50 protein-coding genes and 2 pseudogenes (1 of these 52 cut by a window edge) are annotated in these 57,671 nt (G+C 40.5%); 6 read left to right on the top strand and 46 right to left on the bottom strand.

Translation table 11 applies throughout. The features are described 5' to 3' along the window. The 7 genes and pseudogenes from M0R79_RS07620 to M0R79_RS07650 all read right to left on the bottom strand — a co-directional run. Positions 1-290 carry the beginning of a LysR family transcriptional regulator gene (locus M0R79_RS07620; RefSeq protein WP_092571343.1) on the bottom strand. The gene continues 619 nt to the left of window position 1, outside the view, so 290 of the gene's 909 nt are visible here — the first part of the coding sequence; the start codon lies at positions 288-290; its stop codon lies beyond the left edge, outside the window. A 626-nt stretch (positions 291-916) separates the two neighbouring features. Further along, positions 917-1,843 carry an ABC transporter ATP-binding protein gene (locus M0R79_RS07625; protein ID WP_092571341.1) on the bottom strand — a complete coding sequence of 309 codons (927 nt, stop codon included), beginning with the start codon at positions 1,841-1,843 and terminating at the stop codon, positions 917-919. Continuing rightward, complete coding sequence (locus M0R79_RS07630) at positions 1,840-2,904, bottom strand: ABC transporter ATP-binding protein (RefSeq protein ID WP_248415765.1); 1,065 nt, start codon at positions 2,902-2,904, stop codon at positions 1,840-1,842. Before M0R79_RS07630 ends, M0R79_RS07625 begins: the two co-directional genes overlap by 4 nt. A 9-nt stretch (positions 2,905-2,913) precedes the next feature. Continuing rightward, on the bottom strand, positions 2,914-3,834 hold the full coding sequence (locus M0R79_RS07635) for an ABC transporter permease (RefSeq protein WP_092571337.1): 921 nt from the start codon (positions 3,832-3,834) through the stop codon (positions 2,914-2,916). Between the two features lies 1 nt (position 3,835). Continuing rightward, positions 3,836-4,768 carry an ABC transporter permease gene (locus M0R79_RS07640; RefSeq protein WP_092571336.1) on the bottom strand — a complete coding sequence of 311 codons (933 nt, stop codon included), beginning with the start codon at positions 4,766-4,768 and terminating at the stop codon, positions 3,836-3,838. Between the two features lie 70 nt (positions 4,769-4,838). Next, positions 4,839-6,152 (bottom strand): annotated as a pseudogene (locus M0R79_RS07645) (peptide ABC transporter substrate-binding protein); the annotation flags it as partial. Between the two features lie 12 nt (positions 6,153-6,164). Further along, the gene (locus M0R79_RS07650; protein ID WP_248415764.1) at positions 6,165-6,455 is read right to left on the bottom strand and encodes a hypothetical protein; all 291 of its coding nucleotides are present in this window, start codon (positions 6,453-6,455) and stop codon (positions 6,165-6,167) included. A 219-nt stretch (positions 6,456-6,674) separates the two neighbouring features. On the opposite strand from M0R79_RS07650, the gene M0R79_RS07655 reads away from it, so the two are divergent. Next, entirely contained in the window at positions 6,675-7,355 is a 681-nt protein-coding gene (locus M0R79_RS07655) for an RluA family pseudouridine synthase (protein WP_248415763.1), read from the top strand. A gap of 164 nt (positions 7,356-7,519) precedes the next feature. Here M0R79_RS07655 and M0R79_RS07660 read toward each other — a convergent pair whose 3' ends face one another. From M0R79_RS07660 to nrdD, 8 genes and pseudogenes are all read right to left on the bottom strand, one after another. Next, positions 7,520-9,493: an FtsX-like permease family protein gene (locus tag M0R79_RS07660; RefSeq protein ID WP_248415762.1), complete on the bottom strand. Its 1,974-nt coding sequence runs from the start codon at positions 9,491-9,493 to the stop codon at positions 7,520-7,522. Beyond that, on the bottom strand, positions 9,486-10,247 hold the full coding sequence (locus M0R79_RS07665) for an ABC transporter ATP-binding protein (protein ID WP_248415761.1): 762 nt from the start codon (positions 10,245-10,247) through the stop codon (positions 9,486-9,488). Before M0R79_RS07665 ends, M0R79_RS07660 begins: the two co-directional genes overlap by 8 nt. A 119-nt stretch (positions 10,248-10,366) precedes the next feature. Next, positions 10,367-11,281 (bottom strand): sensor histidine kinase, encoded by a 915-nt coding sequence (locus tag M0R79_RS07670; protein ID WP_248415760.1) that lies wholly within the window; start codon positions 11,279-11,281, stop codon positions 10,367-10,369. Next, positions 11,274-11,966 carry a response regulator transcription factor gene (locus M0R79_RS07675; RefSeq protein WP_092571323.1) on the bottom strand — a complete coding sequence of 231 codons (693 nt, stop codon included), beginning with the start codon at positions 11,964-11,966 and terminating at the stop codon, positions 11,274-11,276. Before M0R79_RS07675 ends, M0R79_RS07670 begins: the two co-directional genes overlap by 8 nt. Before the next feature lie 167 nt (positions 11,967-12,133). Beyond that, complete coding sequence (locus M0R79_RS07680) at positions 12,134-13,246, bottom strand: baeRF6 domain-containing protein (RefSeq protein WP_092571321.1); 1,113 nt, start codon at positions 13,244-13,246, stop codon at positions 12,134-12,136. A gap of 317 nt (positions 13,247-13,563) precedes the next feature. Then, on the bottom strand, positions 13,564-15,159 hold the full coding sequence (locus M0R79_RS07685; RefSeq protein ID WP_248415759.1) for a C69 family dipeptidase: 1,596 nt from the start codon (positions 15,157-15,159) through the stop codon (positions 13,564-13,566). 390 nt (positions 15,160-15,549) lie between these two features. Then, positions 15,550-16,149, bottom strand: coding sequence for an anaerobic ribonucleoside-triphosphate reductase activating protein (nrdG, locus tag M0R79_RS07690; protein ID WP_248415758.1), 600 nt, complete (start codon positions 16,147-16,149; stop codon positions 15,550-15,552). Then, positions 16,139-18,064: pseudogene (nrdD, locus tag M0R79_RS07695) on the bottom strand (anaerobic ribonucleoside-triphosphate reductase); the annotation flags it as partial. The pseudogene nrdD and the gene nrdG, both read right to left, overlap by 11 nt. A 193-nt stretch (positions 18,065-18,257) precedes the next feature. Here nrdD and M0R79_RS07700 point away from each other — a divergent pair. Next, complete coding sequence (locus tag M0R79_RS07700) at positions 18,258-19,058, top strand: alpha/beta fold hydrolase (protein WP_248417154.1); 801 nt, start codon at positions 18,258-18,260, stop codon at positions 19,056-19,058. 125 nt (positions 19,059-19,183) lie between these two features. On the opposite strand, the gene M0R79_RS07705 is transcribed toward M0R79_RS07700, so the two are convergent. From M0R79_RS07705 to M0R79_RS07715, 3 genes are all read right to left on the bottom strand, one after another. After that, entirely contained in the window at positions 19,184-20,494 is a 1,311-nt protein-coding gene (locus M0R79_RS07705; RefSeq protein WP_092571311.1) for a nucleobase:cation symporter-2 family protein, read from the bottom strand. 191 nt (positions 20,495-20,685) lie between these two features. Beyond that, positions 20,686-22,038 (bottom strand): FAD-dependent oxidoreductase, encoded by a 1,353-nt coding sequence (locus tag M0R79_RS07710; protein ID WP_248417153.1) that lies wholly within the window; start codon positions 22,036-22,038, stop codon positions 20,686-20,688. A gap of 380 nt (positions 22,039-22,418) precedes the next feature. Further along, a complete protein-coding gene (locus M0R79_RS07715) occupies positions 22,419-23,315 on the bottom strand; it encodes a YsnF/AvaK domain-containing protein (RefSeq protein WP_092571306.1) in 897 nt (298 codons plus the stop codon). 281 nt (positions 23,316-23,596) lie between these two features. On the opposite strand from M0R79_RS07715, the gene sdaAA reads away from it, so the two are divergent. Continuing rightward, complete coding sequence (sdaAA, locus tag M0R79_RS07720; protein ID WP_248417152.1) at positions 23,597-25,156, top strand: L-serine ammonia-lyase, iron-sulfur-dependent, subunit alpha; 1,560 nt, start codon at positions 23,597-23,599, stop codon at positions 25,154-25,156. 492 nt (positions 25,157-25,648) lie between these two features. Here sdaAA and M0R79_RS07725 read toward each other — a convergent pair whose 3' ends face one another. After that, positions 25,649-26,182 carry a YbaK/EbsC family protein gene (locus tag M0R79_RS07725; protein ID WP_248417151.1) on the bottom strand — a complete coding sequence of 178 codons (534 nt, stop codon included), beginning with the start codon at positions 26,180-26,182 and terminating at the stop codon, positions 25,649-25,651. A gap of 185 nt (positions 26,183-26,367) precedes the next feature. On the opposite strand from M0R79_RS07725, the gene M0R79_RS07730 reads away from it, so the two are divergent. Then, a complete protein-coding gene (locus M0R79_RS07730) occupies positions 26,368-27,186 on the top strand; it encodes an alpha/beta fold hydrolase (RefSeq protein WP_092571300.1) in 819 nt (272 codons plus the stop codon). A gap of 112 nt (positions 27,187-27,298) precedes the next feature. Here M0R79_RS07730 and M0R79_RS07735 read toward each other — a convergent pair whose 3' ends face one another. Further along, positions 27,299-29,734, bottom strand: coding sequence for a flavocytochrome c (locus tag M0R79_RS07735; protein WP_092571298.1), 2,436 nt, complete (start codon positions 29,732-29,734; stop codon positions 27,299-27,301). An 11-nt stretch (positions 29,735-29,745) separates the two neighbouring features. After that, positions 29,746-30,351, bottom strand: coding sequence for an NADPH-dependent FMN reductase (locus M0R79_RS07740; RefSeq protein WP_092571296.1), 606 nt, complete (start codon positions 30,349-30,351; stop codon positions 29,746-29,748). Positions 30,352-30,564: 213 nt separating this feature from the next. Between M0R79_RS07740 and M0R79_RS07745 the strand changes: the two genes are divergently transcribed. After that, positions 30,565-31,887: a nucleotide sugar dehydrogenase gene (locus M0R79_RS07745; RefSeq protein ID WP_092571294.1), complete on the top strand. Its 1,323-nt coding sequence runs from the start codon at positions 30,565-30,567 to the stop codon at positions 31,885-31,887. Between the two features lie 133 nt (positions 31,888-32,020). Here M0R79_RS07745 and M0R79_RS07750 read toward each other — a convergent pair whose 3' ends face one another. Further along, a complete protein-coding gene (locus M0R79_RS07750) occupies positions 32,021-32,755 on the bottom strand; it encodes a GDSL-type esterase/lipase family protein (protein WP_092571292.1) in 735 nt (244 codons plus the stop codon). Between the two features lie 2 nt (positions 32,756-32,757). Continuing rightward, entirely contained in the window at positions 32,758-33,510 is a 753-nt protein-coding gene (locus M0R79_RS07755; protein ID WP_092571290.1) for a GDSL-type esterase/lipase family protein, read from the bottom strand. Between the two features lie 87 nt (positions 33,511-33,597). On the opposite strand from M0R79_RS07755, the gene M0R79_RS07760 reads away from it, so the two are divergent. Next, positions 33,598-34,080: a serine acetyltransferase gene (locus M0R79_RS07760; RefSeq protein ID WP_092571288.1), complete on the top strand. Its 483-nt coding sequence runs from the start codon at positions 33,598-33,600 to the stop codon at positions 34,078-34,080. 34 nt (positions 34,081-34,114) lie between these two features. Here the strand turns inward: M0R79_RS07760 and M0R79_RS07765 are convergent, their stop codons facing one another. The 23 genes from M0R79_RS07765 to M0R79_RS07880 form a co-directional block, all read right to left on the bottom strand. Further along, on the bottom strand, positions 34,115-35,296 hold the full coding sequence (locus M0R79_RS07765; protein ID WP_248417149.1) for a hypothetical protein: 1,182 nt from the start codon (positions 35,294-35,296) through the stop codon (positions 34,115-34,117). Between the two features lie 13 nt (positions 35,297-35,309). Further along, positions 35,310-35,894, bottom strand: a complete 585-nt coding sequence (locus M0R79_RS07770; protein WP_092571284.1) for a YdcF family protein — start codon at positions 35,892-35,894, stop codon at positions 35,310-35,312. A gap of 10 nt (positions 35,895-35,904) precedes the next feature. After that, on the bottom strand, positions 35,905-37,410 hold the full coding sequence (locus M0R79_RS07775; protein ID WP_092571282.1) for an oligosaccharide flippase family protein: 1,506 nt from the start codon (positions 37,408-37,410) through the stop codon (positions 35,905-35,907). Positions 37,411-37,446: 36 nt separating this feature from the next. Further along, positions 37,447-38,079 carry a DUF1919 domain-containing protein gene (locus M0R79_RS07780; protein ID WP_092571280.1) on the bottom strand — a complete coding sequence of 211 codons (633 nt, stop codon included), beginning with the start codon at positions 38,077-38,079 and terminating at the stop codon, positions 37,447-37,449. Next, positions 38,066-39,169: a polysaccharide pyruvyl transferase family protein gene (locus M0R79_RS07785; protein ID WP_092571278.1), complete on the bottom strand. Its 1,104-nt coding sequence runs from the start codon at positions 39,167-39,169 to the stop codon at positions 38,066-38,068. The genes M0R79_RS07780 and M0R79_RS07785 overlap by 14 nt, the downstream gene beginning before the upstream one ends. A gap of 14 nt (positions 39,170-39,183) precedes the next feature. Continuing rightward, entirely contained in the window at positions 39,184-40,206 is a 1,023-nt protein-coding gene (locus M0R79_RS07790) for a glycosyltransferase (protein WP_248417148.1), read from the bottom strand. 1 nt (position 40,207) lies between these two features. Beyond that, positions 40,208-41,647, bottom strand: a complete 1,440-nt coding sequence (gene wzy, locus M0R79_RS07795) for an O-antigen polysaccharide polymerase Wzy (protein ID WP_092571274.1) — start codon at positions 41,645-41,647, stop codon at positions 40,208-40,210. After that, positions 41,640-42,179, bottom strand: coding sequence for an acyltransferase (locus M0R79_RS09320; RefSeq protein ID WP_375163584.1), 540 nt, complete (start codon positions 42,177-42,179; stop codon positions 41,640-41,642). The genes wzy and M0R79_RS09320 overlap by 8 nt, the downstream gene beginning before the upstream one ends. Beyond that, positions 42,179-43,018: an SGNH/GDSL hydrolase family protein gene (locus M0R79_RS07810; RefSeq protein WP_248417147.1), complete on the bottom strand. Its 840-nt coding sequence runs from the start codon at positions 43,016-43,018 to the stop codon at positions 42,179-42,181. Before M0R79_RS07810 ends, M0R79_RS09320 begins: the two co-directional genes overlap by 1 nt. Then, positions 43,005-44,108 (bottom strand): glycosyltransferase, encoded by a 1,104-nt coding sequence (locus tag M0R79_RS07815; protein ID WP_092571270.1) that lies wholly within the window; start codon positions 44,106-44,108, stop codon positions 43,005-43,007. The genes M0R79_RS07810 and M0R79_RS07815 overlap by 14 nt, the downstream gene beginning before the upstream one ends. Then, positions 44,105-45,013: a glycosyltransferase family 2 protein gene (locus M0R79_RS07820; protein WP_248417146.1), complete on the bottom strand. Its 909-nt coding sequence runs from the start codon at positions 45,011-45,013 to the stop codon at positions 44,105-44,107. Before M0R79_RS07820 ends, M0R79_RS07815 begins: the two co-directional genes overlap by 4 nt. Beyond that, the gene (locus M0R79_RS07825; protein ID WP_092571266.1) at positions 45,014-46,135 is read right to left on the bottom strand and encodes a glycosyltransferase family 4 protein; all 1,122 of its coding nucleotides are present in this window, start codon (positions 46,133-46,135) and stop codon (positions 45,014-45,016) included. Further along, positions 46,132-47,295: a glycosyltransferase gene (locus tag M0R79_RS07830; RefSeq protein WP_248417145.1), complete on the bottom strand. Its 1,164-nt coding sequence runs from the start codon at positions 47,293-47,295 to the stop codon at positions 46,132-46,134. The genes M0R79_RS07825 and M0R79_RS07830 overlap by 4 nt, the downstream gene beginning before the upstream one ends. A 56-nt stretch (positions 47,296-47,351) precedes the next feature. After that, positions 47,352-48,638, bottom strand: a complete 1,287-nt coding sequence (locus tag M0R79_RS07835) for a sugar phosphate nucleotidyltransferase (protein ID WP_259560487.1) — start codon at positions 48,636-48,638, stop codon at positions 47,352-47,354. A 17-nt stretch (positions 48,639-48,655) separates the two neighbouring features. Beyond that, positions 48,656-50,275 (bottom strand): phospho-sugar mutase, encoded by a 1,620-nt coding sequence (locus M0R79_RS07840; protein ID WP_092571262.1) that lies wholly within the window; start codon positions 50,273-50,275, stop codon positions 48,656-48,658. A 23-nt stretch (positions 50,276-50,298) separates the two neighbouring features. Continuing rightward, positions 50,299-51,180, bottom strand: coding sequence for an NAD-dependent epimerase/dehydratase family protein (locus M0R79_RS07845; protein ID WP_159428852.1), 882 nt, complete (start codon positions 51,178-51,180; stop codon positions 50,299-50,301). Next, positions 51,152-51,769 (bottom strand): sugar transferase, encoded by a 618-nt coding sequence (locus tag M0R79_RS07850; protein WP_092571258.1) that lies wholly within the window; start codon positions 51,767-51,769, stop codon positions 51,152-51,154. The genes M0R79_RS07845 and M0R79_RS07850 overlap by 29 nt, the downstream gene beginning before the upstream one ends. 1 nt (position 51,770) lies before the next feature. Further along, positions 51,771-52,568 carry a tyrosine-protein phosphatase gene (locus tag M0R79_RS07855; RefSeq protein WP_092571256.1) on the bottom strand — a complete coding sequence of 266 codons (798 nt, stop codon included), beginning with the start codon at positions 52,566-52,568 and terminating at the stop codon, positions 51,771-51,773. Next, positions 52,555-53,331, bottom strand: a complete 777-nt coding sequence (locus M0R79_RS07860) for a CpsD/CapB family tyrosine-protein kinase (RefSeq protein ID WP_092571254.1) — start codon at positions 53,329-53,331, stop codon at positions 52,555-52,557. The genes M0R79_RS07855 and M0R79_RS07860 overlap by 14 nt, the downstream gene beginning before the upstream one ends. A gap of 3 nt (positions 53,332-53,334) precedes the next feature. Further along, complete coding sequence (locus M0R79_RS07865) at positions 53,335-54,081, bottom strand: YveK family protein (RefSeq protein ID WP_092571252.1); 747 nt, start codon at positions 54,079-54,081, stop codon at positions 53,335-53,337. Positions 54,082-54,098: 17 nt separating this feature from the next. Further along, entirely contained in the window at positions 54,099-55,949 is a 1,851-nt protein-coding gene (locus tag M0R79_RS07870) for a polysaccharide biosynthesis protein (protein ID WP_092571250.1), read from the bottom strand. Positions 55,950-55,979: 30 nt separating this feature from the next. Further along, on the bottom strand, positions 55,980-56,975 hold the full coding sequence (locus M0R79_RS07875; protein WP_092571247.1) for an LCP family glycopolymer transferase: 996 nt from the start codon (positions 56,973-56,975) through the stop codon (positions 55,980-55,982). A gap of 184 nt (positions 56,976-57,159) precedes the next feature. Continuing rightward, positions 57,160-57,582 (bottom strand): PPC domain-containing DNA-binding protein, encoded by a 423-nt coding sequence (locus tag M0R79_RS07880; RefSeq protein WP_092571245.1) that lies wholly within the window; start codon positions 57,580-57,582, stop codon positions 57,160-57,162. Positions 57,583-57,671: the final 89 nt, after the last annotated feature.

The raw sequence follows: 57,671 nt of genomic DNA on the forward strand, positions 1-57,671 counted from the left end.
ATTCTCACGGTTGATTTCTCTTTTGATACAACTTTCCGAGCCGAAAAAATCATTTCATCATATTTACTTAAAATTTCTTGGGCATATTTATAAATAATCTCGCCACTTTCGGTCAAGCCGACTAAGCGATTATTTTTGCGCTGGAAGAGTCTAATTTCTTCTCTTTCTTCAAAATTTGAAATAAATTGACTCAGGGCGGACTGAGTCACATGGATTCTTTTAGATGCTTCAGATAAGTTAAAGTTATATTTCACTATGTTGACTAAATATGATAATTGAATAATATCCATAATATACCTCGAATCTAAGTCATCAATTTAGTATAAAGGCTAAATCAACTCATTTAATATTTAATTTGAAACGCTAACTTTTTCTTACAAGTAAAGTATAAGTCAAATTTATAGGTGTAGCAAGCGCTTTCTTTAATATTTTTTAGCATTTTTTAATTTAAACCCTAGCTATTGTATCACTGTCAGACAAAAGAGCTAGTTTTTTGCTCAGAGATAAATTTTTACTTATCAAATCCGCTTATAGGTCTGATAAAAAGCTAACTCCTTTGTCTTCTAAACCTATAGCGACGACTAATAAACTATCTGACAAAGGATAAATAAAAGAATAGAAATTTTTTCACAAGATGACAAGTTATGTTTGTGTAAAGTCAAAGGCAAAATTTTTCTATTTCTTCTATATTATATTATTATTTTTGACCGCATTTATTCCTATTATTACTGAGTAAAATGAACAATAATATTCTCGACTGAAAATTTTCTAAGAAACGAATTTCATTTTTATTTTAGCCATTAGAATAGCCCTCCGCCACTAAATGGATGGTGGAGGGCTAAATAAAAATTAGCTATTATTTATCTAGAAAGGTCATTTCCTCACTGTAAAAATAATTTATCAATCGTTTATCTCCTTAAACAAGTTGACTTGCTTTTGTCCACTCCTCGTACTGCTTTGGCGTCGCCATCACATAGTGTCCGGCAGAAACCTCAAACTTCTTCAGAGTGTCATCGGCGTCAACATGCAAATATGGAACACGCTGACGCTTCTGTTCACTCCTTGGATCAGGTTGGGGGACAGCAGACAACAGAGATTTGGTATATGGGTGTATTGGATGATAGTATATTTCATCCGCTGTCCCCAATTCAAGAATCTTTCCATGGTACATGACCGCAATCCGATCGGAGATATATTTAACCATCGAGAGGTCATGAGCAATAAAGAGGTAGGTTAAATTACGTTCTACCTGCAGTCGTTTCAATAAATTCACTACCTGTGCTTGGATTGACACATCCAATGCTGAGATAGGTTCATCAGCAATAATAAATTCAGGTTCTAAGGCCAAAGCCCGAGCAATACCAATCCGTTGCCGTTGGCCACCAGAGAATTCATGGGCATAACGGTTAGCATGTTCACGATTAAGACCAACCACTTCTAATAAGTAGGCAATCCGTTCCGCTCGTTCTTTGCGCTTAGGATACATCCCATGAATATCAAACCCTTCGCCAATAATTTCAGCTACAGTCATCCGTGGATTTAATGAAGCATAAGGGTCCTGAAAAATCATTTGAATCTTCTTCGCTAAGGCTTTTTTAGCTTTAGGGTCTTGTAGGTTTTGAATGGCTTGGCCATTGTAGATAATTTCGCCATCCGTAATCTTATTCAAACCGATAATTGCTCGGCCGGTGGTTGATTTCCCTGAACCAGACTCCCCGACCAAACCCAATACTTCTCCTTGGCGGATATCAAAAGAAATATCGTCAACCGCTTTAACTGGTTGGGCCTTCTTACCAAAATATTGTTTGAGATGGCGTACTTCTAATAATTTCACATCATTCATGCTTGAACGCCTCCTTCAATATCTTGACTTAAATAGCGCGCAATCCGTTTAGAAATAATGGCTGGCATTTCAACCGTAGGCGCTTGTGGGTGAAGCAACCAAGTTTTGGCATAGTGATTTTCGTTGACTTGATACATTGGCGGTTCTTGCTCATAATCAATCGCCATAGCATAAGGATTACGAGGTGCAAAGGCATCCCCTTTGGGTGGATCAATCAAATTAGGCGGTGCTCCAGGGATTGTATAAAGTTCCTCCTGGCTATCACTGGCTAAATCAGGCATCGAACCTAATAAGCCCCAAGTATATGGATGCTTAGGATTATAGAAGATTTCATTGACATCGCCATACTCGACAATTTGTCCGGCATACATGACCGCTACCTTATCAGCCACATTAGCCACCACCCCTAAATCGTGAGTAATAAAGATAATCGAGTTGTTAGAATCTTTTTGGATCTCTTTCATCAATTCCAGAATCTGAGCCTGGATGGTAACATCCAAGGCAGTAGTTGGTTCGTCGGCAATTAATAACTGCGGATTGGCTGCTAAGGCAATGGAAATCACAACCCTTTGCCGCATCCCACCTGAGAATTGATGGGGATATTGATTAAATCGCTTATCAGGATCAGGAATCCCCACCTTCTCCAATAAGGCCAATGCCCGGGCTTTAGCTTCTTTATCGGAAACCTTGCGATCATGAATTTGGATCACTTCCATAATTTGCTTACCAATCTTGATCGTCGGATTCAAGGAAGTCATCGGATCTTGGAAAATCATGGCAATATCGTTCCCACGAATCTCAGCCATTTCATTCTCTGATAGGTCTAATAGGTTCTTCCCTTGAAAAATAATCTCACCCTGATCATAGTGGCCTGGCGGTTCGGGAATTAAACGCATGATAGCATTCGAGGTAACACTCTTACCCGATCCTGACTCGCCTACAATAGCTAAAGTCTCTCCCTTATTCAAATTGAAACTTACACCACGGACGGCATGGTTTCGTCCCGCAAAGGTTTTAAATGACACATGTAAATCTTTTACTTCTAATATTTGTTCACTCATTCTCTTCCCCTACTTTCTCAACTTCGGATCGAGCGCATCACGTAATCCATCGCCGACCGCATTAAATGCAAAAATGGTAATTGAAATCAGTAGAGCCGGGAAGAATAAACGCCAAGGCGCTGTCATAATTGCTTCATTACCCTCGGAAGCCATGGTTCCCCAAGAGGCCATCGGCGGAGTCACTCCAAGACCGATATAACTTAAGAAAGACTCGGTAAAGATAGCGGCAGGAATAGTCAAGGTCATGGTCACAATGATAGATCCTAAGGAATTGGGAATTAAATGCTTACGAATTAAGTGTTTAGTATCTGCCCCTAAGGTACGCGCTGCCAGAACATACTCTTGGTTCTTAATCGACATGACCTCTCCACGAACAATCCGAGCCATCCGAACCCAACCGGTAATCGACAGGGCTACGATCATTGGGAAGAGACCTTGATCCATAACAACCAAAAGCAAGATAACTACCAACAAGTAAGGAACAGCGGTTAAGATATCAGCAACACGCATCATAAAATTATCGACTTTACCTCCAACGATGCCGGCGACGCTGCCCCAAAGGACACCAATAATCACATCGATAGCTGCTGCTGACAAACCGATGGCCAGAGAAATTCGAGCACCGACCCATGAACGGACAAAAATATCGCGACCCAAATTGTCCGTGCCAAATAGAAAATCAGCATTCGGTGCATGATTATAAATCCCTGTCTGCTCACTATAACTATAACGCCAAATTTCAGGTACAATCAAAGCCATTAACATTACCACTAATAAGATGATAAGTCCGGTAATGGCTAATTTATTACGAACAAAGGTCCGCCAAACTGTTCCCCAAAAAGAAATCGATTTGGCACTGAGGACATCCGTCTCTTCTTGGCGAATGCCGACCATTTCAAATTTATTTGAATCCATCACTTCTTCTTGCATCTTAATCGTCAGCTCCTTCCAATTGAATCCGCGGATCGACTAAGACATACAAGATATCCACGATGAGCACAGCAAACAATAACAAAATTGCATAAAAGACCGTTGTTCCCATAATTACCGTATAATCCCGATTATTAATCGATGTCACAAAGTGACGCCCTAAACCAGGAATCGCAAAGATATTCTCAACAACGAATGAACCGGTCACAATCCCAGCAGTTAGAGGCCCTAAATAGGTAATGACAGGAAGCAAAGCGTTTCTCAGCGAATGCTTAAAGACTACGCCCCATTTCTTAAGACCTTTGGCCCGAGCTAACTTCACATATTCCGAAGTATTCTGCTCTAATAAAGAAGAGCGGGTCATTTTGGCAATATTCCCCATATAACCCAATCCTAAAGCTAGCGAAGGCAGAATCCGGTTGGCCCATGAAGTCCAGCCAGAGATCGGCAACCAATGAAGTTTCAAACCAAAGACATATTGAAGCAAACCAGCGACAATAAAGGATGGGACCGAAATACCTAAGACGGCAATAATCGTCGCCAAATAGTCACCCGTTCGATTATGATACATGGCCGAGATAACTCCTAGTAAAACACCTAAACCAATAGCGATGAAGAGCGACTGGCCACCCAAAGCCAGCGATACCGGGAAGGATTCCGCAATCATATCGTTGGTTGAACGTCCCCGATATTTCATCGATTCACCAAAATTAAATTGTGAGACATCTTTTATATAATTACCATATTGAACATACCAGGGATCATCCAAACCATAGGCTTCATTCAGTTGTTGTTGAATTGCCGGAGTCATATGTTGTTGTTCACCAGCAAAAGGATTACCCGGTGCGAGTCGCATCATCAAAAAGGTAATCGTCACAATTAAAAATAAAGCTAATAGCATATACCCGATACGTTTAATTATAAACTTTGTCATAATATATCCCTTCTAACTATAAGGAATGCACGGGGTTAACCCGTGCATCCGAACACATCGCAAGACTTGCTTATTCTGCCTTAATCGAAACATTCTTCAAGTTAATATTTCCAAGCGCATCCGGTTGCATGCCTTCTACGCCATCTTTGACGACGAAGTTATTTGTGTAGTAATACAAAGGAATGACCGGTAAATCTTCCATAATCATCGCTTCAGCTTCTAACAAGAGTCCTTTACGTTTCTCAGGATCTTGTTCTTGATTGGCTTCGTCAAGCTTGTTCTTAAACTCTTCAGATTCCCAACCTGTATCGTTATTTCCAGTGTCTGCTGTACGATACATATCTAAGAACGTAGAAGCATCATTAAAGTCGGCAATCCAGCCTAAACGACCCACTTGATATTGTAAGTTTGATAACTCATCTAAATATACTTGCCATTCTGAGTTACGGATACTTGCATTAATACCTAAGTTCTTGGACCAACCTTCTTGAATATATTGAGCAATGGTTGAGTGAGCTTCAGAGGTATTAATTGAAATTTCAATATTTAATTCACTCGGATCTTTCATACCTAATTCTTCCAAACCTTTAGCTAAGAGTTCCTTGGCTTGCTCAAAATCAGCATCTTTTAGATAGCCACGATCCTCTTCAAACCCTTCAATGGTTGGTGGAATATAACCTAAAGCTGGAATTTGTTCCCCTTTAGTGACATTATCAATCAATCCTTGACGGTCAATCGCTAAAGCTAGGGCTTTACGAATATTGACATTCGATAAGACTTCATCAGTGGTATTTAGTTTATACCAATAGATGGCTGCATAAGGTACAGATTGTAAGATACCATCAGCACGATATTGATCAATATTATCTAAAGAAACTGGTGAATAAGGTGAACCTAGGTAGTCAATGCTACCTGCTTGGAATTCAGCATTAGCAGTCGCTTCAGATTCGATAATCTTAACATTCACTTGATCTAATTTTACATTATCTTTATCCCAGTACTGATCGTTCTTGGTTAAGACATAGTCAGAATTGTGGTTCCAAGTTTCTAATTTAAAAGCACCATTTGTGACATAGGCCTCCCCAGCTTCCATGGCCCAATTTTCATCGCCTTCCACGACTTTTTGGTTAACTGGCATGAAGCTATAGAAAGCAGGCAATTCAAGGAAGTAAGCCGTCGGCGCTGCCAAGGTAACTTCTAAAGTTGATTCATCTACAGCTTTAATACCTACGTCCTCAACTTTTCCTTCGCCAGAGTTATAAGCTTCAGCGCCCTTAATCGGGAACATGATTGAAGCATATTGAGAAGCTGTCTCAGGATTTAATACCCGTTTCCAAGCGAACTCAAAGTCCTGAGCCGTTACTGGATCTCCATTAGACCACTTATTTCCTTCTCTTTATTTAAAGGTGTAGACTAAACCATCGTCAGAAACTTCCCAGGATTCCGCTGCTCCCGGTTGAACTTCTCCCTCCGGAGAAACAACAGTCAATCCTTCAAAGACATTTCTAAGAATTGATCCTGACGTTGAATCTGTTGCTAAAGCAGGGTCAATGGTTGGCGGTTCAGCAGAAGTCGAAATATTTAATACTTGTTCTTGAGCCGAAGCGACTGGAACAAGATTAACAAGCGGCGACAGGGATAAACTAGCTACCCCAAGGGCAATCAATTTCTTTAATAGTTTTTTCATAAAATTCCCTCCGTAATTGTTATGTATCTAAATTAATCGAAACAGATTAGATTGTCAAGAGAAAAATTATAAAAAGATTAAAATTATACGTTTTCACCTCATTTATATCTTAAATAGTATAAGAATCTCTCATCCTATTGTGATTTATCTATTATTCCCTTGTATTATTATTCCCTTCTTTTACAATGATAGGGAAGGATAGTGAAAGGAGTTTTCAAGATGAAAATTCTATACGAAGATAATCACCTATTTTGCGTGGAGAAACCAATCAATATGCCCGTCCAGGCTGACGATTCCCATGACCTTGATTTGCTCACAGCAATCAAAGACTATATAAAAAAACGTGATCACAAACCAGGCAATGTTTATTTAGCCTTGGTTCATCGCTTGGACCGACCAGTAGGAGGCGCCATGGTCTTTGCGAAAACTTCCAAAGCAGCCAGCCGACTGGCTAAAGAACTACAGAAACAAAAGGTCAAGCGAAAATATCTAGCCATTGTCCATGGTCAAAGTAAATTCGCTGAGCAATCACTGACGCATTATCTGTATAAAGACCGTAAACATAACCAATCACGGGTTGTTGGCGCTGATTACCCTCACAGCAAAAAAGCGATTCTCCATTATCGAAGAATCGCTTATCAAGCTCCATATTCTCTCATCGAAGTCCAGTTAGAAACTGGGCGCTCCCATCAAATACGTGTACAAATGGCACATATCGGCCACCCACTTTATGGCGACCAAAAATATGGAGCAGACTTTAATCAAGTCGGTCAACAAATTGCCCTATGGGCCTATCAATTAAGCTTCAAACATCCGACTCAAGATCGCCTGATTCGAGTGAACAGTTTGCCCCCTAGGCTTGAACCTTGGAATCAATTCTCAATAGACCTTGAATCTTGACCGACATTTATCATGTCAGGCTAAGTGCCTCGCTCTATGACGATGATACTTTGATCAAACTATAAACCGAATCATTACGAGACAAGAAACAAATTGTGCTCATAACGATTCGGTTTTTATTTTTTATATTTGTGCTCAAATAATCGGGCTAATTTTTGGCTCGCTTATCTTACCAAGTGATAATAAACTCGCGAAGTTAGCTTATAGACCACATAATAGATAAAGACGATTGCTAACACCGTTAATAGCAGAGAGATTAAGAAGAACTGATAATCATAAATCCCAATCGTCATTAAGAGACGAGAAACCAATTTACTGGCCACTAAAGTATGTAAGCAAGCTACTAATAAAGGAAGGAAGAAGAGCCAAATAATTTGTTTCTTCAAGACTTTCTGAATTAAAGTTTCGTCTAAGCCTACTTGTCTCAATATCCGATAATTTCCTTGATCTTCTTGTCCCTCACTCAATTGTTTATAATAAGTGACCAGAATCGTACCGATTAAGAAGACAATCGAAACGAGGATCCCAATAAAGACCAAGCCTCCATACATACTATAAAGATCTGCCCGTAAACTTGATTTAGAATTGATTCTAATCGAATAACCCTTCGCCCGTAAGGCATCTTCTACAGTCTGACGGTAGGTCTCATCGCCATCTATATTATCCCAACCTAAATTGACTTTGTATTCTTGTGGAAATTCTTTGGATCCTAGCTGCTGACTGATTTCTTGTAATGATGAATAATCTTTCACTACCAGTAGATAACTTTCAAAAGCGATATTCTTTGGCAATTGACTTTGGATAGGAACTAATTGATAGTTAGTTTGGTCAATCGAAAGCTGGGTTAATTTCTTTGCTGCCGGACTATCACTATAGAAAAGCAACTCATTATCAGCTGGCTGGTAGTTTTCCCCCGTCCGCGCATTAAAGTGTTTGCTTTCTTCTAAATAGATCAAGCGCAGATTCGAGTCATTAATCGAGACGCCACCGGCCGGTGTTAACCTGCCCTCTTCATCTAAAACCAGGAGTAGACTTTGGAAATAAGCCAAAGGTTGCACTGACTGACCAAGCTCTTGATGAATCTCTTGTACATCCTGTTTAAGTTGCTCAACTTGCTGGTCCAATTCTGCCTCAGTTAGATCTATCGGCAGTTGGACGCCTTCAACCATATAATCCTTCGGTGAGTTAGCATCAATCGTCTGATCGACATTCCGATAGACCGTTACTGTCGTCCCTAAAGTGATAATCAGACCGGTTAACATAATACATACACTCGCCAAACCCATGGCATTCGCGCGTATTCGATAAAGCATCCCTGACAAGGAAAAGAAGTTCTCAGCCCGATAATAATAAGACTTTTTACGTTTTAATGTGTGCAGGACAAATACCGACAAACTTTCAAAAAGCAAATAACTGGCTAACATCACTAGGATGGCTGCTAAGAGAAAGATCAAGACGGATTGTAAATTCCCTTCGGTAACCAGCGCTAAATAATAGCCATAAGCTAATAGTGCTAAACCAAGAACCAGGACTAACCAACGATGACGTGGCGGTGCTTGACCAGCCTTGGCCTGACGCATCAATTCCATTGGATTCACTCGCCAAATTCGCCAGGCATTTAATAAGAAGAGTAATAAGAAAGTGATTGCGACAAAGGCTAAAGCGTAAGCAAATACAGTCCAACTCCATTGGTAATCACCCATCGACATTGCTTGGGCATGAATTAAGTGTTTTAAGCTCATAAAGATTAATACCCCAAAAAGATGGCCACCGATCAAACCAAAGAGACTGGTCAAGCCAAATTTCAACAAGGTCTCCAGCCCCAATAGCTTAATCATGTGTCCTTGCTCCAAACCCATGACTTGATAAAGGGCAAACTCCGAGCTTCGTGTCTTTATCGCCAATCGATTGGCATAGAGGATAAAGACAATGGTAAACAAGCCGACAAGAATAATCCCCAAATTAAGTAAACTCTTAAGATCAGGGTGCTCGCGAGTGATGTATGGATTATTAATTAATGAAAGAACGATATAGAACAGAGCCACCATCAAAGAACTCGCCATCACAAAAGGAGCTTCCCATTGACGGTGGGCCAGAAGATTTCGCCGGGCAAGGCCCCATAACAGATGTCTACTCATGAGCTTCACCTGCACTTATAACTTCGAGTGACTGATTAATGCGATTAAAGAACTGACGCTGACTCTCGCCACCTTTATAAATTTCATTATAGACAGTTCCATCTTTAATAAATAATACCCGATCTGCATAAGCAGCGGCGGTTAAAGAATGGGTTACCATTAAAATCGTCTGCCCTGCTTTTTGCAATTGGCTAAATAAATCTAGAATAACTTGACTCGATTTGGAGTCTAGAGCGCCGGTCGGTTCATCCGCCAGAAGCAATGAAGGTTGACTAATCATGGCCCGAGCAATCGCCACCCTTTGTTGTTGACCGCCAGAAATTTGATAGGGATATTTATCTAAGATATCGGCTAAACCTAACAGATTCACCAGTGACATCAGCTGCTGATTCATTTCACTTTGATTGACCCCCGACAAAACTAAAGGCAACAAAACATTATCCCGATTACTAAAGCTATTTAACAGATTAAACTGTTGAAAGACAAAACCTAATTCTTCCCGACGGAAACGAGCTAAATCTTTGGCTTTAATCTTACTTAGATTCCGCCCGTTAAGAATAACCGAGCCTGCGGTAGCGTGATCCAAGCTGGCAATAATATTCAATAAGGTTGATTTGCCAGAACCAGATTCGCCCATAATAGCCACAAACTCGCCTTGTTTGACGGTAAAACTAACTTTAGAAAGTGCTTCGGTTTGAACTGAGTGTTGATCGCCATAAACTTTCTTTAAATGATTTACTTCTAATAAAGTCATCGTCTCACTCCTTTTCTGATAATCCTATCTTAACGGATCCAACCACCGCTTGCCTTTATCTAAAGTGACACTTTGACTTAGAATCTTACATTATTGAAAGATTAGCTATTATAGAAATCTTAGCCGATAGAATTCTTAGGAAAATAGATTAAAAATTTGCTGCCTTGCTTCAATTTAGATTCAACTTTAATCTCCAATTGCAGTCTTTGAGCAATTACCTGGACAATGTAAAGGCCAATACCGGTCGATTTCTTATTTAAACGTCCATTCATCCCAGCATATCCTTTGGAGAAAATCAAAGGCAGGTCGTGGGGGTGAATTCCACGACCACTATCTTGAATAACTAAAGCCCGCTCCTCAGTCTGATAATAGATGTCTATCTGTCCCTGCGGACTATACTTGACAGCATTATCAATTAATTGCTCTAGCAGGATCGTTAACCATTGTCCATCAGTTACCACGATTGCCTGGCTGGGACTAAAGTTCAAATGGATCTGAGCCTCAATAAATAAAGGCGCATAATATTTAATAATCTTACGAAGCACTTGATCTAAATCAATGTCCGTCAAATCCAAAGCCACTTCTTCATCCAATAACTTAAGGTAATTTAAGGCTGTCTGAGTATAATTATCAATCCGTAAAGTTTGGATGCGAATATCGTTGAGGGTTTGGCGGCTGGGTTCTTCTTCAGCAGCTAATAACATGACCGCAGTAATCGGCGTTTTAATTTGATGAATCCAAATTAAGAAGTAAGAACTTAAATCGGACTTAAATTGATACCATTGATCTTGCAAGTTTCGATGTTCTTTTTTCAGTTGATGCATTTGTTTTTGAGTGGATAGCTGCTCTTGATAATAAGGATAGGCCAAGACTAAGTAGACTAGACTCAGAAAGCTATTAAGGACTAGCACATAAATAAATAGCAACAGATTTTGATACAGCAAGAGTGAGACTAACAGGAAAGTGAGATGAAACAAAGCAAAACTTCCCCACCACTGTCTTTTACTTTTTAGAAATTTTTGCCAATTAGCCATTGATTTGCCCGCTTTCTGAATTTAATCCATAGCCTAAGCCTTTTTTGGTGAGAATTAATTGGTCTAAACCAATCGACGTCAATTTCTTTCTTAATCGCGTCATATTGACAGAGAGGGTATTATCGTCAATATAATCATCACTCTGCCAGCACTTCTCAATAATTTTATTGCGACTGACAAAAGCTCCCTGACCCACAAACAGCGCCTCCATAATCATCAATTCCGTTCGACTTAAGACCAGCTCCTGATCAGCATAACGAAGTAAGGCTTGGTCGGGAATCAAGCTTAGAGCTTGCCAGGTCAAATAGCCATGATCGGGCCCAAAATCATAAGTCCGACGCAACAAAGCTTGAATCTTAGCAATCACAATCTCTAAATCGAAGGGTTTGGTTATATAGTCATCTGCCCCCATCTGTACGGCCATCACAATATCCATCTTTTCTGCCCGGGATGAAATAAAAATAATCGGGATGTTCGATGTTTTTCGAATTTCTTCACACCAGTAATAACCATTAAAGACGGGCAAGACAATATCCAAAAGAATTAAATGAGGATCGAAGCTTTGAACTTCAGCTAAGATATTATTGAAATCTTGGCTCACTTCTACCTGATAATGCCATTTCTTTAGTGCTTCTTCTAAACGTTCTTGGATTACCGGATCATCTTCGACAATGTATATTCGCATAAGTACGGTCACTCCTCTCTAACCATTAAACTTATCTTATCACAGCCCTTGCCAACAAAAAACAAATCACTGCCTTAGCTTGAACATTTCTTGATGTTCAAAAGTAAGACAGTGATTGTCGGCTAAATTAATTTATTTTATAACTTGTTGGCTTCATCGCTCGTCCATCAGTAACGCAAACGAGCGGCTATTTTGAATTCATCTCCCAATAGATCTTGGTCTAAGAGATAAACCTTGCCTTGGGTCTTGAGTACTTGATGAATTAATTGTTGACGATACCCTTTCCCAGCTTCATTGTATTGACCTGTCGGGTCAAAATCGCCTTGTGGCATATATTCTTTGGCCAAAATTAATTCTTCGATTCGTCCGGCAATAGCTAATTGAGCCAGACTATCGAGACTATCTTTAACCTTAAATTCAGGAGAAGTCTCTTGGAAACGTTGTTTCAAGTTGGTTAGCTCTTGTTCTTTCTGCGCTCGCAGACTTTCTTTAACAATATTTTCAACTTGTTGGTCGGTAAAATTATTACCTGAATGAATCGCTTGATCTTCTAAATATTGATTCTTAGATAATTTCCTAAAGACGACTTCATTCTCTTCTAAGGCCAATAAGACCAAGGGTAGCTTATATTTCTTTGAATATTGTTGATATATATAATCATCGACCAATTTGAAATAAAATTCTCGGTCTTTATCCCGTTCATCACTGGTATCTGAATGGCCATGAAAGGCATGTGAGGCTGGGGTAGATGGTGGCGTAATATTGGCTGGATCATAATCAGTCCCTACGGCTTCAGCCATCGTTTCAGGAATATCCTTCCCCTCTAACGTGACAGGTTGAAGTTGGTCCCCGTAGACCTCATATAACTTAATCTTGCCGCGACTCAATTTTAGCAAGTGGAAATGATTATGCAATTGATTATTAATCAAGACAGGACTCAATGCTGGGTAGTCAGCTACAAATTCAAAAGCAGGAACCCGTTCAAAAAGATGATAATAGTAAATTCCTGAAGCATGAATATAAAACACCAAGTCTCTGGCTTGTTGTGGCAAAGCTTTGTAATCAGCGGCTAAGCCTTTTAATTGGGCTAGGATGGGTTCTGCCAGGCTAGGCTCTGATAAATCTTCTTCGATAAGTTTCTTAGCTTGCTTGGATGCATTCTCTAACTGAATCCTCAATGCCTCTTGAGACTGATCATCTTGATCAATGCAGAGATTGATTGTCAGATAAGGTCCATCTTGTTCTAGTTCTTCTGTTGGAAAAGCATATAATCGTTCCATCATCAAGCTCCTTTCGAATATTAGATTGTTCTTTCATTGTAACGAAGATTCACAAGCCTGTAAAAACATTTGGATTTCCCGATTTAATGAAAGCCCTCTCAAAAGGACTAAAATATGGGCTTGTTGATCGACAAACTCTTGACTTTGTATTTCAAAATGTTGAAGCTTGATCAAAAACCGATTGAAAAATAAATGAATCTAAAAGCAAAAACCGTCGATCAAAGCAACTCTTTGACCGGCGGTTTCGGAATATTAGCTATTCAATTCAACGAAGAAAACCACAAATAACATTCGAATAGATTTTCTTAAAATAGAAATTATTCAGTCACATAGTCACTTTCAATCGTTTTGATTTGATCAAAGGCATCTTGAGAGAATTTCTTAGTTTGTTCAGTAATCCATTCAGCAGCGGCTGCTGGATCTTCTCCATATTTCTTAATTAATTCTTGACGAACTTCTTCGAATTGATCCATCGCAACTTTCTCAATCGCTAGTACTTTTTCACGAATTTCATCTTTCAAATTACTTTCATCGGCTAGCATTGCTGTTAGGATACTATCTACAGTCCAGTAGAATGATTCTGAATCATATTCATTGCTTTCTACTTGGTAAGCTGGGATAGTTTCAGTGATATTACCAAAGAATGGTAAATAAGGAGAAACGGTTGGTGAACCAATAGCTAACCACATCACTCCTGGCACTTCAGCTGGCATATCTTCATAAATTTGGAAGATATGAGCTTCCATGGTGTTTTTGTTACCAATTGGATATTTTGCATTTTCTGGCATTTCAACTTCAGTTTCTTCTTCAGCTGCTTCTTCCGCTTCGGTTTCTTCTTCAGCCGCAGATTCTTCTTCAGCAACTGTTTCTTCTGCTTCACTAGGTTCAGTTTCTTCTTCGGCTGCTTCGCTTTCGCCTTCAGCTTCAGTTTCTTCCATTTCGCCACCGGTTGCTGAAGCAACATTATCAGCTGGAATATAATCAGTACCTTCTAAACGGTTACGTTGAAGATTCATCACGTCTTCTAAAGTGATTTTCTTGTCAGTGCTATGTAAGAATGGGAATTCAGTATCATCCATGCTCACTTCAGCATCTGGATCTAAAGTCTTCACACCTGACCAATAACGAGAAATAGATCCTGGATCAATTTCAGCAGCATATGAGTCTGCGACCCGAATCATTCCATCTTCTTCAACAAGGGTTCCGGCTTCTTCTGCAGTAGCTTTCAAATCAGCTGAGGCAATCACATTGTCTGTATCTTCCACATCTACCCCTTCAAGGAAGAATGAATTAGGGAAGACTGCATACATATCATCTGGCAATTTCATCGCTGCATATTGGTGACCTGATAAGATTTCCATATACCAAGTTTCATTTTGGTCAGCAATAATTAAACCATTACCTTCTGCTGAACCTTTCTCATCAACGATTGAAGCTAATAATTCAATTCCTTCACGAGCTGTCTTAGCTTGACCTAAAACAATTGTGGTCATGATACTTTCTGAAATACCATTTTCAACAAGTGGGTCAACCGCTAATACTTCTTCATTAGTATAAGTGGTTGTAGTTGCATCCATGGCTACCCCATGTTCATTATAGCCAGCTTCATAATACAAGCCCCATTCAGGTGTAGTATCTGGAACTGCGAAATATTTATAAGATTCTGCTGGTAGTTCGTATTCGAATTTAGTATATTCGTCAACTAATTTGGCGCCTTCTTCATTCTGCTTAGCTTCAACTACAATAAATGTCTTATTATGATGTTGTTCTAAGTCTTCAGTCCGTCCAAAGATTACTGAACCGTCTTCCGTTAAATCCTTACCCACATAAACTCCGGTACAGGCAGCCACTGGCTGAGCTAACATCACTCCCGCAGCGAAAACCAATCCTAAACGTGATAAAAATTTTCTCATCTTTTTTCCTCCCCATAATATGGTGTAAGCGCTTTATGATAACATTATAACACTATGTTTTCATTGAAACATAAAAATTAGATAGGAAAATACTAAGGATGATTTAATAAAAATCTTTTCATCATGATTTTCAGAAAATAAATTTAGAAGTTTAATCGTTTTCTCCCTATAATTCTCTGCGGGAGATTTACTTTAATTTTTCAAGCAAACATTGCTAAAGATAGACAAAAAATAGGCACTAGTTTGTCACATAAGACTAAACTAGTACCTAAGAATTTAAGTTGCTTATCAAATCATTCAAAGCTGATCTAGCTGATTTAAAAGTAAATGTATAATTTTGGGAATTAACGGCCTCTCTTTAAAAAAGAAGATATCCTCTCTGTCATCTTTTTATTCAGAACGCTTCTTAAGTGAATCCTGCCATAAGATAACTTGATTCCGTTTGAGACTTTCTTTGACATTAATAATTCGCTGGTTAGCCGATCCGCGAAAACGTAGACGCAAGTCGCGCAGGCCATGTTCATAGCGACCATCCACCAGAACATCAATATAATCGAGGAGAGCCAATTTATCGGGACTTTCCTTCATCAACTCTTCCCAAGTATAGCCGGTCCAAGCCCAGATATCTTTATCTCCACCAAATCGTTGGCGCAACTTCTGGCAAAGTTGTAAAAGAATACCGGTATTTAACATGGGTTCCCCGCCTAATAGAGTCAAGCCCTGACAATATGGAGCCGCTAAATCTGCTAAAATCTGCGCTTCCAAAGCTTCATCATAGAGGATTCCTTGATTAAAATTTTGAATTTTCCGATTATAACAGAAGGGACAAGCAAACAGACAGCCAGCCACATATAAAGAACAACGGACACCTTCGCCATCGACAAAGTTGTAGGCTTTGTAATCAGCCACCTTGCCTTGCGACCAGTCTTTAGCTAACCATTCTTGAGGTTGTGGGTATAGCAGCCCGGTTTGGGGATCTTTATAGGCCATGGCTTGTCACTCCCAGATGCTTCTTGCGGGCGGTAATCTCACGGTGACGGCCCTTCACCATCGGTCTGAGTTGAGGATTGCCTAGATAACCACAGGTCCGTTTGACCACATCACAAGTCTCGGGATTACGATTATGACAGTGCGGACATTCAAAACCAAACTCTGTGGGATTGAAATCCCCTTTAAATCCACATTCATAACAATAATCAATCGGCGTGTTAGTACCGAGATAGCCAATGCGGTCATAGGCATAATCCCAGACCGCCTCTAAGGCCCGTGGATTCTGTTCTAAATTCGGGTACTCACAGTAATGAATGAAGCCACCACTGCTATAGTATGGATAAGCTTGTTCGAAAGAAATCTTCTCAAATGGGGTCGGTTGCTTACGCACATCATAATGGAAAGAATTCGTATAATAGCCTTTGTCGGTAATATGAGCCACTTCGCCAAAACGTTGACGGTCTAACCGACAGAAACGATCGGTCAAACTCTCTGAAGGAGTTCCATAAATTGAAAAATGATAATCATATTGTTGACTCCATTGATCAACTTTTTCTTTAAGTCGGCGCATAATTTCTAGGGTAAATGCCTTGGCTTCGGCGTTACTCTCCCAATCAGGCCCATAAAATACGGTAGCCACTTCATACAAACCGATGTATCCTAAGGATACAGTCGCCCTTCGGTGATCAAAGAGTTGTTTCACCGAATCATCTTTCTTCAGATAATGGCCAAAAGCCCCAAATTGATAAATGATTGGCGCATTTTCTGGTTGAACTTGTAGAACACGGCGAATCCGATATAATAGGGCTTCTTCTGCTAACGTCAAACGTTCTGACAAAGTTTGCCAAAATTGTTCCAAATGGCCCTGGGATTCTAAGGCAATGCGAGGAAGATTGAGCGTAACTACCCCCAAATTCATCCGACCTTCATTGACTTCAAGACCCTCTTCATCCCGCCAACCCTGTAAGAATGATCGACAACCCATGGGGGCTTTAAAAGAACCGGTCAATTCAACAATTTTGTCGTACATCAAGACATCAGGATACATCCGCTTCGTCGCACACTCCAAAGCCAAACACTTGATATCATAGTTGGGATCCTTAGGATGCAAGTTAGTGCCTTCTTTGAGCGTAAAAACTAACTTAGGAAAGATGGCTGTTCTTTTTTCTTTGCCTAGGCCTTCAATTCGAATCTTCAAGATAGCCCGTTGAATCTCTCGTTCAATCCAAGAAGTCCCTAAGCCAAACCCTAAGGTGGTAAAAGGTGTCTGTCCTTGCGAAGTATAAAGCGTGTTGATTTCATATTCCAAACTTTGCATCGCATCATAAATATCTTTCTGGGTAGCTTCTTTAGCAAAGGCTTCTTGTTGGTCAGGGTCAGTCAGCCATTTTTGCGCCCTGGTTAAATGTTTGTCATAGTTCATTTGAGCATAAGGAGCCAACAATTCGTCTACTCGATTCGCTGTAGTCCCGCCATATTGACTTGAAGCCACATTGGCGATAATTTGAGCCATCTGAGCAGTTGCCGTATTAATCGAGCGAGGAGGTTCTACTTGAGCGTTACCGATGGTGAAACCTTGCTCAAACATCGTCTTGAAATCAATCAAACTACAATTCGTCATCGGTGCATAAGGTTGATAGTCTAAATCATGAATATGCAAATCACCAGCTTGGTGGGCTTGAGCTACCGCTTCGGGTAATAGGGCTAAACCGATCGACTTTGCGAGCACACCCGCCATCAAATCTCGTTGCGTATTGAAGACCCGACTATCCTTGTTCGCATTTTCATTGACGACTGATTTGTCTTGGGCTAAGAGATGTTCAATTCCTGCTTGTAAATTGGGCAAGGCTTTTTCTAATAGTGTTTTGATATCTGGCATGCTCGCGAAATCATCCACTATATATCGTTGATTTTGAAGACTTTCCATGCAATAACCTCCTACATGTAGTGGTATTTTATAATTTCAACACTACATATTGTGATTATAGGTTATCATAGGATAATTTTATGTCAAGATGTTGAGGGACAATTGGACAACTTTCTGCTAAATTTTAGGTCAATTATGGTATACTCAGACTATGATTAAAATTCTATGAGGAGATTGACCGATGCAAGAAAAAACTTTAATCTTTAACCAAGAACCGATTCGCTACTGGCGTCAACCTGGAAAAGATCATCACCCAACTCTATTTTTTACCCATGGTTTATTATGCAACCACACCATGTTCCAGGAACAGTATGATTATTTCAAAGGTTGGTCGATCTTGACCTGGGATCTGCCCTTGCATGGGGTCAATAAAGGATATACTGATTTCTCCTATGTGGAAATGGCTGAGATGATGGATCAAATTTTGCAGCAAGAAAATATTTCCCAAGTCATCCTCATTGCCCAATCACTCGGTGGCTTCTGCGCCCAAATTTTTGCTGAGCGATTCCCGCAAAAAGTATTTGGACTTGCTGGTATCGGTATTGGTCCGCTTGGTTTGCAGTATTATAACTCGATCGATCAATGGTGGTTAAAAAATACCGGTTGGATGAGTTCTTTTTTGAATCCCCAGGACTTAAGGCAGAGTATCGCTCTTTCTGCTACTTATTCCCATCAAGCTCATAAGAAGATGCTAGCCATGTTAGAAAATTATCAAGACCACGAGATTCTGGCCACCACTGATATCGCTTTTAAGACCCTATTGAAAGAGAATCATAATATTCAACGTCAGCATCCGACTCTACTCATCTTAGGCGAACATGATGATCTGGGAAAGATTAGTCAATACACCCGCCAATGGCACCAAGAAGAAGGTATTCCATTAAAGATGGTGGTCGATGCCGGTCACAATGCAAATATGGACAACCCGATGGCCGTCAATCGTCTGCTGAAAGAATTCATTCTGGACTTAATTTATCCTTAACCCTAAAAATCTAGCTTGAACTAGCTAATGACATTGATATAAAAAAGACGGTATGGCTCAACAAACGCGAAAGATGACTCTTTCAGACTTGTTGTAGCATATCCGTCTTTTTTTTATTATTATACTTATTGGTGTTTTTCTTTAAGTACTATGTTTAAGATTAAGGCCGCGATGGTTCCAGTAGAGATACCTGAAGATAAAATCATCTTCAAGGCATTAGGCAATTGAGCCAGAATTTCAGGTTTAACTGTTACCCCGATTCCCAGCGCAAATGAGACAGAGATAATGAGCAGTTCTCGATCACCCAGTTCTATGCTGGCCAAGGTTTTAATCCCTTGGGCCGCGACCAGACCAAACATAATCACACCGACACCCCCTAAGACAGGCGAAGGCATCACCGCAATTAAGGCCGAAAGTTTAGGAAAGACACCGAGGAGGGCGAGAATAAATCCGGCCAGGGCCATAACATGACGACTGGCTACCTTGGTTAAGGTAATGAGACCCACATTTTGTGAGAAAGCTGTATTAGGACCGGCACCGAATAAACCAGAAATAAAGGAACCCACGCCGTCACACAAGACGCCGGCTGCGGCACGCTCACTGGAAACTTCAACCTTGGAAGCCTCTCCAATAGCCATCATGATTCCCATCGTTCCAATAGTGGAAACCAAATAGGCAGGCACAAAAGATAAGGTCGACGCCCAATCAAAATGCCAACCATAACGCAAAATATTAGGCAAGGCAATCCAACCTGCATTAGCCACCGATTGTAAATCGACCATCCCTAACGGAATACATAGTAGATAACCTACGACCATTCCAACAAAGACCGAGGCCGTCTTCCACATTCCCTTACCATAATAATTTAAGGCTAGTGTAAAGACCATAATAGCAAAGGCTACCCCTAAATTCTTTAGAGAGCCATAATCAGCTGAGCCCACTGAGCCGGCAGCCCAATCCACACTGACTGGAAGTAAGGTAATTCCAATTAAGGAGACAACGGTCCCGGTAATGAGCGGCGGGAAATATTTACGCAGGGGTTTGATAAATCGACTTAAAATAATTTCGACAAAAGCCCCAGTCATCGTGGCAGTTATAATCCCGGCAACACCAAACTTAGCTCCGACATTAATCGAAGGATTCACAAAAGTAAAATCCGTTCCCATCATTCCTGAAAGTCGTGAGCCAATTGGACCCAAGCCACGCGACTGAATCATGGTCGTTAAGCCTGAGGCAAAGATGGTTGCACTTACCATAAAGGCTGTTTCTTGGACTGAGAAATTTAAAGCCGTACATACGACTAAGGGCACCGCGATAATACCTGCAAAGGCCGCTAAGATATGTTGAAAAGCTAAAATAAGCGAGACGGCTAAAGGGGGACGGTCTTCATTCGCGTACAACAAAGATTGATGACTCATTGTTTTATTTTCTTCCATATTGATCCTCCATTCATCACTTCATCCTTATTATAGCTTAATTTTATTTTTAGCCTGTGATTATCCTAATGATAGATAAAATATTTTTATAAATGTTCGTTTTTTAACCGAAAAAACTAGGTTAGCCCTGGATTCATTCATAATGAATTCCCCTGAGCTTAACCTAGTCTAGTAAGTTATGATGAATGGACTTATTCAGCTAATTTGCGTTCTTGTTCCACAGCGGCTTGAGCCAGAATGTTAAGATAGTTCCATGGACGGTCAAAGACTGGTTGGAAGAAGAAGTCAACATAAGCTAAATCTTCGATGGTCATCTTGTTTTGGATGGCTAAAGATAAAGTATTGGCAGAGGCAGTACAGTCATATTTAGACATGACTTGGCCACCGACAATTCGTTGGCTACCTACTTCATAAACTAATTTCATATATAGTTTCTCATTCGTTGGCATAAATTCTGGACGGTAGAAGTCTTCGACATAAACGGTCCGAACATCTAAACCAAAGACTTTGGCAGATCCTTCATTGACACCGGTAGAACCAATATTCCAACCGAATAGATGTAAACCAGACGTTGATTGAGTTCCACGATATTTAACTTTATCGCCGTCAATATTTTTACCAGCTAAAGTTCCCATCCGCACAGCATTGGTTGCTAAAGGAATGTAGGCATGACCATTATTTGGATTGTAATTCACCGCACAGCTATCTCCAGCCGCGAAGACATCTGGAACACTAGTCTTCATATAATCGTCTACAATGATGGCTCCGTTTGGCATGGTTTCTAATTGGTCTTTCACGAGATCATTGTTTGGACGGAAGCCAACACATAAGATAACTAAGTCTGCTTCATACTCTCCGCCACTGGTCACAACTTTCTCAACTTTACCATTGCTACCTTCGAAACGTTGAACCATTTCATTTAAGCGAACATTCACACCACGGTCACGTAAATCATTTTCTAAAATATCTGTAAATTCGGGATCTAGGTATTTATTCAGAATTCGGTCTAAGCCATCCACTAGGGTCACTTCTTTACCCTCAAGGTTAAAGGCTTCAACCAATTCAATACCGATATAACCGCCACCAACAATGACAACTTTTTGAGCGTCCGTTTTCTTGGCAAAGATTTCCTTAGCTTGATTATAGTTCTTACATAATTGGACATTTTCTAAGTCTAAGCCATCTAATGGTGGAATAATTGGCCAAGATCCGGTCGTTAAGATTAATTTATCGAATTGATCTTCAAATTCTTCGCCGGTCTTTAAGTTTTTGACTTTTAAAGTCTTGCCCTTTAAGTCAGCTTCAGTCACATCATGTTCCATATTAACAGTTGCTCCCAATTCTGCCAGTTCAGCTGGGTTAGAATAGAATAATCCTTGTGGATCCTTAACAACCCCGCCAACATACAGAGCAATCCCACAAGATAAGAATGAGATATTATCATTACGTTCATAGACTGTTACTTGGGCCTCTGGATGTTCATTTAATACAGTTTTTACCGCAGAAGTCCCCGCATGGGTACAACCAATTACAACTACTTTCACACTAATTCCCCCTAAAAAATAATAAAGCTAAGTGAATAAAACCTAGCCACTTTCCTTGTTTAGTTTAGCACATTGTTCTTAAAAGTGGAAATATTTCGAAAACTAAATATCGGGGGTAGATTTAACATTATTTCAACCTTCTAAATCAACAAAAAGACACCGAATAATTACCTGAATTAGAAGCTGTTCGCTAAGGATTTCATTTCATGATTTGATTCATTGACACTCATCATTAGCTTTAAAGGTTAGATAAGAATATGTATGAATCATCATGAAGCTCTTGGGTAACTATTCGGTGCTTGATAACTTTTATTGTTCTAGGTCAGCCAGGATAGGTTATTCATTCAATTTATGTTGACTATCGATAAACTAGGGGAATGTTACAAATTTAATCGGTCTTCATCTTCAATATCCACATCACCATCAACATTGATTTCTTCACGGCGAGTGGTATCGGAAACTGTCTCATAATCCGTCTTTTGTACCCGATCAACATTCAATTCATCGGTCACAACAACATCTTTATCTACTACAACTTCTTCTTCTGATACCGGAACTACTATCGTTTCTTCAGTAAATTGGTGGTCTGCATCCGCATCAACATCGGTTGGATGATTGGTCCGCGTAATATGAACTTCTTCGCGACGGATAGGAACTTCTACTGTTTGGGTTTCTTCAACCACTTCTTTACTAATCTTTACTTCACCGGCATCATGTTCGACCGTTCTAGGTCTTAATCGTTCCTCATGTAGGCGAATTGTTTCAGTATCGACATCTTTATTACTATAAGCGATGTCATCTTGGTCTCGTTTAGAAAGTTCGTCATGACTAGCAAAATCTTTCTCACGATAATGAGGATTGCCATCGATTGCAGTCACATCAGCTCTTTGATCGAGAGGCTCTTTGAAATTCATCCCATCGACACCGGCCTCACCCATTCGATAGGCATCTGCTTCATAGTGACTATCTACCAAGACAAGTATTTCTTCTCGGTCAAAGGAATCTTGATAAGCAGTATAGTCAATTTCTTCCTCAGCTGCCTCAGGTTGATCAATACCAAATAATTTGTCAAACCAAGAACGTTTATCTTCCTGAGCCCCATGGGCAAGTTCTGTGGAATCAATGACGTTAATATTAGTATCTAAACGGTCTAAAACATCAGGGTTGGCGGCTAAATGGATAGCACTAGGATCTACACCACGGTTGATTAGTTCATTAATTGCCTTATCGGCTGCATCTGCATTCGGGTAAGTACCATATACAAATCTATTGACCATGATTTTTCTCTCCTTTTCTTTACCAATCTCTCTCGTTCCAACATGTTCTTGTCATGACAAAAAACTAACGACTAATAAATGACTCTTTCATCATTTACTATAACTTTATTATAATGAGAAGGAAGGAATCTTCAAAACATATATTCCCTAACATATTAATGTGTATCTTAGCACAAGATGAGAAGTTGATTAATTCGTTGAAAGTCACTTCTTTTTATTCGCTTTCAGTGATAAGATACAGCTATAATCCGCAAATCAAGAATCATATAAGGAGGCAGATCATGTCTTTTACCAGTTTAAATGAACTGATTCAATTGTGTTCACAACGCCAACAACCGATTTATCAAGTGATGTTGGATACCGAAGTTGAGGCTGAAGGCATTCCCGAAGAAGAAATACTAGCCACCATGGATCAACAACTTCAGGTAATGATTGAATCCGTCCGCAAAGGGACCGAAGAAGTTACCATGACCCGCACCGGCATTGCTGGTGGTGATGGTTATAAATTATCCCGTTATATTCAAGAACAAGCTTCAATTGTCAATCCTGTTTCTTTACAGGTAGTCGCTAATGCCATGGCCGTGAATGAAGTCAATGCATCCATGGGCCGGATTGTAGCCACGCCAACGGCGGGATCAGCAGGGATTCTGCCCGCTGTCTTGGTTCATGCCCTTGATTCGGGAGAATTTAGCCGAGACCAAATTATTAAAGTCATGTTTACCGCTTCAGCACTGGGCTTAGTTATTGCCAACCGCGCTTCGATTTCTGGAGCTCAAGGGGGTTGCCAAGCAGAGATTGGCTCTGCCACCGCCATGGCTGCGGGTGCTTTAGTTGAATTACACGGAGGAAATCCAAGTCAAGCTGCAAATGCAGTTGGTTTGGCCCTTAAGAACTCCTTAGGTCTGGTTTGTGATCCTGTCGCGGGTCTCGTAGAAGTTCCATGTATTACTAGAAATGGACTCCACGCTTTAACGGCCATGGCCGCAGCCGATATGGCCTTAGCCGGAGTGGTATCCATTATTCCACCTGATGAAGTCATAGATGCTATGGATGCGATTGGTAATGAACTTCCTGCTTCTTTAAGAGAAACCGGCATCGGCGGCTTAGCCGGCACACCAACCGGAAAAGAGATTAAAGAGAGAATTTTTGGTTCTGCTTCAGCTTTTGATATTGCTGAATACCATTCAGCCTATGAAATTATTGGCCCAGTCATGGTCGGTCCTTCATCTTCGCATACTGCAGGAGCGGTACGGATTGCCAATGTGGCGCGCCAACTCTTAGGTGAAGAACCTGAAGAGGTTGTTTTTACTTTAATGGACTCTTTCGCTAAGACCTATCAAGGACATGGAACAGACTTAGCCTTAATTGCCGGTATTCTAGGCTGCAATACCAAGGACCCTAATATTGGCCGGGCAAAAGAACTTGCCGAAGAAAGAGGCCTAAAATATAATTTCATCGAAAAAAATCTAGGCCATTATCATCCCAATACAGTACGCATTCATCTTTTTGGTCCTAACAAACAAGTCCAAATTATTGGTTCGTCCATTGGTGGAGGTAAGATTGAAATTCAATCGCTGAATGATCATAAGATGCATTTCTCAGGAGAAAAATTTACCTTGGTCATTAAACACCAAGACCGTATCGGCGTGATTGCCAAATTGACTCAATTTATCGTAGAACAAAATTCAAATATTTCTTTAATGGCGAATCACCGTGCTAAGATTAATGGTCCTGCCATTACCCTGTTAGAATTAGACACACCGATAGATGCCGAAGCGGTAGATGCTTTGGTAGAACGCTGTCCATTTATTGAAGATATTGCGATTGTAAAAGTAGATTAATTTGTGATTTAAGTTTAACTTTTGCAGTAACTAAAATTTTACATCCCAAAAACAAAACAATCGAATCCGTGTACTAGCAAGAGACCGTCCTTCAAAGCTCACGCTTTTCCAGACTAGATCCACTAGACCAGCTCTAAGCAACTTATTGCAAGAGCTGATAAGCTACGTGGATCTTCTTCATTCTTGCGGGTACTGCGGATTCGATCTTTGTTTTTGGCTACTATATTTTGTTGAAAGCTGTCCTTTATTAAACAATCATCTAAATCTTTGATCAAGACACAGGAAAGGCAAAAACTTTTAACACAATATCTAATGAGATTTTTTGTTAGGCCTTGAAGCGGAATAGTAAATATTGCTTTTATGCTATCCTGCATTAAACACCAATTTTAACTCTTTGTTAAAGACACTATAACGTGAAAAAACTTTTAAAACAATTTATAATAAGGTTTTCTGTTAGGTCTTGAATTGGGCTGATCAATACTGGGCTGCCTATCAATCTATTAAATCATCGGCATAGTCCTTGATTTGACTAAAATGTAAATCGTTCCGACCATAGTGATCACTGCCGACGGCTAGGTATTTCCAGGATTTAGCGCCACTATGGGTAAATAATTCTTCAGGACTCAAGCGAATAACGGTATCTCGGCTGCCCGCCGCCGGATAAACCCAAGGATAGCGTCGTAAACTCATATCTAGATATACATCGACGTCATCAGGCAAATTAAATGGGCAGACTCCGCCGACAACGTGTCCCACTCGATCGAAAACTTTCTCATCTTCTAACATCTCAGCCGGTATACCGAAATGAAGTTGGAATTTGTCCGAGTCAATCTTATCATCACTGGAACAAACTACCATAACTAAGCGATCGCCATGATAAAAGATTATGGACTTAGCAATACTGCCCAGATCTGTTCCAACCCATTCTGCAGCTTCTTCGACAGATTCAGTATTTCGAGCGAAACGCTGGATTCGATCATCTAAATTAACTTGGCTAAAATATTTTGCGACAGGTTCGAATGCCATGTCATCTCCCTTTCTATCTTCAATATATTTATTATAGCAGTCGAACTAGCTAATTAGCCACCAAAATCATAGAAAGGGCTTTCATTAAGACTTTAAGAGATTCTCATCATTATTTAATCTTAATATGCTATAATTATTGAATTAAGATGAAAACAAATTGCGATTAGATAGAAAAGGAGTGTCTCATGGAACACCTTATTTTTCACTCAGATTTAGGCGATATCCATTATTGGCTGAGTAAAATCGATGCCAATCGTCCCACTCTAGTTTTTACCCATGGGGTCTTAATTAATCATGAAACTTTTGACCCACAAATTAAATATTTTGCCAAGGACTATAATATTATTACCTGGGATTTACCCCTCCATGGACTTTCTAAAGAATGTACGGGCTTTACCTTAAGAGCTAGCGCTGAGATTATGCAGGGCATTCTTGATAAAGAAGGCATTGATCAAGTGATATTAGTAGGACAATCTCTGGGGGGCTTCTTCTCTCAAGAATTTGCTGACCGCTATCCAGACCGGGTCAAAGCCTTTATCGGCATTGATACAGCGCCTTACGGAAGGCGTTATTATCCGGATAAGCGTCTGATGCAGTTCTTTGAACCCAGCATGTCAAGTCTGACCAGTCTGACCAACCCTTGGCAAATTCCCGAAACCTGGTACACCGCCTTTACCGGCTTATTTGCTGCCTTCACTCCGATGACTTATCAGCGCATGATGAAATGGTTGCAACCCTATTCTGCAGCCGATTTACGTCGGATCTGTCTAGCAGCCTATCAAGCGATTATCAATGAAAATCGGGATATTAAACGCCAACATCCGACACTGCTACTATTAGGTCAATTTGACTGCTTCGGAATTATGATGTACTATTCGCTAATTTGGAATGTTTTGGAACATATTCCACTCCGTATCATTCCTTTTGCGGGCCACATTGCCAATAATGACAACCCTTGGGCCGTTAATCACGAGATTCAAAGCTTTATCGAAAAAGTCGCTTAAAAGCTCCGCTAGTTGCAAAAATAATCATAAAGATAAAAATCCACCCCGTCGCCTAAGTTTCTAGTCTGACTGGGTGGATTATTTATTGAACACTCATTAAATCTATTTATAATTATTTATCATTAGAGACATGTTCTTCCACCGCCATTTGGCCAGCGATGCGACCAAAGGTAAAGATATCGGTTAAGGAATTTCCGCCTAAACGATTTCCTGCATGAATCCCACCAGCAACCTCACCGGCAGCATACAAGCCTGGAATGACTTGACCATCTGCTTGCAAAACATGGGTTTGTGGATCAATGCGTAAGCCTCCCATGGTGTGATGGACAGCAGGTTTTCTTGGCGTGGCATAATATGGAGCGTGCTCGACTTTCAAATCAAAGACATCCTTGCCGAAATCGGGGTCAGATCCTGCATCGACATAAGAATTATAGGTCTTAACCGTCTGTGTCAAGACTTGAGGATCCATACCAATTTGTTGAGCTAATTCTTCCAGACTATCGGCACGATATAAAGTCCCCTCTTCAACTTGCCGGTCTAATTTCTCTTGATTCGTATTGTAAGCTGTTTTGGCAATCTCTTGGTCACCAATCAGATAGAATAGGCCTCCGTTTTCCATAGCGGCTAGGGTGAGAGTATCCCGACCCGCATATTCATTCACAAAACGACGTCCAGATTGATTGACCATTAGGAAATTGGCTGGTGGAACTTGTAAGCCAGAGAAGAGACTACCATCATTAGGATCGGAGACGGGCATCATTTGAGAAAAGCCCATTCCGACTAAATCTGCTCCCACACTTTGCCCTAGACGAATGCCGTCACCGGTAATCGCTGGTGAATTGGATGTCTTTATATCATCATCAATTTCAGGCCAATATGTATTATATTCTTTCAGCATCTTCGTATTGGCTCCAAAACCACCCGAAGCAATAATAACTGCTTTTGCTCGAATGATTAACTGACTTTGATCAGTAGCAGTTGCCTTGACGCCGATGACTTGATTGTTTTCTACTAATAATTCTTGGACAGCAGTATCCGTGATAATCTTGCCACCATGACTTTGAACAAAGTCTTTCAAGGCTGCTACAAATGCATAGCCCTGATTCTTCAGCGGTTTGTGGCCTCGACGCCAGAGCGCCCCCACTGGCATTTCTACATGTTCCATATCGAACTCTACGCCAATCTCACTCAACCACTTGACCGAGTCAAGCGCTCGATCAGTCAAGACTTTCACCAAATCATAATTGCCATAGATTCGATTCCCTTGCAAATCTTGACGCTTACCACCCAGGTAGGTTTGAATTCGGTGCCATAAGGCGGAGTCGAATAAATAGTCTTGGCCAGCTTTTTTATGCGCTAAATAGGTTTGAATTTCTTCTTTTAAAGCTGTAAAGTCCGCTTGATATTCTTTATCAATCTCATTGAGATCTATCTCTAATACTTCAGCTAGACGGTGGGCCTCTCCTGGTAAATCAGCAAAATTCTTCTGCCACTCTGGATCGGCCGCATTCATCGGACCTCCGGTACGAATGGTGTTGCCGCCAACAGCGGGGAATTTCTCGACAACAATGACTTGTTTACCAGCTTGTAAGACACTAGCAGCTGCACTGAGTCCGGCGCCACCAGCACCAATAACAACCACGTCGGTCTCCATTTCTTGTGGCGGATTGCTAGCTTTGCGATAAGATTTTGGTCTTTTACGCATTATCTCAGGATCGGCCCCGGCTAACTCGATGGCCTTGGCCACCCCGTCAACTACACCTTGACTGGTAACCGTTGCCCCTGAAACCACGTCAACATTTAAGGTTTGTCCTTCAATGATCGCTTGCGGAATTCGGCTAAAGGCCACATCAGCGATACCTTCTGATTCGCCTTGGGTATCAATATCAATTTTCTCGATACGATCTGCAGATAGACTGACGGTCATTGGCAAGTCCCCATTATGTCCGACAGCGGTCACTTGATAATTGCCCGGCTCGAAACTAATCTCCTCAGGTAGGGCCAATAAATTGGCCACTTCGACAAAACGCAAGAATTTCTTAAAGCAGGTTTCCAAGAACTTAATCGTGCCGGCATCAGCCAATTGACCTTGATCGGTAAAGGCTTGATGGGCCCGACCTAATAAGAATTCATTGCCCGGCATCACACTGGCATTAACCCCAGGTGCATCCAAAATTTGCCGTAAGTGTAATTGGGCTCTGGAAGATCCTTGAACATCATAAGAAGCGCCCACAATCATAACAGGTTTACCATCTAAGGGATGAATTTGATAGGACAACCATTCAATTAAACTCTTTAAGGCCGACGGAATCGAATGGTTATGTTCAGGCGTGGCAATAATGACACCATCCGCTTGATTAATATTAGCTTGAATGGATTGGATGATAGGGGAATCGGTTTGGTCTTGACTGGCATTAAACAAAGGGACATCTTTAATTTCAAGAATGTCAATGTCAGCTTCTTCTTCGAAATGCCCTTGCATAAATTTTAATAATTTCCGGTTATAAGAATGTTCGGCATTGGTGCCTACGATGGCTAATAATTTCATGCTAATCCTCCTTAGTCCAACTCATAGGGGAATTCAGTATCCACTGAATGCTTAGATCGAATCTGACTGAGTAATTGATTGGTTAGACGCACGAATAAGAGAAATTCATTGAAATTATCCTCCAATTCTTGCCGTTTTTCTTGATCAATCAACTGCCCTTGCTCATCGAAAGCTTGTTTTGAATGTCCTAATAAGAATTCGGCACTGGGCATAATCCTGGCCTTGACTTCCGGAGCATCTAATATTTGACGTAAATGAGCTTGTGCCCGTGACGATCCCAAGGCACCTAATGAAGCGCCGGTAATCATCACCGGTTTATCGATTAAGGAGCGGGTAGTATAAGAGAGCCACTCAATCACTGATTTTAAGGCAGCGGGTATGGAATGGTCATATTCTGGAGTAGAAATAATCACACCGTCTGCTTCCTGAATTTTTTGAGATAATTCTATAATTTCTGGGGGAGCTTGACGGTCTGCTGGCTCATTAAAGGCTGGAATGTCTTTGATCTCGGCCAAATTGATTTCTGCTTGCTCGGCGAAATGCTGGGCCATATATTGTAATAAGGTCCGATTCGTCGAAACATCGGCGTTATTACCCACAATTGCTAATAGTTTCATCCATCTCTTCCTTTCTATCCTCTAAAACTTTGATAAATTCTCTTTCCCTTGACCCCCTTCTCATCCTATTATAATCCAAGGACAGAATTTGTGTAGATATTAGACTTATTTATGAAGAATTAACTGAGATTGACATTATTGAGTCATTAAAGCTAGATCTGTGCTATAATGGGCTCACTTCAGATAAATCTATAAATGAAGCGAGGAATTATGATGAATATATATGAACAATTAACCCAAGGTCAGGCCAAATTAGCGGTCATTGGACTTGGCTATGTGGGTATGCCAATTGCAGTGGCTTTCGCCAAACACGTTCCCACCATTGGCTTCGATAATAATGAACATAAGATTCAACTTTACCAACAAGGAATTGACCCTACCCAAGAAGTGGGCGACCAAGCCATCCAAAACAGTTCCTTAATGTTTACCGCGGATCCTAGCCGCCTTAAAGAAGCCAGCTTCCATATTGTCGCAGTGCCTACCCCGATTAACCAAGACAAAACGCCGGATTTAACTCCAATCACCGGGGCTACCCGAACTTTAGGAGAGAACTTAAGTAAAGGATCGATTGTCGTCTACGAATCAACCGTCTACCCCGGCGTTACTGAAGATATTTGTATCCCCCTCTTAGAGGAATGTTCTGGTTTAAAACATGGCGTTGACTTTGTGGTAGGTTATTCGCCAGAACGGATTAATCCAGGGGATAAGGTTCATACCTTGGAAACCATTACTAAGATTGTCTCCTCCTCTCTCCCTGAATACCTAGAAGATATTGCCAAAGTCTATGAAATTGTTGTTAAAGCTGGAGTTCACCGCGCGCCTTCAATCAAGGTGGCCGAAGCCGCCAAAGTGGTTGAGAATTCCCAACGCGATATCAATATCGCCTTTATGAATGAATTAGCCTTAGCTTTTGATAAAATGGGCATCGATTCAAAAGATGTCCTTGAAGCGATGAATACCAAATGGAATGCCTTGGGCTTTACACCCGGTCTAGTCGGTGGACACTGTATCGGTGTTGACCCTTATTACTTTGTTTATGAAGCTGAAAATCTAGGCTATCACAGTCAGATTATTGCGAATGGTCGGCAAATAAATGACAGTATGGGCGAATTTATTGCCAATAAAATCGTCGAGAAGTTAATTCAATCAGGTAAAAAACCTTTAGAAGCTAAAGTAGTCATCTTAGGCATGACCTTTAAAGAACATACCCCTGATACCCGAAATTCTAAAGTGATTGATATTATCCATCGTCTCGAAGAATTCCATATTCAACCTGTCGTCGTCGATCCTTGGGCTAATCCAGAAGAAACTCAAAGAGAGTATCACTTACAACTGAGTCCCCTTGAAGCCATTAAAGATGCCGATGCTCTTGTCTTTACTGTTGGCCACAAAGAATTTACTGAGCTAGATTTCGAACAAATTACCTCTTTGTTTAATCCAGAATTAGAACCAAAAGAACGCATCATTATTGATGTTAAAAGTGTGCTTGATAAAGAAAAATTTGTCCAAGCTGGTTATAATTTCTGGCGTTTGTAAGATAAAAAGACATCACAAAAGGACCTGCTAGATTACCCTTTGGGGAAATATGGCAGGTCCTTTTTCAGCTAAATTTAGTAGTAGGGCTTGATAATTCGATCGCATTCACTCGTTTGTTTAACTTCAAATCATCTTACTGGATCTGATCGAGTATTGTTTGGGCTAAGATGGTATAGCCATCAGCATTTAAGTGAATCCCATCATAGGTATATTTCTCATCCAATTCGCCCGCTTGATTCAAGAGTTTAGGATGGACATTAATAAATGTACCTCCCAATGATTCAACAATGGGCTGAATCTCTCCATTGAAACTCACAACTTTTTGGTTATCTACCGGATGAGCAAATTTACTTTGATTGACTGGTAGCAGACTTAGGGCATAGAATTGACTATCAGGGGATTGCTGGCGGATTCGTTGGACAGTCTGCCGATATTGATTAACCAGTTCACTTTCGGAGAATTGATTGAGATAGAGATCATTAACCCCCACTAGCATAAAGATCGCTTGGGGGTGTCTTTCAAGAATCTCGTTCATCCGCCGATAAACTCCTGCGATAGTATCGCCATTGATACCAAAGTTCATAATCTTAGGATTGCTTAATAATTCGGCCCATTCGCTACGTTGAATCAAACTATCGCCAATAAAGATAATATTATCTTGGCTAATCGAATCATAAACAAAGGAGCTTTCCCGATTGAGATAATTCTCACGGGCTTGAAATTCACTGACTAATTCCTCAGCTTGATCGGTTGAAGCTACCGATTGATTGAATAATCCTTGCCCTTTGACAAAGTAGATTAATCCAAATGCGATAACAAAACTTATCAGCGGAAATAGAATCCATTTAATGAGATGATGTTGTTTCATCCTTATTCTCCTCCCTTAAGCAATGGTTTCAAGGCTTGGACAATTTTCTGATAGGCTTGACCATTCAACTGCCAACCATCGGCTGAATATTCCTCAGCTAAGAAACCTTCCGAATCGGTTAACTCAGCTCCAATCGCTACCAGTTCAAAAGCATATTCTTTTTGCAGATCGCTTAATTGCTTATTGAATTGTTCAATGACCGGATTCAGCTTGTCACTATTAGCATATGACTGACTTAAAGGAATTAAATCCATGACAATTAATTTAGTTTGCGGACTGTCTTCTTTGATCAGCGCCAGGATTTCTTCAAAATCGCGTTGGAAATAATCAGAATTCTGGAGGATATCTTGCCGACCGATACTTAGAATAATTTGCTGAGGTTGCTGATCTAATAATTGGGGCAAACGATCTTTAACGCCAGCAACCGTATCTAAATCAATCCCGCGATTCAAAATATCTGACTGGCCAAGGAGATCTCGCCATTCAGCTTCTTCAATAATCTCATCTCCAAGAAAAATGGTTTGACCCGTCGACGGCTTTAATTGATCGAAGAGGGTCCGCCGATTCATATGATGTTGACTCATGGGAAACTGACCAATAAAATCAGTATTGGCCGACCCAATATCGGCAATGCCCAAAGAAAGAGCTAATTTTTCTGGAGCTGGTTGATGCTGATAATAATAACCAGTAAATCCGCCAGCCAAAGCTGCTATGATACTGATAAGAATCATCCATTGGTAATTTCTCTGTGCCATAATATCCTCCAATACTTCTGTTTATTTCGTTATCGAAATTTGCTAAACTACATTTACCAAACCATTAATTAGAAAAGAGTGGAGAGAATGAAGTTGCTTTGGTCTTTAATTGAAGCAAGAAGTCGTACCAGGAATCCGTATCTCATTTTATTCTATAGTAAAATTATTAGTTTTTTTCTGTTTTTCTCCGGGAGTTCAATTGCTTCAGCCGCCAAGTTTGCCAATCGACCCACTTTCCCCCATGGCATTACTGGCGTTCATATTTCTTCGGGGGCAAGCATCGGTAAGAATGCCGTTATCTTCCAGCAAGTAACCATTGGTTCCAATACCCTGGCGGACTCCAAGCATTACGGGGCACCTAGCATCGGCGACAACTGTTATATCGGAGCTGGAGCCAAAATAATCGGGAATGTGACCGTCGGTAACAATGTAAGAATTGGGGCCAATGCTGTTGTCGTTGATGATATTCCTGATCATACTATTGTTGTCAGTCAACCTGTTCGCTTAATTCATAAAGAATCTTTAGATAATCATTTTTATCCATTTGATTCTAATAAAGTTCAACATTAATCATCCATATAAGTTAAGCCTTGGCTTAGCTTTTTTATTTTTTCAGATATTTAAAATAGAAACTTTTGGCCCATTCGTTATTTCTGAATAGGTGTTTGAAATAATAGACCAGTTGATGACCATAGGCTGAGAGCGGAATGGGTAGACCATTGTCCTTTAAACTCTGATAGATTTCATTATAGGGACGAGCACTCCCCTTTTGTTGCCTCATAAACAAGAGAAAGCCCAATTCACGGTTAAGATGCTTCTTGAAACGAGCAACATCAAACACCTGCTGATAATCATCCAAATGCTTTAAGGCATAGAGTCCTAATTGAGTGCGCCGACATTTCTCACACTGGCCACAATTTACATCAGAGACCTGACAAACGTTTAAGTATTTCTGAGCAATGCTTGAATCAGCAATCTGCTTTAATTTATCTTGCCGTGCTGAATAACCATCAAAAGAATATACTTGAGTACTTTCCGTCGATAAGAGTGGTAAACTCCACAAATCAAAGCTTGCCGTATCCCCCGTATTAAAATCGAGCACGGCTGGATACCCTGAAGAAAAGTAATATACTGAAAATAAATTCTGTAAGGTCAATACCGCCCCAATGGTGCGAAAAGTATGACTGGCTATAAAAGGCATTTGCAGAATTTCACTAATATTCGAATGTAATAATATGAGTGGATAACCCTCTTCTTCAGCAAATTTGATCGACAGTTGACTTCGATCCTTAAACATTTGGTAGGCTTCTTCCCCTCCATAATCGCCATGGGACCCCACATTGAATAAGGTCAGATGGGTTAAACGAAAGCGATCTTCAGCATGTTGACGATTCGCTAGGAAAGTATATAAGGAATCAACCCCAGCTGAAAACCCTGTCCCCGCGCCATTTTGTGAATTTAGCTGGTCCGAGCTACTAGGTCCATTAAGTGAGAAAGCTTTGCCAAAGCCCTTCTTCACTAAAGTCGGAATCAAAAAATGCTTCATTTGAAAATACAATTGCTGCGACATCGGTGTTTCAAAATGAATATCCTCTCCCCTAGCCAAGGCTAAGGGCAGTAAGGAAACCACGAAACCATCGGAACGCTGATCGGTTAAAGCATCGAAATAGGCTGAATCAACCTGAAAAAAAAATTCATGTTCACTATCTAAGCCAATCTTGACAGGTGCCCAGACGCGAGCGTGATCCGCCTGCTGTTGTTTTTGGATGGGGCCAATATGTATCATGTTAATCTCCTTCTTATATATCTACCCACTCATATAAATACAAATAATAACCCACCAATTTAAAAATTTCTTGGACAGAAAGTTTCAAATTCTCACCATCTTGGTAATACTTAACTTCTTGACCCTCATGGTCAGCATAAGCTGAAACAATGGTGAAGGTCATGTCGGTTCCTTGAGCGGCTCGGTCAAAGGCTAGCTTAGTTCGACGGGTATGGAAATCTGAAGTTACAACGATGGCCGATTTCCAGCCTTGTTCTTTCATCAATTTAATCGTCTGAGTCGCATTGGTCCAGGTACTAGTAGCATTGGGCTCCGCCACAATACTATCCTGGCTGGCACCAATATCATGATAGGTTTGTTTCAAGGTGCCCGAAGCTCGATTCAGAGGAGAGACAATAATTTTATGACTACGAGCATAGTCTTGATTTAGCAACTTGACCGCCTTCATGCCCCGCAAAATTTGTCCTTCAGGAACAATAATAACATCGGCCTTTTGCGGATTTGTCCCCACATCTAAGTTGAAATACATGACAACCATAAAGGCTACCAAACAAATCAGGGCGATTTTAATCAAGCCTTTCAAAGCTTGCCACAGCATTCGTACGATATTAATCACCTATCCCTAAAATATTTTTTACTAAGGACTTCTCATAGGCATTCATGGCTAGGAACCACATGGATATCCCATAAATGAACACATACATTATGCCACAAAGGACGAAGAGAAGCATATCATTTAAATCGACAAATACATTGAATATTGTTCCCATAACTATTGGTAGAATCATTCCCTTAAATAAAGAAAGAATCTCGCGCCAAAAGTAAATCATATCTAAATTCATCGACCGGTGATAGTTAATATTTAAGATAATTGAATTGATTAATAAGGTGACTGAGGTCGAAATCGCCGCCCCAATCGCTGGTAAGAAATTTAATAAAATAATGGTAAAACCAACATTCATCAGAGCTGTAATGAAAGAGACTTTGGTATAAAACTGATGTTGATTCTTAGCTCGACGAATTTCAATGCCCCCATTTTGAATAATCGGAACTAATAATGGCAGGATTAGAACCAGTGAAATATAGAAAGAGTCTTGATATTCAGGGCCGGCCCATTTATAAATAAAGGCTTGGCCAAAGAAAATAAATCCTGAAGCAATCAGCGCCATAATTAAGAACTGGATGCGTGCCATTTTGATAAAGAATTCGGTTAAGGCTCGGTCGGAAATATTCTCACTGACGAGGGTATGAATTCTGGGTGTCAGTAAACTAGAGAAGGATGAAGAGAATTGACGGAAATAACCGTCCATCAACTCAGCAATCGAATAGACCGCGGTTGCTACAGTTCCATAAAAGCGACCAACCAGGTAGACATCGACGTTCCAATTAATTTGATCAATAATCATCGCTAAGAAAATAAAGGAAGAATAGTGACCAATTTCTTTGAGGAGCGACCAATCAATGGCTTGCCAAGACATGCGAAAGTTGAGCCGGCGATAGCAATAATAAATATTATAAGAATAAATACATAAACTAGTAATCGTCGTACCAATTACGATTCCTCGAGAACCTAACCCTAGCAATAATAAAGGAAGTTGCAATAAGGGACTGGCCAAGGTTTGCAACAAATCTAAGCCTCTTTGAACAGAGAATTTCTCATTCGCAATAATATAACTATTAAAAAGCAAATTAATAAAAGAAAAACCTAACATAATGACCAAGATAAATAATAACTCTTGCGCTAAACGCAACTCATCAGCTTGAAGTCCTTGGCCAAAGACCAAACTCGGCTGAAAGCCAAGCCAAAAGCCTAAAATAATGGTAAACACGGCTAAAATGGAAAGGATAGCAAAAAACAAGCCATTCATATTAGCCAATTCCTTAGCTGTCTTCTGAGCCCGAAACTGGGCAAAAAAACGAATATAAGCCGAGCCAAATCCGATATTTAGAATACTTAAATTCGATATCACAGATATTACCAACTGATATAACCCATATTCTTGTTGGCCCAGAATCCGCAACATGATTGGCGTATAGATTAAAGAAATAATGATTTTCAAGCTCATTGACAGATAAGATAATATCACGCCGAGCTTTAATTGCCTGTTTTCCATGCTACCTCCCAACAAACACCATGGCTAATCAAATCCTTATTTTTGATTAAGCCAGGAGACAAAATCAAATTGATCATATAAACGTTCACCGCGTAGATTTCTATAAAGGTTTAATTCCCCGACCATGCCCTGGTCTTCAAAACCAGGAATATAGAAGGCGGATTGAAGTTCAGGATAATCCTGATGAGTAAAAACAACCTTGTGGGGATAGTCTAAGGCATCAAACTCCCTGATTAAATCAATAGTCATACCATCTCGATCAGTCGCTACGACAAATAAATTATCTAGGTTAAGCCGTTCTTTGCGCTCTTGCCATTTAGCAATCGCCTCTGCCAAAGAATCATAATGGACAAAATGGAGGGACAAGTCACCTAGAAGTCCCAAAGGATACGAATAACTGTCAGATTGAGGATGGGCTTCTATTTCTAAATTTAAATAGCTATCTAAATCTTTTAGAAATTTAATATAATCAGGCCCATCTAGATATAAATTGATGGTTGGACTTAAAAAAGGATGTGCTAAATCATGGTAGAAGAAACCAGCCATACAATTACTGGCTAGAATTGAAAAATTTTGATTTTCAATCCGTTCCCGATATTCTTTTAAGATACGTTTTCGATTGGTCTTAGCAATCGCCCGATAAGGCAAGCTATTTCTAATTGATTTCATCGTGTTCTTCTCCTTCAATCAATCGGTCTAAAGATAAAAATTGTTGATGACTTGATTGGATTTGCTGATCCACCGAACAACCCGCTGATTTAAAATGGCTTAACCAAGCGTCCCAGGCTATTTGCTGAATTTCAGTCAACGAATACGCCTCAAGCGGTAGATGATGGTCATCAATAATATTTTGCGTCTTTTTACTATAGTTCAACGCCAGAATCGCTTGATCATTTAAAAGGGCTAGAATTAAAGAATGAAAACGAGTGGCGACGATTAACTCCATGGCTTGGAATTGACCCAAAAATTCTTTGTGATTATCTCGATAATAGACCGGCGTCACTTTAGAGTGCTGGCTCATCCGACTCAACAAATCATTAATCGCCTTCTCATCGCCTTCACTTTGACAAAAGGAAAAAAGATATACCTGGTAATCCTCCGCCAGGGCTTGGTTAATCAAATGATGGACTTGGTCCAAATAGGCTTGTTGATAAGCTTGCCATTGGGGTCTTGATGATAAATCAATCATCGAGATTCCTAGACTTCGATCAATCTTTGGTAGCTTAGGCAAATTCAGGCCAAAGACAATATCATCTGCCTGTCGCACCTGAGCCAAATCAGCAAACAACTCATAGGAGTAGCTATCACGGAAACAGATATCTTTGGCATACCTAAAGGCTTGGCGATAAGATTCGATAAATTCTTGATCCTGATAAGGCCCGAAATTTGCTCCTAGAATATAGAGTGGAATCCCCTGTTTATCTAAAAAGCGCCACATCTTTAGCCGATCTTGATACATAGAACGCCAATTGTCGGATTGCATAAAGATTGATCCGCCGATACACAGATAGGCTGAAATTTTTTGACGACGGAGGTAGGATTGAATCCAAGCTATTTTCAATTTGCTCTTGGCTAAGAAATAATTAAAATATTTATTCAAACGGATGACTTTCAAATTAGGATATTCATTGACAATTGACTGATAGTCTTTCTGACAGAAAACATGGAAATTTACTTGGGGGTATTTTTCTAAGACAGTAATTAAGAAAAGATCGTCGCCTAGATTTTTCTCCAAATAAATATCTAAAAAAATATCCATAATAAGCTCCTTTATTATGATTTAATCCCTGTTCTGAGTTGTTGTTTAAAGCGAAATAATCGAGCCAAGGTGTTAAAGTAACGATGAGTAAAAAGAAACTTCACTATATTCTCATAATTACTGCGTGAATTCAGCTGATGCATATCTAATTTTTGATCGAACCGCTTAAACATATCTACATAGGCTTGGCTAGGCCTGCCTGGCCCTTCCTTAGCCAGATCCAGATTATCTGCAGCGGTTAACAAATGTCGTAATAATTGATGACCATGGTCCTGGTAGGTAGGCAAATAAGCTGATCCAGCGAATTGACGGATATATTCTTCTACCTTAGGTAGAAAGACTAATATATCCTGGCTAATGCTTGGATCAGGTCTTTTGGTGGCTTGTTGCTCATGCATCCGATAATGATATAAGGGTTCTGAGGTAAAGAGAATATGGTCGATATATTGGAAGTAATTTAAATTAAAGATCAAATCTTCACCCATACGCATCTTCTCGGGAAATCTAAGCTGATGTTCTTTAATAATCTGATGATGGTACAGCTTGTTACAAGGCGAATTGGTAATGCCTTGTTGGTAATAAGTCCAGAATTTTCTGGCCAATTGGTCTAAGGGGATGAGTTTATTTTCTACCAATGTCTGGCCCATCTGGGTGGATTGGCTCGCATCTTCTACCACATAAGAGAAGTTAATCAGGTCTTTTTCAGTCAGACTTTGCGCTAAATCCAGCAAATATTGCAAACAATGGGCTTCAATATAATCATCACTATCGACAAATAAAATATAATCCCCTTTAGCATATTCTAGTCCCTTATTTCGAGCACTGGACACACCCGAATTCACTTGTTGATAAAGCTTAATTCGATGATCTTGGCTAGCCCAAGATTGGGCATGGTCAAAGGATTCATCAGTAGACCCGTCATCAATCAAGATTAACTCAAAATGATTATAGCTTTGTTGGCAAATCGAGGCAATACATTGCTCTAAATAAGGCATGGCATTATAGATCGGCACAATGATCGAGACTAAAGATGACATCCTAAGACCTCCTCCATGAGGGTTGTACTTCTTTCTTCTTTAAGATTGACATATAAGTCACCACCACTAGCACAAACAGACTGCCATAAAAAGTATTACGATAAAGGATTGAAGATGAACCGCGAATCCATGAAATCAAGGAATATTGGAGTAAAGCGGTATAGGTGATAAAGCGATATTGGTTATGTTGAATATCCCAACGAATCTTCTGCGTCATTGCTTGAATTCCCATCCCTAACAATAAGCTAAAAATAGGTTGGTATTTGCCAAAACTATAATACAACTCGGCGACCAGTGAACCACCGATATGAGGCATCTTCAACAAGAGGACAAAGTTGGTTTCATTGACCATTTCGTCGATTTTCCCCGTTAGATTGGGTAATAAACTGGCGAAGTTTAAGATAAATTGACTGCCCCAAGACCGTTCAATCATGGCTGGAACCTTGTCTATGGTTAAAGTCAAGGTATAAATTGTCCCCCCAAATTCATCTAAAACTTTGAGGATAGGGTTTTGCGCGAAGATATTCTTGGCAATTTCTAGAATATAGCCACTACTGGTGAAATCATATGAGCGAATATCAGCAATCACACTTAAGAAGCCCGCTAATAAATACCCACCTATTAAGAGCAGAATCAGATTTTTTTTACTGATTTTTATTTGATAAATTTGAAGATAATAGGTAAAAACTAAGAGTAACTTAATAACCTGCCACATTCTCCCTCCAGAAAACATGGCAATTAAGTAGAAGAGCGTGTAGGCCAATAACATCCAACGGCCCACTTTTTGATTATGTTTCTGACCACAGAGCATCATTATCATGCCTACCAAACTAATATTAGCCAGAATTCCAAAGAATCCTCCTAATTCAAAATTAAAAGTAGCCAAATAACCTTCGTTTAGAGCTACGAACAACCGTGAAATCTGTAAATAAATCTCAAAAGGAAACGTTAATATGAATATAAATAAACCGGTCTTGAATAAATTATGGGCTTTGATCAATTCTGCGAGTTCAGAATGATTCTGAATCAAACTTGAATTTTGCAAATCTTTTCGCCGGTATGATTGCATTATGAGCACTCCGATTGCTAAGAAGAAGAGGACCATAAAAGAATATTTAATTGCTTCGAAATAGGTAGTGGCTAGGACATATTTGGAGACATCAAAATCTAGGCTATAATCTGGAAATAAGGCAATCAGCACGGGTTGAGAGAGATGGAATAGATACATTAACCAAGTAAAAATACCGGAAAAAGACAAGAGTGGGATACCTAACCAATAATAGGTTAAAGCTGTATTGATCGCTTGACCCATAATTATCCAGCCAGCTATTTGAATCGCTGGGCGATTCATATCTTGGCTAAATTGAGCTAAGGCCAGATACAACACCATACTGGTCAGTGCGTAAATCATCGTGATAAATAGTTTCTTCTTACTAACCATGTTTGTCCTCCCCTCTTTCTTTCAGTCGGTTGCCGATCACTTTTGCTGGATTGCCAGCTACAATATCATAGTCAGCCACATCTTTGGTTACGACTGCACTGGCACCGATGATGGCACCAGAACCAATCTTGACTCCCGGTAAGATGGTTACCCGACTTCCAATCCAAACATCATCACCAATCATTACCGCCTGTTCTGCTTGATGGCCTTGTTCGCACATGGGCCGAGACAAATCCGCAAAATTATGGTTACTAGTATAGATGAAGACTTCCGGCCCCATCATGACATTGCTACCAATAATAACCCGACCATATAAGGCACAATTAATACCAATTCCCGAATTATCGCCCAATTCTACCGTCGGATCAAAGGTCGCCCCATGCTCAATATTGACATTCTTACCACAATAACTTAACATGCGACGCCCGAGAAAGGCGCGGATTTGTTTCGCCCCGAATGAAATTCGTGCATCAGACACTGGCAGATGCTTGGCAAACAATTTATATAAAGTTTTATAAAAAATATACATGATTATTCCCCTAAGCCATAAGATTCAACCGTCTTTACAATCAGTTGAGCTAGTTTTTTCGTGCCAATGTCATTGGGATGGGTGCCGTCATTCTCGTTGAAATAGTATTGCCGGTTCAAGCTATTAATACCCAAACTAAAATAAGCATCGACATAGGGCAGGTGATATTCTTTGGCTAAATCAATCATGGCTTGAGAATAGTCACGCGGTTTTAGTCCTAGACTATTGACTGAAGTTTCAGAATCGCGATTATCATAGTCCGGCCAATATCGATAAATTGGCGAGATTAAAACAATATCTAGATGAGGGTATTTCTTCTGAAGGGTTTCGATTGCCGAGCGCCCAGCCCCTTTATAGGTCTTACGATCATAGGTATCGTCATCATTATCAATCGGCTTACCCCAATCATTAGCCCCATACATTAAGAAGACCAAATCAACCTCATTGAAATCAATGGCTTCTAACTTGTTGAGTTTCTCTTCAAAATAGGCCGGAATTTCTTCACCAGCCAAGGCCTCTTTTTGCTTTGAGAAGTCTTGTTTGACAATAGCTTGGCTGAGAACGGCAAATGAGAACTGATCAAATTGAGGAGCCGGATGGCTACTAAGTGAGCTGCCACCAAAGCCTAGATTAATCACTTTGAAGCCCAATTTTTCCCCGACTATATCCGGATAGGATTGGCCTTCCGCCTCAAAATTCTGAGTAATACTATCGCCAAAAAAGACTGCGGTCTTAGTCTCCTCGCTTTCAGCAAATACAAGTAAAGGCTGCTTAAGACCTAAGCCTAAACAAAGAAACATCAATAACAAAAGCCAAAATGGATTTGCTTTAAATTTCTTCATACAATCCCTCCCAATCGTGAATCACATAGTCAATATCAAAGGATGACTGAATTTTCTTTAAATTAGTCTGTGTTCGATCTGTTGGCTGATTAATCTCGGCTTCAATCTGGCTTATCCAGGTTTCGATCTGGCTTAGGGGTAAAGCCTGACTAAATGGTGTCAATAGGGCCTCAGAACTCACTCGGTCAGAAAGAAGAGCGGTAAGTCCCGTGGCTTGGGCTTCGACTAGACTGACCGGAAATCCTTCAAAGAAAGATGGGAAGATAAACAAGTCCATCGCTTGAAGCCATTCTCCGATATTGTGCTGTCTCCCTAATAGATAGACCGCTTCTTCTAATTCAAGTGTTTTTACCAGTTGGACAATCTTATCCCGATCAGGGCCATCGCCAATCAACATTAAAACGACTTGTCGCCCTTGGTCTCGTAAGACCTTTAATATCTTAAGCATAAAAGGGTGGTTCTTGACTGGAGCCAAGCGTCCGGTATGACCGAGAACAAAAGTCTGTGAATTAATCTGTAATTGATCGCGCATCTTCTGGCGTACCGATTTATCAAATTTAAAGATGGATAAGTCAATGGCATTATAAATAATCTGTCCATGTTGTTCAAAGAATTTGGTCCCATAGAGATATTCTCCAGCTGCCTGGCCACAAGCAATATAATGAGTCGCATAACGCCGAATCCAAGCTTGCATCAGTCTTTTATAAACTTTATACACCAGATGTTCTTGAGCAGAACTTTGCGTGCTATGGGAATGACATATTCGCAGAGGAATCTGTTCCTGAGCGGCTATCTTTAAGAGTAAACCGCTGTTCCATAAAGTATTGACATGGATTACCTGGAATTGCTCTTCTTGAAGCAAGCGACGGAAATGATGGATAAAGTCTCGATAGGCCGCTTTGGGTTCTGGCAAACGATGGATTGTTGCACCTAATTGGCGGGCTTCCGCTTCATAGTCGCCAACTTCCTGATCGAATACTAGAAAATGGTATTCATAGTCTTGAGGATTCAGATGTCTAAGAATGGCCATAGCATTGTTCTCTGCCCCACCAATTCTCAGACTGCCAATGACGTTTAATATTTTCTTCATTTCTTCTCCTCTAATCTATATTTGCTAATCCAATATGCTTTTAAGATTTGACTAGCGGGTAAGATGAGTCTGGCCAAGAAAGGGTTACGACTCTCTCGAATCAAGTTGTGGCCGGTTTGATTCCCCACCAAACCATAGGTCAGGTATAAGAGCATGCCTTTAACTTGCATCTTCCAGCTGAATTTTGCTCCGGCAACGGCTTGCCACAATTTGGCATTGCCGATGGGGCTAGCGAGCTGTAAGCGGCGTCCCTGGCTGGTCAGACCCTGATCGTAATATTCGGTAATTTGGATGACTTGATTTAAGGTCCTCATTCGATATTGGCCCTCAACCGCTGCATAAATATTTAAATAAGCTTCGGAAACAAATCGTTCACCTGGAATTTCTGGATAAGGATAGGTCTTGAAGACCTGACTTTGATACAAGTCTGCGCATTCACCCTTACGCCCTCCATTAAGATAATCGATATAGGTCAGGACCTCGCCATCTTGGCGATAAGGGGGATCGATGACCTGACCAGTCCGCTCCCATTTAAGAAAGGCCAGCCAGCCAATAGAATCAGTAGCAGACCCTAAATCTTCTATGGCCTGGCTCATAATTTCGATGGCTTGGGGAGCCAATTGGTCATCACTATCAACGACCATGACATAATCCCCTTGGATATAAGGGTGAGCATAATTTAAGGCTGAGTGCTTACCACCATTCTCCTTACGATAATAATTTATTTGAAAACTTTGATTATGTTGACTCATCATCTGATTGACGACTGTTTCAGTCTGATCTTGACTCCCATCATCAATAATCAACCATTGAAATCCCTTCATACTTTGATCTTGCAAGGATCGATAAAGGGGTTGGAGATAATCTGCTCGATTATAAGCCGGTGTAAGGATGGTAATTTGCATTTAGCTCTTCTCCTCCTTTAACAGTTTTAGGAAGGATTTTGCCACCGCTGACCAAGTGTTTTGGCTTTTATTAGCCCGAGCCTGTTCTTTTAATGAATGCCTTAAGTCTTCATTATTGGCAATTTCTAGCATTTGTTGAGCCAAAGCATCCACATCGCCCGCCTTAACCAGTAACCCTGTATTATAAGACTGAGCTTGTTCGACTAGGCCCCCTGTATCAGAGATAATCAGCGGCCGTTCATATTCGATGGCAATGGGGATGACACCCGACTGGGTCGCATCCAAATAGGGGAGGACAACAACCACACTGTCATCAGCGAAGAAAGATTCAACTTCTTCATTGGCAATCCAGCGGTTAATCACTTGAACCGACGGTTGATTTGCTAAGAGGTGACGGTAGGCAGAGAAATCTCCCGAACCTGCAATGGTCAAACTAGTATTGGACACCGCTTGGCTGATTTTTTGATAAGCTTGCAGAAGCACTTCAATTCCCTTGTATTTTGAGATGGTGCCAAAGAAGAGGAAATTCACCTTATCTTGAGCATAATCAACGGCTTGTATCTTATCCCTTAATTGGCCGTAGACCTGGGTCGTCCCCATAGGAATTTTGCTGACCCGACCCTCTTTTCCATAACGGTCTTCTACATAAGAGACGAAGACATCACTAAGAACGACAATTTCCTTGGCCTCTTTCAGTAATTGACTTTCACCGAAGAGTTGGAGAGCACGTTTATTTCGATCTCCACTATGCGCAATCGGATCATGCAAGACCACAATGGAATCGGCCTTTGGATACAAACGATTAATCCGTCGCGTCCAAAAAGTAATCATCGGGCTAATTATTTGTTGTATCTGATAGTCTTTTAAGCCCTCAAGAATTCTGTTTTTTTGATCTTGCCAAAATAGTGACCGGCTAATTAATTGAGCCACGGACTGATACGTAGGAATGACAATCAATTTTTCGATTGGTAGGCTTCGCCATTCAGCAAGGTGTTCGTTATGTTCTGAAATCACAGCGACCAGAGGCAGACCTTCTTGACACAGAGCTTGGGTTAATTCGAAAGCGTATTGCGCCCCACCACCCTTGCTACCAGTATAATTAATTAATGTCACAGATTTCATGATTCTTTCAACTCACTTTCTGCCGCTTGATAGATTGAAGCCATTCTGGCTTGGACAATCTCCTTGTCAAATTGCTTCATCTTCTGCTGATTGTGGGCCCCAAACTTCTGGCGCAAATCGGCATGAACGATAAGGGTTTGTAGAGCCTGGTATAGAGTCTCAGTATCACCTAGCGGGAATTTACGTCCACCTTGGTCATCAATTAAATCGCGATTCCCCCGAATATCACTGACGACGCAAGGAAGTCCACTGGCCATCGCTTCCATCAAGGCTACCGACAGTCCCTCTCTATAAGAAGGGAAACAGTAAATATCAGCCGCTTGGAGGATGTCAGGAATATCTGCTCGATAACCTAAAAAATTAACCTGCTGGCTTAACCCTAATTGATGGACCAAATCTTTGAGCGCTTGTTCTTCAGCCCCCTGGCCACAAATAAAATATTTATAATCCCCTTTTAAGCGTGGCAATATTGAAATGATTTCACGGTGATTCTTATTTTTATTTAACTCACCAACAGAAAGTAGCATCACTTCATCCGCTGCTAGTCCTAATTGATGACGCATATTTTCCCGACGCGTCATCTCTGGAATAAATCGCTGAGTATCGATGCCGATCCCAGGAACATATTCGATTTGTTTACAATTTAGATGATTCTCGGCAAAGACCTGATCTTCTGAATTTATCGTAATCAAAATATCCGTTTCATTAGCTAACAAGAACTCAATCGGATAATACAGTATCCAATTGGCTAAGGGAGCCCCGCGATAGAAGTGGAAGCCATGAGCAGTGTAAATAATTTGAGCTTGGTTAAGATGGCTATGCTTATAGGCCAGCCGACCAATGGCTGCGCCGATCGGCGAATGAAAATGAATCAGTCGAAAATCCTCTTGCTTAAATAAGGCCTTTGTTAATTGATAACTTTGCCATATTTTAGCCAGGGCCAAAGGAGAACGAGGGATCGGAATCTGGTGAAAGCGAATCCCTTGTTTAGTTAAGTCCTCTTGCAAGGAAAGAATCCTCTCCTGAGAAATCGTATTCCCCTCTTGGAAATTACAAGCGACTTCAACCTGAAAGCCAAGCTTCTGCAAAGTCTGCAAGTTATCTCGATTAAATTGATCAATCATTGAAGCGACCGAGCAATAGATTAGCGCTTTTTTCATCTTAACCATCCTTATAAAAAAAGATTATCATGGTTACTGATAATCTACTAATTTCTTCATTCTTCAATAAATAACAATTCTAATAATTTTACCGCTTGTCGACTATGAATCTTAACAGAGTCTCCAGCATCAAAGTCAAAATGGCTCCCCTTATGAAAATCATAGCTTTGCCCTGAAATCTCTACCGAGCCCGTCCCTTCAATAATCGTTATGCTTCCTTCAGCTTGATGGGGATTCTCTAAGTCAATACTGTGATTTGGATTGATATTATAGAGACTGGTCGTCGAATAGGTATCCGCTTGTCCATCATGAAGGTCCAAAATTTTCTTATTACCCCAATTAGATTCCTTGTACATAGGGACTTGCTCTTTTTGCGGTAGGTATTTCTTGAGTTGAGCAGATTCAATCTTATCTGAAACCAGAATCCCATCAGGGCTGGCAGCGATGACCAAATTTTGGGCACCAATCACTGTCAGCGGAATATCCAACTCATTGATGACATGGGTTTGTTTAGAAGATGGTGACATAATTACCTTACCCATGGTTTGGCTATCTATCTCTTCGGTCAGTGTCTTCCAGGTTCCAAGGTCTTTCCAAGAACCAGAATATTCAACCATAGCCAGCTTGCTTTCTTGCTCACTGACTTCATAGTCGAAACTGTTCTTAGGAAGCTTTTGGTATTGGTCGAGTACCTCTTCATAAGAATTAAATTGAATATAGTTGGCTAAGATTTCAAGTAAATATTTCACCTTGAAGACAAAGACCCCACCATTCCACAAAGCACCTTGACCAATTAGACGCTGGGCTTCCGCTTCGCTCGGCTTCTCCTTGAATCCGATAATATTATCGCCATCTCTTAAGATATAACCATATTTAGAAGAAGGATAGGTTGGTGTAATCCCTAGCAAGCCAAGGTTGGCCTCTGAAGTCTGCATCATTTGATTTAAGGCCATAATTTTGTGGAAATATAGATCTTCTGTATAAGGATCTACCGGCATAACCACCACCACTTCGTCCAAGGCTACTGAGCGCTTATAATGCAAATAAGCTACAGCCAAAGCAATGGCCGGAAAGGTATCACGTCGTTCGGGTTCCACCACAATATTGACGCCATCGTCTAATTGAGTCCGTACCGATTCCACTTGACTTAGGCTGGTAGCAATGGCAATTTTCGCATCACTGTTTACTTGACGAATTTGTTGATAGACCCGTTGAATCATTGATTCCATTTCTCCAGCTTCATTCTTTAATAATTTTAAGAATTGCTTGGAACGAACACTATTGGAGAGTGGCCAAAGGCGCTGGCCTGATCCCCCTGATAGCAGAATCATATTCACCAACATCTTCCTCCTTCTAAAGTCTAGCTTGCTTCTATTATTTCTGATAGTTTGGTTTTTAGGCGGTTTAACTTGTCTTGAGCGGTTTCTTTATCAGCAGCCCGAATCGAAAAATAAATCTTTAACTTGGGTTCAGTGCCTGAAGGACGAATGGCGAACCAAGAACCGTCATCCAGAACGAATTTCAATAAGTTAGCTGGCGGAAGTTGATCTAAGCCCGTCTGATAATCCAGCAACTGATAATCATGGCCCAATTTTTGTCGATTCAAGTTACGAAAATCAGCCATCAAATCCCCCATCCGCTCTTGTCCCGCTGATCCAGTAAAGGTAAAACTAGCTAGGTGATCAAGATAATAGCCATAGGATTGATAAATTTCTTCGAGTTGGTCAATTAAGGTGAAACCTTGCTGCTTATATTCTTTAGCCATTAAAGCTAATAGATAAGCACTGATAATTGCATCTTTATCCCGACAATGACTGCCCCACAAATATCCATAACTTTCTTCATAACCGAAAAGAAACTGATCAGCTTGATTTTTATCTTCAAGTTGATTAATAATCTCACCAATATATTTAAATCCGGTCAAAGTATTAAGAACTTTGGCCCCCCGCCTTTCAGCAATCCGAGCGCCTAATTCGCTAGTTACGACCGTTTTTACGACGTATTTGTTCTGAGCGGTATCACGCTTCGTTAAGAAGTCAATCATCAAGGCACCGATCTGATTACCGGTTAAAGGGATGAATTCACCTTGATGGTTGACCACCGCTCCAAGACGATCACAGTCTGGGTCGGTCGCCAGCACCAAATCGGCTTGAGTCTTTTGGGCTTGAGCAACCGCTACTTCCATGGCTTCTCTTTCTTCAGGATTCGGAATTTTAACGGTTGGAAAATCTCCATCAAACGTTATCTGTTGGTCTACTAGCTGCAAATTCGCTGTTTGTAGAATGTGACTCACATACTTATAACCTGAGCCATGAAGTGGTGAATAAACAATATCTAATCCGGCTAGATCTGCAGAAATTCCTTGTATGGCCGCCATATATCGCTGGCGATAGGATAAATCGATTCTCTGGATATCATCTGGCAGATAGGTAAGATTATTCAGCTTATTTAGTGGATATGCTGGATCGATGAGTTTGGTTAACTGAATGGCTTGGTTTGGCAGTAGTTGCCCTCCCTGAGCATTGTATACCTTAAATCCATTGTATTCTTTAGGATTGTGACTCGCCGTAATGACAATGCCATATTGACAAGCTAAATCCCTCACCGCAAAGGAGAGGACAGGAGTAGGCGTCGGCTGATTAAACATTAAAACTTTTACTCTCTGACTCGCCAAGGCTTCAGCCGCACAGCGGGCTAGATAATCTGACTGATTGCGTGTATCATGAGCAATCACTACTTTTCCAGCCTTAAATCCATCTTGTCGGATTAATTTGGCCAGAGCTAAGCAGGCTTGCATAATGGTATATTTATTGATTCGATTGGTTCCGGCACCCATCAGGCCACGCATACCCCCGGTTCCAAATTCTACCGACTGATAAAATCGATCTTCAATTTCTCCAGGGCTCAATGCCTTCAATTCAGCAGTCAAATCAGTCTCATTCAGCCAAAGCTGATATTGTTCTTGAATATTTGCTTTCATTAGACACTAGCTCCTTTATAATATTATTGCTGTTCAGTTCTGCGAATCGATTCTTCAAACGAACAGACTTGGTAGGAATCATAAGGCCAAGCACTCAAATCTTTACTATAGTAACGATCACCAAACACTTTTTGAATTAAGGGATATTTTATCATTAAACGAATGACACCATTGAAAATTGATGTTAAATAAATTTTTTTATCATGTTGTTTGGCAATTTCGTGGACCAGATTCGCGGTAGACACATAGTCTTGATTTTGCGGATGGATAATCCCTTCAATTTGTTGATCAATCACTTGACAGATCAATTCGGCCAAATTCTCAATATAAATCATGCTCCGTTTGTTATCGAATTCAGGAAAAATCGGACTCAGACGACTAAACTTGGCCAATAATGGATAATTTCCTTTCGAATGCAGTCCATAAACCATCGGCGCTCGAATAATGGTCACTTTAAAATCGTCACCAGCCAATTTATTCAAGGCTTCTTCGCCAGCTAATTTACTCTGCCCATAGGCATTTTCTGGGGTTAAAGGGGTATCAAGGTTAATTTCTCCGCTTCGACTTGTATTGCCATAAACAATCATACTGGACATATAGATAAAATGAGGGACCCCAGCTTGACGAGCTAATCTAGCCATTCTGTCAGTTAGGCCTTGATTTACCGCAAAATATTGGTCCGTATCACTGGTTTTAGTAGCATTATGGGCGATGCCAGCACAATGAAGGATAGCATCCACTCCTTGCAAATCAACTTGGTCCCAATCAATATTGCGCAAGCTTAATTTCTCTATCTGATAAGCTGGGCGCATTGAAGTAGCATATTGAGTAAAGGCATTACCAATATAAGAATTAGCACCGGTAATTAAAATCCGTTTAGTTTTCGTGCTTGCCTTTTCGATCAATCGAACCCGTCCCTCCTTCGACCACACCTTCCCCTTTAAAGACTTTTAATAGGGTATAAAAGAAGCATTTAATATCAAACCACAGGCTCATCTTTCGCACGTATTCGCCATCAAGTTGAGCTTTAATCGGGATGGGCAGTTCGTCACGACCATTAACTTGGGCCCAGCCTGTTAGTCCAGGAGTGACATCATTGGCCGCATATTTATCCCGCTCAGCGACTAAGTCATCTTGGTTCCATAAGGCTGGGCGAGGTCCGATAATGGACATTTCACCCCGCAGAATATTAATTAATTGAGGAAGTTCATCTAAACTTGTCTTGCGGAGAAATTGTCCCGACCGCGTAATAAAAGACTCAGGTTTCCCTAGCATATGGGTGGGGATATCGGCTGGCGTATTAGCCTGCATGGTTCTAAATTTATAAATATTAAAGAATCGCTTGTATATCCCAACCCGTTTTTGTTTAAAGAAGACGGGGCCAGGACTGTCCCATTTAATCCATAAAGCAATCACCAAAAAGACAGGACTTAAAATAACCAAACCTAAAAGGGATAAAACAATATCGAGTAGGCGTTTTATGCTTTTGTACATTTTATTTCTCCTTAAAAAACCCCCATACTTTGCGCCATAATGACTTGTCTTCTTCCACTAACTGAACAGGAGCCAGTGGAAGTTCATGTCCCCAGAAGATGGCTTCGGCAACTTCCAAGAACTGATCCACTTTATTCTTAGAATAGTGTGAGGCTAAGACCTCACAGGCCAATTGATAATTAAAGGGACGCCATTCTTGATGGTGACAGTCTGATGCCATGAAATGACATAAATTCGCATCAATCATTTGGAAAGAAATTTCTTGATATTTGGGTCCAAAAGCGCCGGCCAATGAGCTTGTGGTAACTTGACCAATGCAACCCATTTCTACCATTTCAGCTAACAAGGTCAAATCTTGACCAAAACGCTGATTCCGTTCTGGGTGAGCGATTACCGGTCGTATCCCTAAATCTAATAGCTGTTTAATTAAGCGAATAGAATAATCAGGGACCGACTGGGTCGGAAATTCAAGCAGTAAATAACGTCCTTGCTCGTCCAAACATAACAAATCCTCATTGTATAAATGATCGATAAGATCTTCATGAATCCGGATTTCTTGACTTGGGAAAACTTTTAAAGGAATCTGTTCCCGGTCAATTGCTGATTGTAGACGGTCACAGGCCTCGATAACTCCTTGGGCATGATTAATAAATTGAGGATTATAGTGGTGAGGGGTTAGCACCAATTTAGAAATCCCTTCATCCACCGCCAATCGAGCTAATGTTAAAGCCTGATCTAGGCTTTGGGCGCCATCATCCACAGCTGGAAGTAAATGACTATGTAAATCAATGATCTCCATGTTTATGTTCGCCTTCATTCTGGTCCTGGCCATATCCGTAATAAGAATAATAACCATAACCATCACTTTCTTCATTGGATTTGGCATTCAAGACAAAACCTAAAATATTGGCATTCACATTTTCTAAGACTTCTTTAGCTCGACGAACCTCATCTTTCTTAGCATAGCCATGACGAACCACCAAGACACAACCATCAACTTTGGAAGCGAGGATTTGAGGATCGGTTACCGAATTAATCGGTGGGGCATCGTAAATAATCACATCAAAGAAATCTTCTAATTCTTTCATCAGTTTGGTCATCCGCCCCGAAGCCAAAAGCTCGGCAGGATTAGGTGGAATTGGACCAGAAGGAAGTAGATAAAGATTCAAATCTGTACTCTTCATCACCACTTCGTTGAAATGTAGACTTGGATTAATTAATAAGGTAGTCAAGCCCTTCTCGTTATTCAAGGTAAAAGTCCGATGCAAAGTAGGTTTACGTAAGTCAGCGTCTACAATTAAAACATTTTTCTCCATAGCTCCCATCGCAATCGCCAGATTGGCTGAAATGGTTGATTTTCCTTCTGCAGGTACACTCGAAGATACTAAGATTGAACGAAGATCATTATCGAGCTGAGCGAAAGTAATATTCGTTCGGATGGTTCTAAATTGTTCAGCGTAGACTGATTTAGGCTTAAAGTAAGAAATTAAAGGTGCACCCTCAACCTGTTCTTGCAAGAATTTTTCTTCTTTACGTTTCCGTCTGTTCATAAAGTTAAACATGCTTTACCCCTTTCTCCGTCCAAATTTCCGACTCATCTGTTGACCTAAGCGGGCATGCTTGCGTTCATCTTTGGATAAACGATTAACTTCACCCAGATTCACCAGACCAATCGACATTAAGAAGTCTTCGTTGCGAATGGTATTATCATTAATTTCGCGAATAAAGACCATAATCAGACTGAGGAGCAGGCCTAAGATTGCACCGATGACAATATATCTAAATAAACTTGGTGAAACACGATCACTATTATATGAAGCGTCAGATAAGACATAGACATTGGTCGTATTGTCTTGATAGATTTTCGGCAAAACATCAATAAATTTCTCAGTCACGGTGGCAACGACCCGCTGAGCTAAATCAGGTGACCCTAAATTCGCCTTGATCATAAAAGATTGTGAATCCGGTGATTGTTCGACGGTTAAATTTTGTCGCAAGGCTGGAACAGAAATTTCATTATTTAGTGAATTACTTACTTCTTGAAGTAAACTTTGTGATTTAATGATATCGCTATAGGTATTGATTAAACTAATACTAGTTTGTAAGTCATTATATTGGACCGCAGCAACTTCTTTATCGATATTGGAATTCTGGTTCACGATTAATTGAGCCTCTGATTTATAAATCTCATCGACGAAGAAAATCATAAAAGCACTCGAAAGGCCGGCGCCGAGGATCATTGATATCAAAATCATAAAGATATGTTTTTTTAATACCTTAAATAGTTCCAATAAACTCAATTCTTCTTGCATAAGCTCCCCCTTATTTACTATTTAATACTATGGTTGGCAAAGGCAACAATTTCTCGTTTCAACGTTTCAGCGGATGATTGATTAAGTCTCTCCATAAAGGATTCGATATCTGCCAAAGGCATCGTCGTTACCCGACCAATAAAGATATCTTTCTCAACCTGCTCTGAAACAGCCTCAGATGTCGTCAAAATTTCCTCAAATAACTTCTCACCAGGACGGATGCCTGATTCAATAATTTCTATTTCTCCTTCTGAGAAGCCCGATAATAAAATAAGCTTCTTGGCTAAATCTAATATCTTAACCGGGGCACCCATATCTAAGACAAAGACCTCGCCACCTTTGGCAAAAGCTCCTGCATAAATCACCAACTGACTGGCTTCAGGAATCGTCATGAAATATCGCGTCATTCGATAATCGGTAATAGTTACTGGCCCCCCTTGAGCAATCTGTTTCTCAAAGAGCGGAATCACCGACCCACGCGATCCGAGTACATTTCCAAAGCGTACGGCGGAATAGTTAGAATCGCTTCGTTGGTCGAAACCGGTAATGATAAGCTCAGCAATTCGTTTAGAAGCCCCCATGACATTGGGTGGATTAATTGCCTTGTCGGTGGAAATCATGACCATCTTACTGACTTTGCAAGCATCCACGGCCTTGGCAACATTATACGTCCCAATCACATTGTTCTTATAAGCTTCCACCGGATTATATTCCATGAGCGGCACATGTTTATGAGCCGCTGCATGGTAGATAATATCAGGCTTGAACTCTTGAAAGACTTCAACAATGCGCTGATAATCCTGAACATCTGCGATCACTGGTTTATATTCAACCATATTATGGTGTTTCTTCAATTCATGGAAAATCTGATAAATAGAGTTCTCACCGTGACCCAGTAAAACAACCGTTCGTGGGCCAAATCGAGAAACCTGGCGAGCTATTTCGGAGCCAATTGACCCTCCTGCGCCTGTGATTAAAATGACTTTCTCCTCGATTTCAGCGCGCAAACGACTGTCATCAAGATGAACTTCTTTACGCCCGAGTAAATCAGCGATATTCACTTTATTGGTCGATTTTAATAAACGATGGTTTCCTTGCAAGATATCTTCAACTGGCGGCATTTTATATAATTTTAATTTGTGGGGATTGGCTATTTGAAGAATGTTCTCATATTCTTCAGGTTTAATCGAAGGAATGGCAACAATGATTTCCTTTACCCCATAGCGTTCGGCGATGGTTGGTATTAAGTCGACATCGCCCACTACCTTCACGCCACCGATGACCTTACCAATCTTCGTTTCGTCACAGTCTAGGATGGCAACCACGTCCATGTTCCCTGGCTTCCGACGGAAGTTATTCATAAAGATTGATCCGCCATCCCCGGCGCCGACCAGAATAACTCGACGCTTGTTCTTGTTCGAATCTTGAAACTTGAACCGTGATAAGTAAATCGTCTGCCAGATTAAACGCCAAGCCACACAAAAGATAGCCGTCACAATCATGGTGAAAATTACTGTCCGCCAGAGGGATATTTTAAAGATTATCATCCCGATGACCCCAGTAAATAACAAACTAAAAAGCACTAAGAAGAACAATTGAATAAATTCCTGTATCCCACTGTAGCGATTCAATCTCGAATCCAGTAAGGAAAGTCTACCAACGATTCGATAGATTAAGTATCCTACAGTAAGTAAGAAAAGGTAGAAAGTCCAGGGGACTTCAATCATTCGGTAAAAGAACAAATAACTCAAGAATATCGTTAAAACAAATGCGAATAAATCGGCAATGTCCCAAATCACTCGTTTTAACTGGGGGGATAATTTTTCAACCATGTCTACAATGAGCTGACTAGCCCCTTTGCTTTGCATTTAAATCGGCTCCTCACTGGAAAATAATAGTTATTCAATATCTAATTCTGCCTGAATCGATCGACTCACTTCTTGAACCGCCGATGGATCTAATATTTCATAATAAACACCATCAATCTTCTCTCCCTGACCTTTGAGTTGGAACTCTTCCACATGATTAATGGCAGATCGATAATTGCTGGCAATATGCATCATTTCTTCGTAGCTAATATCGGTCTTCACATTATTGCTAATAGAATTTAAAATATTCTGATAATTAATTAAGGTATCTAATTCTAAGCCAGAACGAATAATACCTAAGACCACTTGACGGGCTCGGTCTTGACGGCCATAATCTCCGCCGGAATCATAACGATTGCGGATATATTCAAGCGCCATCGTGCCATGCATCTTAATCGGCACGCCTTCTTGAAAATCAAACCCCCCTTGAGAAAAAGTGGTTGGTGGGGTCACCGTGATGCCTCCGACGGCATCGATAATCTCCTTAAAGCCTTTCATATCAGCGGCAACGGTATAATCAATGGGAATATCTAACAAATTTTGGACCGCATTAGCGGCTAAACCTGGCCCCCCATAGGCATAGGCGTGATTGATTTTTGTTTTATCTGCCGTCCCCGGTATTTCTACATAGGAATCTCGGGGAATCGAAGTTAAAGTAATCTTATCGCTACTTGGGTTGACCGTGGCTACAAGCATTACATCTGACCGGCCTTTTTCTACGCGACCATATTCTCCCGTATCAATCCCTAGTAATAACACTGAGAAAGGTTGATCTTCCTTTACAGTTACCGGCTTAGGTCTAATTTGGATTTGGTTCTCTGCCCGCGGCATTTGAATCTTGTTGACCGTGCTCTCTACGGACGACCACATATCCCACAATTTAAAAACTACCAGACCGAGGACAATCACTAGGCCGATGGCTCCAATCGATAAACAGCCGAGTTTATTCTTCTGACCGTGGATTTCTTTACGGCGAGGACTATGACCACTCATTTCTTGATTTGTAATTTCTTGACTTTCTTCCATGCATCTAGCTCATTTCTATTTATTATTTCTTAAGAATTATATAAATTATTCAGCGCAATTATAACACAAACCACTCACGAAATACCTTTAAGTGACTGTGGATTGACAATTGTAAAGATAATTTAATAATTCTTAAAAAAGCATCAAAACATTAAAAAAGGGCTTACAATAAGCCCTTTACCCCTTATTCAAAACTTAACAAGTTAATTCCTGTCTCCTGATCCGCTTGACGATTGACCTGCCCCGGCAGACACTGAATAATAATCTCGCCGGTAACCGACACGCGTGCCGAAACCAGATGACCACCGATGACACTATTATCCTCACGACCAAAGGTCGCATGAAAATGTCCGTAGTAAGCCTGGTCTTTTTCGGTAATATTTCCTACCAAGGAGGTTAATTCTAAATCTTCCTGATAAACCGATTCGTTGTACTCATGAGTCGACAATTGATAGAAACCTAATTTCACTTCATCGCAAGCTCCAATTCCCGTGACACTCGCCAAAAAAATGTTTTCTGCTTCAGCAACTTTTTGAATCGAAGTTAATAGTTCTTCCCCACGCTGAACGCGAAGAACAATTGTCTGATCAAAACGCTTGTATTCCATAGAAACCTCCCTCTCAAAAAGTAAGATGTTGAGCTCATTGTATTATATGCGCTTAGGACTTGCAAGAAAGACCCCTTTAATCGGAACAA

The sequence above is a fragment of the Ignavigranum ruoffiae genome, from assembly GCF_023195815.2.
Taxonomy (GTDB): Bacteria; Bacillota; Bacilli; order Lactobacillales; family Aerococcaceae; genus Ignavigranum; species Ignavigranum ruoffiae.

Bases quoted from the DNA above. Each gene is read 5' to 3' on its own strand.
- M0R79_RS07625 (WP_092571341.1), bottom strand. From the start codon at position 1,843: ATGAATGATGTGAAATTATTAGAAGTACGCCATCTCAAACAATATTTT.
- M0R79_RS07630 (WP_248415765.1), bottom strand. From the start codon at position 2,904: ATGAGTGAACAAATATTAGAAGTAAAAGATTTACATGTGTCATTTAAA.
- M0R79_RS07635 (WP_092571337.1), bottom strand. From the start codon at position 3,834: ATGCAAGAAGAAGTGATGGATTCAAATAAATTTGAAATGGTCGGCATT.
- M0R79_RS07640 (WP_092571336.1), bottom strand. From the start codon at position 4,768: ATGACAAAGTTTATAATTAAACGTATCGGGTATATGCTATTAGCTTTA.
- M0R79_RS07650 (WP_248415764.1), bottom strand. From the start codon at position 6,455: ATGAAAAAACTATTAAAGAAATTGATTGCCCTTGGGGTAGCTAGTTTA.
- M0R79_RS07655 (WP_248415763.1), top strand. From the start codon at position 6,675: ATGAAAATTCTATACGAAGATAATCACCTATTTTGCGTGGAGAAACCA.
- M0R79_RS07660 (WP_248415762.1), bottom strand. From the start codon at position 9,493: ATGAGTAGACATCTGTTATGGGGCCTTGCCCGGCGAAATCTTCTGGCC.
- M0R79_RS07665 (WP_248415761.1), bottom strand. From the start codon at position 10,247: ATGACTTTATTAGAAGTAAATCATTTAAAGAAAGTTTATGGCGATCAA.
- M0R79_RS07670 (WP_248415760.1), bottom strand. From the start codon at position 11,281: ATGGCTAATTGGCAAAAATTTCTAAAAAGTAAAAGACAGTGGTGGGGA.
- M0R79_RS07675 (WP_092571323.1), bottom strand. From the start codon at position 11,966: ATGCGAATATACATTGTCGAAGATGATCCGGTAATCCAAGAACGTTTA.
- M0R79_RS07680 (WP_092571321.1), bottom strand. From the start codon at position 13,246: ATGGAACGATTATATGCTTTTCCAACAGAAGAACTAGAACAAGATGGA.
- M0R79_RS07685 (WP_248415759.1), bottom strand. From the start codon at position 15,159: ATGAGAAAATTTTTATCACGTTTAGGATTGGTTTTCGCTGCGGGAGTG.
- nrdG (WP_248415758.1), bottom strand. From the start codon at position 16,149: ATGGCCTATAAAGATCCCCAAACCGGGCTGCTATACCCACAACCTCAA.
- M0R79_RS07700 (WP_248417154.1), top strand. From the start codon at position 18,258: ATGCAAGAAAAAACTTTAATCTTTAACCAAGAACCGATTCGCTACTGG.
- M0R79_RS07705 (WP_092571311.1), bottom strand. From the start codon at position 20,494: ATGGAAGAAAATAAAACAATGAGTCATCAATCTTTGTTGTACGCGAAT.
- M0R79_RS07715 (WP_092571306.1), bottom strand. From the start codon at position 23,315: ATGGTCAATAGATTTGTATATGGTACTTACCCGAATGCAGATGCAGCC.
- sdaAA (WP_248417152.1), top strand. From the start codon at position 23,597: ATGTCTTTTACCAGTTTAAATGAACTGATTCAATTGTGTTCACAACGC.
- M0R79_RS07725 (WP_248417151.1), bottom strand. From the start codon at position 26,182: ATGGCATTCGAACCTGTCGCAAAATATTTTAGCCAAGTTAATTTAGAT.
- M0R79_RS07730 (WP_092571300.1), top strand. From the start codon at position 26,368: ATGGAACACCTTATTTTTCACTCAGATTTAGGCGATATCCATTATTGG.
- M0R79_RS07735 (WP_092571298.1), bottom strand. From the start codon at position 29,734: ATGAAATTATTAGCCATCGTAGGCACCAATGCCGAACATTCTTATAAC.
- M0R79_RS07740 (WP_092571296.1), bottom strand. From the start codon at position 30,351: ATGAAACTATTAGCAATTGTGGGTAATAACGCCGATGTTTCGACGAAT.
- M0R79_RS07745 (WP_092571294.1), top strand. From the start codon at position 30,565: ATGAATATATATGAACAATTAACCCAAGGTCAGGCCAAATTAGCGGTC.
- M0R79_RS07750 (WP_092571292.1), bottom strand. From the start codon at position 32,755: ATGAAACAACATCATCTCATTAAATGGATTCTATTTCCGCTGATAAGT.
- M0R79_RS07755 (WP_092571290.1), bottom strand. From the start codon at position 33,510: ATGGCACAGAGAAATTACCAATGGATGATTCTTATCAGTATCATAGCA.
- M0R79_RS07760 (WP_092571288.1), top strand. From the start codon at position 33,598: ATGAAGTTGCTTTGGTCTTTAATTGAAGCAAGAAGTCGTACCAGGAAT.
- M0R79_RS07765 (WP_248417149.1), bottom strand. From the start codon at position 35,296: ATGATACATATTGGCCCCATCCAAAAACAACAGCAGGCGGATCACGCT.
- M0R79_RS07770 (WP_092571284.1), bottom strand. From the start codon at position 35,894: ATGCTGTGGCAAGCTTTGAAAGGCTTGATTAAAATCGCCCTGATTTGT.
- M0R79_RS07775 (WP_092571282.1), bottom strand. From the start codon at position 37,410: ATGGAAAACAGGCAATTAAAGCTCGGCGTGATATTATCTTATCTGTCA.
- M0R79_RS07780 (WP_092571280.1), bottom strand. From the start codon at position 38,079: ATGAAATCAATTAGAAATAGCTTGCCTTATCGGGCGATTGCTAAGACC.
- M0R79_RS07785 (WP_092571278.1), bottom strand. From the start codon at position 39,169: ATGGATATTTTTTTAGATATTTATTTGGAGAAAAATCTAGGCGACGAT.
- M0R79_RS07790 (WP_248417148.1), bottom strand. From the start codon at position 40,206: ATGTCATCTTTAGTCTCGATCATTGTGCCGATCTATAATGCCATGCCT.
- wzy (WP_092571274.1), bottom strand. From the start codon at position 41,647: ATGGTTAGTAAGAAGAAACTATTTATCACGATGATTTACGCACTGACC.
- M0R79_RS07810 (WP_248417147.1), bottom strand. From the start codon at position 43,018: ATGAAGAAATTTAAAGCAAATCCATTTTGGCTTTTGTTATTGATGTTT.
- M0R79_RS07815 (WP_092571270.1), bottom strand. From the start codon at position 44,108: ATGAAGAAAATATTAAACGTCATTGGCAGTCTGAGAATTGGTGGGGCA.
- M0R79_RS07820 (WP_248417146.1), bottom strand. From the start codon at position 45,013: ATGCAAATTACCATCCTTACACCGGCTTATAATCGAGCAGATTATCTC.
- M0R79_RS07825 (WP_092571266.1), bottom strand. From the start codon at position 46,135: ATGAAATCTGTGACATTAATTAATTATACTGGTAGCAAGGGTGGTGGG.
- M0R79_RS07830 (WP_248417145.1), bottom strand. From the start codon at position 47,295: ATGAAAAAAGCGCTAATCTATTGCTCGGTCGCTTCAATGATTGATCAA.
- M0R79_RS07835 (WP_259560487.1), bottom strand. From the start codon at position 48,638: ATGTTGGTGAATATGATTCTGCTATCAGGGGGATCAGGCCAGCGCCTT.
- M0R79_RS07840 (WP_092571262.1), bottom strand. From the start codon at position 50,275: ATGAAAGCAAATATTCAAGAACAATATCAGCTTTGGCTGAATGAGACT.
- M0R79_RS07850 (WP_092571258.1), bottom strand. From the start codon at position 51,769: ATGTACAAAAGCATAAAACGCCTACTCGATATTGTTTTATCCCTTTTA.
- M0R79_RS07855 (WP_092571256.1), bottom strand. From the start codon at position 52,568: ATGGAGATCATTGATTTACATAGTCATTTACTTCCAGCTGTGGATGAT.
- M0R79_RS07860 (WP_092571254.1), bottom strand. From the start codon at position 53,331: ATGTTTAACTTTATGAACAGACGGAAACGTAAAGAAGAAAAATTCTTG.
- M0R79_RS07865 (WP_092571252.1), bottom strand. From the start codon at position 54,081: ATGCAAGAAGAATTGAGTTTATTGGAACTATTTAAGGTATTAAAAAAA.
- M0R79_RS07870 (WP_092571250.1), bottom strand. From the start codon at position 55,949: ATGCAAAGCAAAGGGGCTAGTCAGCTCATTGTAGACATGGTTGAAAAA.
- M0R79_RS07875 (WP_092571247.1), bottom strand. From the start codon at position 56,975: ATGGAAGAAAGTCAAGAAATTACAAATCAAGAAATGAGTGGTCATAGT.
- M0R79_RS07880 (WP_092571245.1), bottom strand. From the start codon at position 57,582: ATGGAATACAAGCGTTTTGATCAGACAATTGTTCTTCGCGTTCAGCGT.